51 protein-coding genes and 2 pseudogenes (2 of these 53 running past the window's edge) are annotated in these 57671 nt (G+C 68.7%); 38 read left to right on the top strand and 15 right to left on the bottom strand.

Features of this window, described 5'->3' with window-relative positions:
* The 3 genes from OG817_RS19610 to OG817_RS19600 all read left to right on the top strand — a co-directional run.
* On the top strand, nt 1-235 hold the end of the coding sequence (locus OG817_RS19610) for a branched-chain amino acid ABC transporter permease (protein ID WP_406056598.1). The gene continues 857 nt to the left of window position 1, outside the view; 235 of the gene's 1092 nt are visible here — the last part of the coding sequence; its start codon lies beyond the left edge, outside the window; its stop codon occupies nt 233-235.
* 45 nt (nt 236-280) lie between these two features.
* Nucleotides 281-1582, top strand: a complete 1302-nt coding sequence (locus tag OG817_RS19605; RefSeq protein ID WP_406056596.1) for an ABC transporter substrate-binding protein — start codon at nt 281-283, stop codon at nt 1580-1582.
* Between the two features lie 138 nt (nt 1583-1720).
* Nucleotides 1721-3121, top strand: coding sequence for an alkaline phosphatase PhoX (locus OG817_RS19600; protein ID WP_406056594.1), 1401 nt, complete (start codon nt 1721-1723; stop codon nt 3119-3121).
* 46 nt (nt 3122-3167) lie between these two features.
* On the opposite strand, the gene OG817_RS19595 is transcribed toward OG817_RS19600, so the two are convergent.
* The 9 genes from OG817_RS19595 to OG817_RS19555 all read right to left on the bottom strand — a co-directional run bounded on the left by OG817_RS19595 (nt 3168) and on the right by OG817_RS19555 (nt 12530).
* Entirely contained in the window at nt 3168-4406 is a 1239-nt protein-coding gene (locus OG817_RS19595) for an ATP-grasp domain-containing protein (RefSeq protein WP_406056592.1), read from the bottom strand.
* A gap of 9 nt (nt 4407-4415) precedes the next feature.
* A complete protein-coding gene (locus OG817_RS19590; RefSeq protein ID WP_406056591.1) occupies nt 4416-5675 on the bottom strand; it encodes an MFS transporter in 1260 nt (419 codons plus the stop codon).
* Nucleotides 5672-6919 (bottom strand): acetyl-CoA carboxylase biotin carboxylase subunit family protein, encoded by a 1248-nt coding sequence (locus tag OG817_RS19585; protein ID WP_406056589.1) that lies wholly within the window; start codon nt 6917-6919, stop codon nt 5672-5674. The genes OG817_RS19590 and OG817_RS19585 overlap by 4 nt, the downstream gene beginning before the upstream one ends.
* Before the next feature lies 1 nt (nt 6920).
* Nucleotides 6921-7295, bottom strand: a complete 375-nt coding sequence (locus tag OG817_RS19580; RefSeq protein WP_406056587.1) for a hypothetical protein — start codon at nt 7293-7295, stop codon at nt 6921-6923.
* Entirely contained in the window at nt 7292-9640 is a 2349-nt protein-coding gene (locus OG817_RS19575) for an FAD-dependent oxidoreductase (protein WP_406056585.1), read from the bottom strand. The genes OG817_RS19580 and OG817_RS19575 overlap by 4 nt, the downstream gene beginning before the upstream one ends.
* 4 nt (nt 9641-9644) lie before the next feature.
* The gene (locus tag OG817_RS19570) at nt 9645-11000 is read right to left on the bottom strand and encodes a class I tRNA ligase family protein (protein ID WP_406056583.1); all 1356 of its coding nucleotides are present in this window, start codon (nt 10998-11000) and stop codon (nt 9645-9647) included.
* Nucleotides 10993-11346, bottom strand: a complete 354-nt coding sequence (locus tag OG817_RS19565) for a cupin domain-containing protein (protein WP_406056581.1) — start codon at nt 11344-11346, stop codon at nt 10993-10995. Before OG817_RS19565 ends, OG817_RS19570 begins: the two co-directional genes overlap by 8 nt.
* A gap of 228 nt (nt 11347-11574) precedes the next feature.
* Complete coding sequence (locus OG817_RS19560) at nt 11575-11985, bottom strand: ferritin-like domain-containing protein (protein WP_406056579.1); 411 nt, start codon at nt 11983-11985, stop codon at nt 11575-11577.
* A complete protein-coding gene (locus tag OG817_RS19555) occupies nt 11982-12530 on the bottom strand; it encodes a cell division protein FtsK (RefSeq protein ID WP_406056577.1) in 549 nt (182 codons plus the stop codon). Before OG817_RS19555 ends, OG817_RS19560 begins: the two co-directional genes overlap by 4 nt.
* A 154-nt stretch (nt 12531-12684) precedes the next feature.
* Here OG817_RS19555 and rimP point away from each other — a divergent pair, with 154 nt between their 5' ends.
* The 8 genes from rimP (at nt 12685) to OG817_RS19515 (ending at nt 21496) form a co-directional block, all read left to right on the top strand.
* Complete coding sequence (gene rimP / locus OG817_RS19550; protein ID WP_406056575.1) at nt 12685-13206, top strand: ribosome maturation factor RimP; 522 nt, start codon at nt 12685-12687, stop codon at nt 13204-13206.
* A 1-nt stretch (nt 13207) separates the two neighbouring features.
* Nucleotides 13208-14185, top strand: coding sequence for a transcription termination factor NusA (nusA, locus tag OG817_RS19545; protein WP_396389580.1), 978 nt, complete (start codon nt 13208-13210; stop codon nt 14183-14185).
* A gap of 106 nt (nt 14186-14291) precedes the next feature.
* Nucleotides 14292-14645, top strand: a complete 354-nt coding sequence (locus tag OG817_RS19540) for a YlxR family protein (protein WP_406056573.1) — start codon at nt 14292-14294, stop codon at nt 14643-14645.
* A gap of 112 nt (nt 14646-14757) precedes the next feature.
* The gene (infB, locus tag OG817_RS19535) at nt 14758-17898 is read left to right on the top strand and encodes a translation initiation factor IF-2 (protein ID WP_406056571.1); all 3141 of its coding nucleotides are present in this window, start codon (nt 14758-14760) and stop codon (nt 17896-17898) included.
* 100 nt (nt 17899-17998) lie between these two features.
* Complete coding sequence (gene rbfA, locus OG817_RS19530; protein ID WP_360457753.1) at nt 17999-18439, top strand: 30S ribosome-binding factor RbfA; 441 nt, start codon at nt 17999-18001, stop codon at nt 18437-18439.
* Complete coding sequence (gene truB, locus OG817_RS19525) at nt 18436-19329, top strand: tRNA pseudouridine(55) synthase TruB (RefSeq protein WP_396389585.1); 894 nt, start codon at nt 18436-18438, stop codon at nt 19327-19329. The genes rbfA and truB overlap by 4 nt, the downstream gene beginning before the upstream one ends.
* 396 nt (nt 19330-19725) lie before the next feature.
* On the top strand, nt 19726-20583 hold the full coding sequence (locus OG817_RS19520) for an LLM class flavin-dependent oxidoreductase (protein ID WP_406056569.1): 858 nt from the start codon (nt 19726-19728) through the stop codon (nt 20581-20583).
* Between the two features lie 34 nt (nt 20584-20617).
* Entirely contained in the window at nt 20618-21496 is an 879-nt protein-coding gene (locus OG817_RS19515; protein WP_396389587.1) for an NAD-dependent protein deacetylase, read from the top strand.
* A 68-nt stretch (nt 21497-21564) separates the two neighbouring features.
* Here OG817_RS19515 and OG817_RS19510 read toward each other — a convergent pair whose 3' ends face one another.
* Nucleotides 21565-22374, bottom strand: coding sequence for an SGNH/GDSL hydrolase family protein (locus tag OG817_RS19510; protein ID WP_406056567.1), 810 nt, complete (start codon nt 22372-22374; stop codon nt 21565-21567).
* Between the two features lie 325 nt (nt 22375-22699).
* Here OG817_RS19510 and OG817_RS19505 point away from each other — a divergent pair, with 325 nt between their 5' ends.
* The 5 genes from OG817_RS19505 to OG817_RS19485 all read left to right on the top strand — a co-directional run bounded on the left by OG817_RS19505 (nt 22700) and on the right by OG817_RS19485 (nt 29314).
* Entirely contained in the window at nt 22700-23662 is a 963-nt protein-coding gene (locus OG817_RS19505; RefSeq protein WP_406056565.1) for a bifunctional riboflavin kinase/FAD synthetase, read from the top strand.
* Nucleotides 23663-23778: 116 nt separating this feature from the next.
* Complete coding sequence (gene rpsO / locus OG817_RS19500; protein WP_131351575.1) at nt 23779-24051, top strand: 30S ribosomal protein S15; 273 nt, start codon at nt 23779-23781, stop codon at nt 24049-24051.
* A gap of 272 nt (nt 24052-24323) precedes the next feature.
* On the top strand, nt 24324-26555 hold the full coding sequence (locus OG817_RS19495; RefSeq protein ID WP_360457756.1) for a polyribonucleotide nucleotidyltransferase: 2232 nt from the start codon (nt 24324-24326) through the stop codon (nt 26553-26555).
* Nucleotides 26552-27865 (top strand): M16 family metallopeptidase, encoded by a 1314-nt coding sequence (locus tag OG817_RS19490; protein WP_406056563.1) that lies wholly within the window; start codon nt 26552-26554, stop codon nt 27863-27865. The genes OG817_RS19495 and OG817_RS19490 overlap by 4 nt, the downstream gene beginning before the upstream one ends.
* Before the next feature lie 63 nt (nt 27866-27928).
* Nucleotides 27929-29314, top strand: a complete 1386-nt coding sequence (locus tag OG817_RS19485; RefSeq protein WP_406056561.1) for an FAD-binding oxidoreductase — start codon at nt 27929-27931, stop codon at nt 29312-29314.
* A gap of 231 nt (nt 29315-29545) precedes the next feature.
* Here the strand turns inward: OG817_RS19485 and OG817_RS19480 are convergent, their stop codons facing one another.
* Entirely contained in the window at nt 29546-29797 is a 252-nt protein-coding gene (locus OG817_RS19480; protein ID WP_406056559.1) for a hypothetical protein, read from the bottom strand.
* Nucleotides 29798-29804: 7 nt separating this feature from the next.
* Here OG817_RS19480 and OG817_RS19475 point away from each other — a divergent pair.
* From OG817_RS19475 to OG817_RS19420, 12 genes and pseudogenes are all read left to right on the top strand, one after another.
* Nucleotides 29805-30455: pseudogene (locus OG817_RS19475) on the top strand (ATP-binding cassette domain-containing protein); the annotation flags it as partial.
* A gap of 122 nt (nt 30456-30577) precedes the next feature.
* A pseudogene (locus tag OG817_RS19470) lies at nt 30578-30700 on the top strand (hypothetical protein); the annotation flags it as partial.
* A 647-nt stretch (nt 30701-31347) separates the two neighbouring features.
* Complete coding sequence (locus tag OG817_RS19465; RefSeq protein WP_396389593.1) at nt 31348-32928, top strand: ABC transporter substrate-binding protein; 1581 nt, start codon at nt 31348-31350, stop codon at nt 32926-32928.
* On the top strand, nt 32925-33851 hold the full coding sequence (locus OG817_RS19460) for an ABC transporter permease (protein WP_396389594.1): 927 nt from the start codon (nt 32925-32927) through the stop codon (nt 33849-33851). The genes OG817_RS19465 and OG817_RS19460 overlap by 4 nt, the downstream gene beginning before the upstream one ends.
* The gene (locus tag OG817_RS19455) at nt 33844-34737 is read left to right on the top strand and encodes an ABC transporter permease (protein WP_396389595.1); all 894 of its coding nucleotides are present in this window, start codon (nt 33844-33846) and stop codon (nt 34735-34737) included. The genes OG817_RS19460 and OG817_RS19455 overlap by 8 nt, the downstream gene beginning before the upstream one ends.
* Nucleotides 34734-35735 (top strand): ABC transporter ATP-binding protein, encoded by a 1002-nt coding sequence (locus OG817_RS19450; protein ID WP_406056556.1) that lies wholly within the window; start codon nt 34734-34736, stop codon nt 35733-35735. The genes OG817_RS19455 and OG817_RS19450 overlap by 4 nt, the downstream gene beginning before the upstream one ends.
* Nucleotides 35735-36739, top strand: a complete 1005-nt coding sequence (locus OG817_RS19445; protein WP_406056554.1) for an ABC transporter ATP-binding protein — start codon at nt 35735-35737, stop codon at nt 36737-36739. The genes OG817_RS19450 and OG817_RS19445 overlap by 1 nt, the downstream gene beginning before the upstream one ends.
* Entirely contained in the window at nt 36739-37176 is a 438-nt protein-coding gene (locus OG817_RS19440) for a GNAT family N-acetyltransferase (protein ID WP_406056552.1), read from the top strand. Before OG817_RS19445 ends, OG817_RS19440 begins: the two co-directional genes overlap by 1 nt.
* A 24-nt stretch (nt 37177-37200) precedes the next feature.
* On the top strand, nt 37201-39042 hold the full coding sequence (locus OG817_RS19435) for a hypothetical protein (protein WP_406056550.1): 1842 nt from the start codon (nt 37201-37203) through the stop codon (nt 39040-39042).
* A gap of 62 nt (nt 39043-39104) precedes the next feature.
* Complete coding sequence (gene dapB / locus OG817_RS19430; RefSeq protein WP_406056548.1) at nt 39105-39851, top strand: 4-hydroxy-tetrahydrodipicolinate reductase; 747 nt, start codon at nt 39105-39107, stop codon at nt 39849-39851.
* Complete coding sequence (locus tag OG817_RS19425) at nt 39852-40307, top strand: hypothetical protein (RefSeq protein ID WP_406056546.1); 456 nt, start codon at nt 39852-39854, stop codon at nt 40305-40307.
* Between the two features lie 130 nt (nt 40308-40437).
* Nucleotides 40438-42951, top strand: coding sequence for an ATP-binding protein (locus OG817_RS19420; protein WP_406056544.1), 2514 nt, complete (start codon nt 40438-40440; stop codon nt 42949-42951).
* A gap of 465 nt (nt 42952-43416) precedes the next feature.
* On the opposite strand, the gene OG817_RS19415 is transcribed toward OG817_RS19420, so the two are convergent.
* Nucleotides 43417-45147 carry an alpha/beta hydrolase gene (locus OG817_RS19415; protein ID WP_406056542.1) on the bottom strand — a complete coding sequence of 577 codons (1731 nt, stop codon included), beginning with the start codon at nt 45145-45147 and terminating at the stop codon, nt 43417-43419.
* A 172-nt stretch (nt 45148-45319) separates the two neighbouring features.
* On the opposite strand from OG817_RS19415, the gene OG817_RS19410 reads away from it, so the two are divergent.
* A complete protein-coding gene (locus OG817_RS19410; RefSeq protein WP_406056540.1) occupies nt 45320-45892 on the top strand; it encodes a DinB family protein in 573 nt (190 codons plus the stop codon).
* Nucleotides 45893-45918: 26 nt separating this feature from the next.
* Here the strand turns inward: OG817_RS19410 and OG817_RS19405 are convergent, their stop codons facing one another.
* Nucleotides 45919-46524 (bottom strand): GNAT family N-acetyltransferase, encoded by a 606-nt coding sequence (locus OG817_RS19405; protein WP_396389606.1) that lies wholly within the window; start codon nt 46522-46524, stop codon nt 45919-45921.
* Between the two features lie 66 nt (nt 46525-46590).
* A complete protein-coding gene (locus OG817_RS19400; RefSeq protein WP_406056538.1) occupies nt 46591-47781 on the bottom strand; it encodes a DUF418 domain-containing protein in 1191 nt (396 codons plus the stop codon).
* A 186-nt stretch (nt 47782-47967) separates the two neighbouring features.
* Here OG817_RS19400 and paaA point away from each other — a divergent pair, with 186 nt between their 5' ends.
* From paaA to OG817_RS19370, 6 genes are read left to right on the top strand one after another with little or no spacing between them, the layout of a single operon-like run.
* Entirely contained in the window at nt 47968-48885 is a 918-nt protein-coding gene (gene paaA / locus OG817_RS19395; RefSeq protein WP_406056536.1) for a 1,2-phenylacetyl-CoA epoxidase subunit PaaA, read from the top strand.
* Nucleotides 48882-49160: a 1,2-phenylacetyl-CoA epoxidase subunit PaaB gene (paaB, locus tag OG817_RS19390; protein ID WP_131351625.1), complete on the top strand. Its 279-nt coding sequence runs from the start codon at nt 48882-48884 to the stop codon at nt 49158-49160. The genes paaA and paaB overlap by 4 nt, the downstream gene beginning before the upstream one ends.
* Nucleotides 49157-49897, top strand: coding sequence for a 1,2-phenylacetyl-CoA epoxidase subunit PaaC (gene paaC / locus OG817_RS19385; protein ID WP_406056533.1), 741 nt, complete (start codon nt 49157-49159; stop codon nt 49895-49897). Before paaB ends, paaC begins: the two co-directional genes overlap by 4 nt.
* Nucleotides 49891-50370 carry a 1,2-phenylacetyl-CoA epoxidase subunit PaaD gene (paaD, locus tag OG817_RS19380; RefSeq protein WP_406056531.1) on the top strand — a complete coding sequence of 160 codons (480 nt, stop codon included), beginning with the start codon at nt 49891-49893 and terminating at the stop codon, nt 50368-50370. The genes paaC and paaD overlap by 7 nt, the downstream gene beginning before the upstream one ends.
* Entirely contained in the window at nt 50371-51459 is a 1089-nt protein-coding gene (gene paaE / locus OG817_RS19375; protein ID WP_406056529.1) for a 1,2-phenylacetyl-CoA epoxidase subunit PaaE, read from the top strand.
* A 25-nt stretch (nt 51460-51484) separates the two neighbouring features.
* Nucleotides 51485-52162 carry an alpha/beta fold hydrolase gene (locus OG817_RS19370; RefSeq protein WP_406056527.1) on the top strand — a complete coding sequence of 226 codons (678 nt, stop codon included), beginning with the start codon at nt 51485-51487 and terminating at the stop codon, nt 52160-52162.
* Between the two features lie 561 nt (nt 52163-52723).
* Here the strand turns inward: OG817_RS19370 and argG are convergent.
* Complete coding sequence (argG, locus tag OG817_RS19365) at nt 52724-54157, bottom strand: argininosuccinate synthase (RefSeq protein WP_406056525.1); 1434 nt, start codon at nt 54155-54157, stop codon at nt 52724-52726.
* A 126-nt stretch (nt 54158-54283) separates the two neighbouring features.
* On the opposite strand from argG, the gene OG817_RS19360 reads away from it, so the two are divergent.
* From OG817_RS19360 to OG817_RS19350, 3 genes are all read left to right on the top strand, one after another.
* Nucleotides 54284-55075, top strand: coding sequence for a metal-dependent hydrolase (locus OG817_RS19360; RefSeq protein WP_406056523.1), 792 nt, complete (start codon nt 54284-54286; stop codon nt 55073-55075).
* A gap of 199 nt (nt 55076-55274) precedes the next feature.
* On the top strand, nt 55275-56189 hold the full coding sequence (gene dapA / locus OG817_RS19355) for a 4-hydroxy-tetrahydrodipicolinate synthase (protein WP_396389616.1): 915 nt from the start codon (nt 55275-55277) through the stop codon (nt 56187-56189).
* Nucleotides 56186-57671: the 5' portion of a ribonuclease J gene (locus OG817_RS19350; RefSeq protein WP_131351645.1), read on the top strand. The gene runs 209 nt beyond the window's last position; the window shows 1486 of its 1695 coding nt (coding positions 1-1486); its start codon is at nt 56186-56188; its stop codon lies off the right edge, out of view. The genes dapA and OG817_RS19350 overlap by 4 nt, the downstream gene beginning before the upstream one ends.

The following is a 57671-nucleotide window of genomic DNA, read 5'->3' as shown; positions in this document are numbered from 1 at the left end:
ATCGGTCCTCGGCGCCCTGTTCATCACGCTGCTACCGCGGGTCACCCGCGAGCTTCCGGCCGTACTGCCGTTCATCAGCGGCAGCTCCGGCTCCGGGGGCATCACGGTCTTCCAGGTCGAGACGATTCTCTACGGCCTGTTGATCATCGGCTTCCTGATCTTCGAACCTCGAGGGCTCTTCGGGATCTGGAACCGGCTCCGCATTTACTGGAAGTCATGGCCGTTCTCGCACTGACCCCGCAGGTCTGGGGGCCACCGACCGGCCGGAGAAGGAGTATCGATGAGCGTTCGCAGGGGAATCGCCATCGCGCTGGTAGCGGCGATGGCTGTGCTGGTGGGGTGCCGGAACGACGCCCCGGAGACGCAGGAGGCTGGTTCGGGCGTCAAGTTCGACGTCGGGGTCACCAGTGAGCCGTGCCCGGGTGCGGTCGACGCGGCCAAGGGCTGCATCTACCTCGGATCGATCTCGGACCTGACCGAGGGCCCGTTCAAGGCACTCGGCGTACCGATCACCGAGGCCCAGAAGGCGTTCTGGAAGCGCGTCAACACCGCCGGCGGGATCGGCGACTTCGAGGTCGACGTGACCAAGTTCGTCAAGGACAACAAGTACAACCCACAGACCCACAACGAGGTGTACGCCGAGATCAAGCCCGACGTACTGGGACTGGCCCAGACGCTCGGCTCACCGACCACGGCCGCCATCCTCGGCGACCTGAAGTCCAGCAACGTGATCGGCGTACCGGCGTCCTGGACCTCGGCCTGGGCGTTCGAGGACGTCATCCTCGAGTCGGGCACGAACTACTGCTTCGAGTCGATGAACTCGGTCGACTTCGGGGCGGAGACGTTGAAGGCCAAGAGCGTCGCCGCGGTGCACTTCCCGGGCGACTACGGTGACGACGCCGCGGCCGGGACCAAGCTCGCGGCCGAGGCCAACGGGATGACGTTCACCGACATCCCCACCGCGCCGGGGCAGGAGAACCAGGGGGCGGCGGTCCAGAAGCTGCTCGCGGCCAAGCCCGATCTGGTCATCGTGTCCACCGGTCCGACCGAGGCGGCGACGATCGTCGGCGGAGCTGCCCAGAACGGGTTCAAGGGCCAGTTCATCGGCACCAGCCCGACCTGGAACGCGGCGCTGCTGAAGAGCCCGGCCGCTCCCGCGCTGACCGCGCTCTATCGGCAGTCCGGGCCATGGGCGCCGTACGGCACCGACACAGCGGGGCACAAGGCGCTGGCCGGGGCGCTGGACCAGACGATGTTCAAGGCCGCGCCGAACGACGGTTACACGGCCGGCTGGGTCTGGTCGTACCCGATGAAGGCGGCCCTGCAGAAGGCCGTCGACTCCAAGGACCTCACCCGCGCCGGCTTGCTGGCCGCGGTGAAGTCGCTGGAGACCGTGGACTACGAGGGGATGCTGCCCGCGGCGGCCGGCAAGTTCGGCGGTACGCCGGACGAGCGGGTGTTCCGGAGCAGCATCATCTCCAAGGTGGACCCGACGGCGCCGACCGGTGTGAAGGTGGAGAAGGACTTCTTCACCGGCAAGACGGCCGAGAAGTACCAGTTCACCAAGCCCTGCTACCAGTAGGTCGTTGAATGTCGTCGTACCCGCGGGTCTGACAGCCCGCGGGTACTTCGGCGCGCGGTTCGCCTTGTCGTTGACTGCCGTTCACCATACGTTCATCGATGACCGGCAGATCTTTTCCGCCCACGAGGAGGCCGTACCGTGTCCGTTGATCCGCATCCCCTGTCCCGACGCCAGTTCGTCAGCCGTGCCGCCGCGGCGGCAGTGGCGGTCAGCCTGGCCGGCTCGGTCGAGGCGCTGTACACCGCGCAACCCGCGCTCGGCACCTCCGGTCCGAAGATCGGCTACGGCCCGCTGATCGAGGACCCGAACGGCATGCTCGACCTGCCGCGCGGGTTCGGCTACAAGATCCTGTCCCGCGAGGGCACGGTCCGGCCGGACGGGCTGAAGATCCCGAGCCGGTTCGACGGCATGGGCGTGTTCCCGGATCGTGATGGCGGGAACCGGCTGGTCCGCAACCACGAGTGCAGCCCCACGTCCGTGATCAAGGTGGTCGCCCCGGCCGAGCGGACGTACGACCCGGCCGGCGCCGGCGGCACCAGCACGCTGGTGGTGGACCGGCACAACGCCGCCGGCAAGGAGTTCGTCAGCCTCGGCGGTACGGCGATCAACTGCTCCGGCGGCCCCACGCCGTGGCGCACCTGGCTGACCTGCGAGGAGACCGAACTCAAGGCCGGCGAGAGCGGTTACACCAAGGACCACGGCTTCATCTTCGAGGTCGACCCGTACGACGACCGCCGCAATGTCAGCCCGACCCCGCTGAAGGAGATGGGCCGGTTCCAGCACGAGGCGGTGGCCATCGATCCGTCCACCGGGATCGTGTACGAGACCGAGGACGCGTTCGTCGCGCCGCTCGGCGGCTTCTACCGGTTCCTGCCGAACCGTCCGCGCGGCGGCTGGGGAACACTGCGGGCCGGCGGCGAACTGCAAGCCATGCACATTCCGGATCTGCCGGACCTGTCCGTCGTCCAGGAGGCCGGCGCGCTGTTCCACGGCGTGCAGTGGGTGAAGGTGCCCGACCCGCTGGCGACGACCGAGTCGGTCCGGGCGCAGGACTACGCGAAGCCGATCACGGGCGGCTACAAGCTCGAGGGCTGCTGGTGGGGCGACCGGGACCGCTGCGTGTACTTCGTCTCGTCGTTCGCCCGGACCGAGCTGGGGCCGAAGGTGGACCACGACGGACAGGTGTGGCGGTACGACCCGCGGAAGGAGACGCTGCGCCTCGAGGTGATCTTCACCCGGCCGAAGCCCGGCTCGGACGACCCGGAGTTCGATGCCCCCGACAACATCACGATGTCGCCGTACGGCGGTCTGATGATGTGTGAGGACGGGCTCGGCGAGCAGCACATCCTCGGTACCACCGAGGACGGCCAGGTGTTCAAGTTCGCCCGCAACCGGGTGAACCTCGGCACGCCGGAGGACCCGGAGTACGGCGAACTGTCCGGCGCCGGCTTCTCCGCCGACGGCCGGACGATGTTCTTCAACGTCTACAACCCCGGCATCACCTACGCCATCACCGGCCCCTGGCGCCGCCGCCGCTGAACACCTGCGGGGATATCCCTTGTTTTCAAGGGATATCCCCGCACGTTCAGGGGGTGGTGATGACGATGCCGGCCTCCATGTCCAGGACTCGGTGGTAGTCGGCGTCGAGGGTGGCCGGGTCGCTGTGGATCAGGATGACCCAGGCCAGACAGGTGAACAGATCCACGGTCTCGGGTACGACGGCGTCCTCGTCGTACAGGATCTTCATCCAGTGGAACGACTTCAGCGACTCGATGTCGCCGAAGACCTCGCGGTTGCGGAAGTACCCCTCGCGCGGCGCGATGACGAAGATCCCGCGCAGGTGCTGGACCAGGTCGAACCCGTCCCGCACCTCGCCGCGCACCCGGTGCGCCACCGTCCGCTTGATGTGGTTGTCGCCGGTGGCCAGGTCACTGACCATTTGGTGACCGCCGCCGGCCGGCCGCGCCGCGACCTCGATCAGCCGTGGTCCGTCCGGCGTCATCATCACCTCGACGTGACCGCAGCCGACCCGGATGCCGACCGCGTCGAGCACGTCACGGGTGTACGGCCAGAGCGCCTGCACCTCCGCGTCGTCCTCGGCCAGGAAGTCGATCCGCCGGTAGATGCCGATCTTGTCGCCCCGGCCGACTTTCGTATAGCGGCAGACGTCGACCAGCGCGTGCGTCCCGTCCACGCTGTAGGTGTCGACCAGGTACTCCGTTCCTTCGGCGTACTCCTGGATCAGGACGGCGTCGTTGATCAGCCCCAGCTTGTTGGTCCGGCCAAGGACCCGGTCGAATCGCTCCCGCCAGTCGCCGTCCTCGAAGACGACGTACACCTCGTCGCCGGCGGCGCTCTTCGGCGGCTTGATCACCAGCCGCTTGCCGAGCAGGTCGTTCTCCTTCAGCCACCGCTCCGCCTCGACCGGATCCGCGGTCAGGAACTGGCGCAACCGCGGCACGCCCGCGGCCGCGAGCGCCTGTGCCATCTCCCACTTGTCCCGCCGCGCCGGCGCCAGCTCCGGGACGTTGCCAGTGCCAGGCGCCAGGAGCCCGGTCAGCCGGTCGCACAGCTCGACCCCGCTCTCCGCACCAGGCACCAGGTACTCCGGCTCGTACTGCCTCAGCTCCTCGACCAGCGCCTGTACGTCGCCGGTGAAGTAGTGCACGTGCTCGAAGTCCTCCGGATGCCAGCTCGTCGTGTACGCCGGTGGTGGCTCGGAACCACTGAGTACGGCGACCGGCAGCCGACCAGCCTCGCGGAACGCGGCCGGATATTCCTGCCCCGTGGACAACGGGTCCACGATGATCGTGTAGTTGCTCATCCTGTCCTCCTACGAGCTCTCGCTCGGCAACGGCTCCGCGGCCGGGGTGATGTCGGTGGTGGTCGCCTCGGCGGTCGTGGACGTCATGCCGAAGTACGCGAGGACGACGCCGATCGCGCCGGCCAGCCCGCACCACACCCAGACCCGGGTGCCGGACGTGTTCCAGACCCACACCCCGAGGAACGGGCCAAGGGCGGACCCGAGGCCGAACATCGCGTGCGCCGATCCGACGTACCGGCCGAGCAGCGGCTTCGGTGCGGCCATGCCTGGATATGCGAACATGGTCGGGCCGCCGATGATCTCGGCCAGCGTCCAGAGCAGGGTCCCGATCACGAAGATCGCCAGCCCGCCGGGCAGTGCGTAGAACGCCAGCCCGCCGCCCAGCAGTACGAACCCGGTCATCGCGACCACGCGGGCCGGACGGTTCTGCACCACCTTCGTGACCAGCAACTCGCAGGTGATCACGACGAATCCGTTCAGCGCGACGATCGCGCTGTACCACCAGGTCGACAGCCCGTCCGCCTTCATGTGCAGCGGCAGCACGGCCAGGTACTGCATGTAGATCGCCGCGTTGATGAACATGCACAGTAGGAACAGCACGTACTTGTGGTCCCGCAGTACGGCGACGTATCCGCCGGCCGACGGTTGGTCCTCCGGGGTTTGCTCGACGGCGGCTGCGGATCGCTTCGGCAGAGCGACGATCGCCACGGCGGCGTACGCCAGCGCGGCGACCGCCTCGCCGATGAAGAGCAGGTTCCAGGACACCGCGACGAGGGCCGCGCCGATCAGCGGCGCTGCCGTCGTACCGAGGTTCATCGCCAGCCGGTAGACCGCGAAGATCATCACCTGGCGGTTCTTCGGCGTCAGCTCGGTCAGCAGGGCAGCGGACGCCGGGCGGTAGAACTGGCCGACGGCACCGGCCAGCGCCACCACGACCACCACCGCCGTGTAGCTCGGCACGTAGGCGATCGCGAGGACGAACCCCGCCATTCCGAACATGCTGATCATCACCGCGGCCCGCGGCCCGACCCGGTCCGACAGCGATCCGCCGATGATCAGACCGATCACCGAGCCACCGCCGTACACGCCGAGCGCGGTGCCGGCCTGGACCGGCGTGAAGCCCTTCGAGGTGGTCAGGAACAGCACCAGGAAGACCTGCAGGAACCAGCCGAGCTTGTTCACGAAGACGCCGACCAGCAGCGCCTTCACCGGCACCGGAGCGTCGCGGATGGTCTCCCAGATGCCGGTGCTCTCGTCGGTCGCCGTCATGGTGTCGGCTCCTTCGGATGACCTGACCAGCGCAGCGCCTTCTCTGCCGCGTCGAGTCCGGCGCGGCAGTCGTCGACAGTGGTGGCGACGGTCGTCGCATAAGCGATCCGGCCCCAGAGCGTGCCCGCCGGCGGGGGACTGGTCGTGGCGCCGGCCTCCATCAGCGGCACCAGTTGGTCGATCGTGGCCGGCAGACCGTCCGCGTCGAAGCCGACGGAGTCGAGCACCGTGTCGTCCTCGTTCACGTAGAAGAAGCGGACGCCGCCGACCATCGTGCGGTCCGGCAGCAGCGCGGGCTGACGTCCGCACGCGACCGCGGCGGCGGCCAGCCCCGGATCCACACCGGTTGCCTGCAGACCGAGGTACGGGATCAGGTCGCCGCCGATCCGCGCGTTGATCTCGATCAGCTTCGGTCCGTCGGCGGTGATCATGAGCTCGGTGTGCGTCACGCCGTCGGTGAAGGCGACCGCCTTGTGCGCGTCGACGAGTACCTGCAGCAACTGGTCGTCGGCGAGCAACGGATCCGCGGCGTCCACCCAGTGCCCGATCTCCTCGGCGTACGGCGGGTAGCCGATCTCCTTACGGGCCAGGCAGAACGGGGTCACCTGACCCTGGTACACCGCGGCGTCGATGCTGATCTCGTAGCCGTCGGCGAACTCCTCGACCAGCACCTTGACGTCGTAGTGCGGCGCCTCCGGCACAGTCGTGCCGTGGGCGAAGTCCCAGCTCGCCGTGAGCTCCTCGGGCGAGTTGACCTTGACCACGCCGAGGCTGGCGGCCAGCGCGCGCGGCTTGAGGATCACCGGATAACCGAGGTCGCCGGCGACGGCGAGTGCCTCGTCAACGGTGTCCACCAGGATCGACTTCGGCTGCGGGACTCCGTGCTCGGCGAGCGCCGTACGCGTCAGGTGTTTGTCGCGGCAGCGGTTCACCATCGCGACGTCACCGCCGGGCAGTCCGAGCGCTTCGGCGATGTGGGCGGTCTGCAGGATCCGGGCCTCGTCCCAGCACAGCACGCCGTCGATCGCTTCCTTGTCGTTGAGTTCGTTCGCCGCGGCGACGAGCGCGTCGGCGTCGAGCGTGCTCTCCAGCACGGTCCAGTTCTCGATGTACTCCGTCTCCCAGGTGGGCTCGGCGTGCAGGAACATGTGGATCCGGTACTGCGGCGCGATCGACCGCAGGATGTACTCGCGGAACAGCCGCATGCCGGTGGCCACCACCAGCAGGTGAGGTCGGTCGTTCATCTCAGGCCTCCCTGACCGGAGCGGGGATCTGCCGGATGGCACTGATCCCGGTGGTGCCGTCGGCGCGACGGAAGTGGTCCCTGATCCAGATGTTGCCTTGAGCATCGAACTCGGGAGTGCTGTGGCACTCACCGCTGACCAGGTCGCCGGTCGCGGTGACCAGGCAGTACGCCGCATCGAACGAACCGTCCGGCCGCAGCAACCCGACCAGCCGGCCGCTGCGCAGCCTGCCGCCGGTGTAGAACTCCGCCCAGACCAGGTCGTCCTCCCGGTGATACTGCCCGTACGGCGCGCCGCCGGCCGGATCGTCGACCTCGAGCCGGAACCACACCCCGTCGACATCGGGGACCAGCGGTTCCGGGACTGCCGCGGTCACCACCGCACCGCGCACAACTCGTCGGAGATCGGGTAGATCTCCCGCTCGAACATGGAGTTCAGCACGATCGCGGCCCGGACCGGCAGCTGCGTCAGGCCGGCGTTCGTCAGCCCATGGCTGTACCGGCTCGCGTTGAACGTGTAGATCCGGTGCCCGTTCATGCCCTTCCAGCGCACCGAGTAGTCCGGCTCGACCAGCAGTTGACCGTCGTCGTCGACCTCGATCCGTTCCCGCAGGTCGTCGTCGAACGGTGCCTCGACGTGCTCCCGTCCGGCCGCGACCACCACCTGCCGTACGACGTGCTCCTCGGGCGTGGAGGTCGTCGTACAGCACAGGCGGATGTTGCCATCGGCCAGCAACTCGGACGTCCTGACGTCGCGGCCGGGCAGCAAGGTGACCGGGAAGCGGCCGAGCGTCAGCATGGCGTCGTAGTTGGCCTGGTACAGCGCCCTCAGGCCGCCCGGGGTGATGGCGTCGCCGCTGTAGCGGGAATCGTCGATCATCTCGCGGCGCTTGCCGCGGTTCAGACCCTGCAGGTACTCGATGTGGGACGGCCGGTAGAGCTCGTTGGCCATCGGCGAGTCGTCGATGCTGCGGAACCACTGGTTCCGGCCGAGCCATTGGATATCGGTGAAGCCGGAGCCGAGCAGCCGCAGGACACACTCCAGCCCGGTCTGACCCCCACCGACGACCGCGGTCGGCGCTGCCGTGTCCAGCGCGGCCATCCGTACGCCGAGGTCGTCGGCGATGAACGCCCGCTCGGCGGGCAGTTCGATGATGTACGCCGGCCGGACCGGGCGCGTGCCCAGGCCGAGGACCAGGTGTTCGGAGACCGCGGCGGGGACACCGTCGACGCTGACCTCGAAGCCGTCGTCGGTGATGGAGATCGAGTCCACCCGCGACGTGAAGTGCACGACGCCGAGGCGCTCGGTCGCCCAGGCGAGGTAGCGCTCGTACTCGATCCGGGGGAGTGAGTCGAACTGGGAGTTGATCAGCGCATAGAGCCGCCCGGAGGTGACCAGGTAGTTCAGGAACGTCAGCTCGTGCCGCGGGTCGACCAGCGACACCAGGTCTTTCATCCAGCCGGTCTGCATCCGGACCCCGGGGTAGAGCAGGGGCGTGTGCCAGCCGGTGCCCGGTCGGGCGTCGAACAGCGCGAGTGATTCGGTGGTGGCGTTCTGGTAGAGCGCCGCCAGCGAGAGGTTGGAGGGACCGGCCCCGATACCGATGGTGTGGTAGCGGGGCGTTCCTCGCTGCGGGCCTGGTTCCTTGATGGTCATGCGCTTGTTCTCCGTCCGCGAAGTGGTGGTGCGCGATGTGCCGATCAGGTCGCTCGCGGCCGTCCGGCTTGCGGCCAGCGCGGTTTTCACGCTGCCGCCGGACCCACCGGTGAAGGTGTAGAGCCGATGTGAGCTGCCGAGGACCGACCACAGGGTCAGTACCGGCGGATCGGCGTAACAGTCGGCGTGGCTGACCATCAGGTCGGGCGCCGACAGCTTGAGGTGTGGCAGCCGTTCGGCGGCGATCCGGACGGCCTGGTCGGCCAGGTCCGGGATCGGCCGGCTGCTGCCGGGAGTGACGGACCAGTGATGGGTGTCGACGCCGAGCAGCAACCGGCCATCGGCGGTGGGCCGCCCGTACAGGTCGCTGGTCTCGTCGACGAACATCGTCGGCAGGGCGCCGGTCACCCGATAGGTGGCGACCTGGATCGCCTTCGTGCGATACGGCTGGGCCGGGAGGGCACTGCCGGCCAGCAGTCCCGGTGTCCACGGCCCGGCCGCGACGACGACAACGTCGTACCGATCGCTGGACGCGGGGAGGCGGCAGCTCACCGATCCGTCCGGGTGCGGGACGAGCCGGAGAACCGGCCCGGCCAGGACTCTGCTGCTCGGGCTGTCGGCGAGTCGTTGGATCACGGCCGTCCGGAGTTGGTCCGGCCGGATGAAACCGGCCCGCTTCTCGAGTACGCCGACAGTGCCGTCGGGCAGGCCGTGCCAACCCCGGCGGCGAAGGTCGGTTCCATCGACGATCTCGGTCGAGCCCGGGTGGGCGTGTTCGACCTCGGCGACCGCCGTCTCGAGCCCGGCGTACGACGGCAACAGGTAGGTGCAGCCGGTCTCGGTGTAGCCGGCCTTCTCCTGCAGATCCTCGAACAACTCGCTCAGGCTCTCGATGGCGAGCCGACGTTGGACCGGATGGGTCTCGAACCCACGCACACCACCGCCCGACGCCGCGGTCGCATCCGTCCCAGCCGAACCGGTCACCAGGTCGACCGCGACACTCTCGCTAAGACGCCAGGCCAGCAGGGCACCGGCGATGCCGGCTCCGATGACGCAGACTCGCATCGCCCTACTCCTGTTCAGATCCGGTCAGCGCCGCGCGCAGTGACCCGGTCTCCTGAACGCCGCCGGCCAGCAGCGTGAGCAGACTGCGAACCGCCAGCGGTGGGTCGAACCCCTCCGGCCGCAATGCGCTCTCGCCGCGGGTGAGTTCGAGCGCGGCAAGGTCCGGATCGAGTGGCTCGGGAACGCGCCGGACGCCGGCCAGCAATGGCCCGGCACGGTCGGCGAAGGCGCGGAACGAATTGAAACTGAAATCACTGCGGAAGCGGTCGGGACGGTCCCACGCGAGAAACAAGCGAACGATTGACGGGTCTTCGGTCCGGAGCAATTCCGTGGCACCGATCCCGTGTTTGCGGCTGGTCGAGAATTTCTCCCCGGCAAACGTGTAGAACTCGTTCACCACCAGGCCGGAAAGGGGCAGTCGCGCGACGCCGGCAGCGGCCCAGACGGCCGGCCAGTACAGGGCGTACCAGAACGCGTTGTCCAGGCCGAGGAAGTGCCACAGTGATCCGACCTGGTCGAGCGCGGCCAGGTACGCCGGTACCTCCGCGGCCTCGGGGTCGATGCCGCGGGCAACGGCATACAGATCGGAGAGCGCGATCTCGGTGTACGGGCCGATCCGCAGGCCGGCGAGCGGGCCGTCGCCCTCGAGACCCCAGTTGGTCGGACAGGCGAGTGCGATCTGCGGGAGTCCGGCCTGCAGGGTCCGGTCGATCAGGTCGCGCACCGCGGGTGGCAGCTCGGCGCGCAACCACATCGCGATCAGGGCTTCGCGGTGGTCCTCCATCCGCAGTACGGGCACCGTCGCGGCGAACGGACGCGGATCGCCACCACAGCGGCCGCAGACCGGATCGACCATGGTGTCGACCTGGGTGAGGCTGCCGCACTGCTCACAGGCGCCGCCCGCCGCGGGTGCCTTGCACTCGCCGCACAGGCCGCTCAGGTAGGAATCGTGCAGCGTCCGGCCGCAGTCCGCGCAGGCGTGCAGGGTGACCTCGCGCAACGGCGTTGCCCCAGACGCGACGAGGTGGTTCATCAGTTGGCGGATGATCGGTCCGTGTGCGTGGCCGAGGGGATCGGTGAAGACGTCGTACCCGATCCGGGCCAGGTCGTAGGTGTCCTTGATGTCGTCGCGGAACTCCGCGGTCATCACACCGACCTCGACACCTTCGCGCTCGGCCCGGGTCAGCACGTAGTTCTGGTGTACGTCGAGGCCGGTGGTGACCACGACGCGCTCACCGCGGGCCCGCGCGGCCCGGGCTGCGATGTCGGCGGCGAGGTAGGGACCGGCCAGATGGCCGACGTGCAACGGGCCATTGACGGTTGGCTGCGGGGAAGTGAAGACCGTGACCGGATCAGCCATGGCCGGCCTCGGCGGTGATCGGCATCCAATAGGCGCTGAAGACGGTCAGCTCGGTGTCGGCCGACCGGTTCTGTACGACGTGCGCCTCGGTGCTGCTGAGCAGGAAGGCGTTGCCTTGGGGGACCACATGTTCGCGACCGCCGACGACGACGTACGCCGTCCCCGCAACCACGACGGACAGTTCCAGTTCGGGGTGCTGGTCGACCGGGCTCTCCGAGCCCGGGGGAACGGAGTACCACATCGCTTGGAACGGCAGATCCCGCTCGAGTCCGTACTGCTCCCAGCGGACCACCCGCAGGTCCTTCACGTACAGGTCGTCACCGGTGGTCAGATCGAAAGTGCGCATGCTTCGCCACCCTCCGTAGCCGGCGCCAGGCGCGGCTGAAGAAGTTGAATGACAGCGGAAATGTTGGTACGGAACAGCACGCTGCGATCAGCCGTGGAACGAGCACGCGCGACGCCACCAACGTCGGCTACGTGAAAAGCTCGGCGACCCCCCAGTCTCCGTGGGCGAAAATATAAGGAAGGTCGCGCTGCGAGTAAAGAGGAATACGCAGAGAAATTTCGCCGGGAATCAGACGGCGCCGGGGAAGGCGACCGGCGCACCGCCCCAGGTGAGCTGGGCGCCGGCGTTCGCGAGCAGCCCGTTGACGGCGAAAGACCGCACCGCCGGCTTCTCCGCCGACTCGACCAGATCGCCGTACACCGCTGCCAGCCGCCGCTCGATCAGCAGGATCAGCGCGGCTGCCGTCGCCGCGTTGGTCACGGCTTGCGGCAGGTCGTACGCCGGCTCAGCCGCGGCCGGGGTCTCGCCCGCGGCGACCACCAGCTGGCTCAGGCGGTCGCGGTTCAAGCGGTGCAGCTCGTAGGCGTCGGTCGCAGACCGGAACCGGGCGCCGCTGAGCTTGCCGCCGGCAACGCCGATGCCGTACAGCGCGGCGTGCTCGCCTGCGAGCGCCGCCTGCAGGGCCTCCACCTCGGTCACGATGCGTCCGCCTTCTTCTTCGCTGGGGTCAGCTTCGTCCCGAGCTGCAACTCGGACGCAGCGATCATGGCCAGTAGCCGGGCCGGGGTCCCGGACAGCTTGGCCGCCGCGGTGGCGTGGGCGGCCGCCGCGGCGTTCTCCTGCTTGGCCAGTGCGGCGAGGGCGGCAGACGACGTACTGGCGGCTGCCGGGGCCTTCGGAGTCGCGGCCTGCACGCCGGCCGTCTCCTTCAACTTGGCCAGATGGCTCGCGTGGTACTTCGCACCGGCGGCCAGTTGGGTGCGCAGGGCCGGGAACTTCCGGCTGGTGCTGGCGTAGCCGAGCGACAATAGAGTCACCTGGGCCGCCGCCGCACTGAGGGCGGCGACCACGGCCGGATCGACGGTCGGCGTCTCCTCGACCGCCTGACCGGTCTTCGGGTCGATGGCGCCCGGCGTACCAGAGCCGGACTCGTCGTCCTTGCAGCCGCCCAGCGCGACAGCACCGGGCAGTACGGCGGCGGTCGCGATGACGGCGCGGCGGGACAGGCGGGGTTCGGTCGGCACGCCGGAACGATACCCGGTGACGCGCCGGTGACCGGCCTGGGACGAGCCGGTGACGTGGACACTGCCGCGGGCCGGATATGGTGGGCTACTGCCCTCGGTCGGATCGCCGGGTGGCGGAACGGGTGCACAACTGGAGAGAGAGGCAGGTCAACCTGTGAGCCGAAGGACTGACCACACGGACACCACGAGCCTCGAGAACTTCCTGCGGCCGATCGTCGAGCAGTTCGGCTGCGACCTGGAGGCCGCCGACCTCGCGCCGGCCGGCCACCGCCGGTTGCTGCGCGTGCTGGTCGACCGCGACGGCGGGATCAGCCTCGACGACGTCACCGAGGTCACCAGAGCCATCTCCAAGGCGCTCGACTCCGACGACATCATGGGCGCCGGCGCCTACACGCTGGAAGTCTCCAGCCCCGGCGTCGACCGGCCACTCACTCTGCCCCGGCACTGGCGCCGCAACGTCAAGCGCCTCGTCGCGGTCACACTGACCGCCGGCGGCAAGGTGACCGGCCGGATCAAGTCCGCCTCCGACGAGGCGGCCGAGCTGGACGTGGACGGCAAGGCCCAGACCGTCGCGTACGCCGACGTGGCCAAGGCCAAGGTCCAGATCGAGTTCAACCGGGCTGCCGGCAACGACGAAACAGAAACACCTGCCGACGGCACGGTGGAGGAGAACTGACATGGACATCGACATGGCCGTACTGCGGTCGCTGGAGCGGGAGAAGGACATCTCCCTGGACGTGGTCGTCGAGGCGATCGAGCAGGCGCTGCTGGTGGCCTACCACCGCACCGAGGGTGCTCAGCAACACGCCCGCGCCGAGCTGGACCGCAAGACCGGGCACGTCACCGTGTACGCCCGCGAGCTCGCCGAGGACGGATCCCTGGTCCGCGAGTACGACGACACCCCGGCCGACTTCGGCCGGATCGCGGCCACCACGGCCAAGCAGATCATCCTGCAGCGGCTGCGCGACGCAGAGGACGAGGTCCGGTACGGCGAGTTCTCCGGCAAGGAGGGCGACATCGTCTCCGGCGTCATCCAGCAGGGCCGCGACCCGCGCTCGGTGATGGTCGACCTCGGCAAGATCGAGGCGGTGCTGCCGGCCCCGGAGCAGGTGCCGGGGGAGAAGTACGAGCACGGCTCGAGGCTGCGGGTGTACGTCGTCGGGGTCCGCAAGGGCTTCAAGGGACCGCAGATCACGGTCAGCCGGACCCACCCGAACCTGGTCAAGAAGCTGTTCGCGCTCGAGGTCCCGGAGATCGCCGACGGCACCGTCGAGATCACCGCGATCGCCCGCGAGGCCGGTCACCGGACCAAGATCGCCGTACGGACCCTGAACCCGTCGGTGAACGGCAAGGGTGCCTGCATCGGGCCGATGGGGCAGCGGGTGCGCAACATCATGCACGAGTTGCACGGCGAGAAGATCGACATCATCGACCACAGCGACGACCCGGCCACCTTCGTCGGGAATGCGCTGTCCCCGGCGCAGGTTACGTCTGTCGAGGTGGTCGACGCCGCGGCACGCGCTGCACGGGTCGTCGTACCCGACTACCAGCTCTCGCTCGCGATCGGCAAGGAGGGGCAGAACGCCCGCCTGGCCGCCCGGCTGACGGGCTGGCGGATCGACATCAGGCCGGATACCGAGAGGCCTGGCGAGTAGCTGAGGGCTGCTGCGCGGCGGACCTCTGGTGTGACTCGTGAGACCGAGAAGGTAGACTGAGTTCTCGGTCGGTCGACTGAGTCGCAACCACACCCTGAGGTTTTACGTGACAGTGACTACAGACGCGCGCCCTGGCAAGCCCCGGGAGCGCACCTGTATCGGGTGCCGGAAGCGGTCCTGTCCGGCTGACCTGCTGCGGATGACGGTTTCCGGAGGACTTGTCCTCCCGGATCCCGATCGTCGGGCACCCGGCCGTGGGGCGCATCTGCACCCGGTGGCCGAGTGCCTCGACCTCGCCGTCCGGCGCAAGGCGTTCCCACGGGCCTTCCGGGTCCCGGGGCCGCTCGACGTGACCGGGCTGCGGGAGTACGTCGCGCAGCGTGATAAGCAAGAGGCAAGTGCAACGCAAACGGCGGCCACCCGGCCGCCCGCAGCGGTCCAGACCGCTGTGACGACATGAAGGCGGGTCATCGACTCATGACCACTCGATGAGTGTCTACCGATGAGTGCAATGCGATGAGCATGTACGTCAACTAACGGTCCGCGCCCAGGCTCGGACCAGAGGGAGAGTAGTGGCAAAGGTCCGGGTCTACGAGCTCGCGAAGGAGCTCGGAGTTACCAGCAAGGTCGTTCTGACCAGACTGAACGACATGGGCGAGTTCGTCCGGTCGGCATCCTCGACGATCGAGGCACCTGTCGTCCGGCGGTTGGCGGAGGAGTTCGAGAAGAACCCGCCGAAGAAGCGCGCGGCCAAGAAGGCCGCCGCCAGTACATCTGCCGCGCCGCAGGCGACCGCTCCGGTCGCGCCTGCCGAGCCGGCCAAGAAGGCTGCACCCGCAGCCCCGGTCGAGCGCCCTGCGCCGGCCCCGAAGTCGACCCCTGCTCCGGTGGCCGAGTCCACCGTGAGCGAGAAGGCCGAGGCCGCTCCGGCTCCGGTCAAGGCGGCGCCCGCACCGGGCGTCAAGCCGGGTCCGCGTCCAGGCCCGAAGCCAGCTCCCCGGCAGGAGGCCCCGGCCGCTCCGGTCGAGTCCGCTCCGGCAGCCAAGGTCGAGGCCCCGGCTGAGACCACACCCGCGCCCTCGTTCGAGGCTCCGGCGGCCAAGGCCGCAAGCTCCGAAGCACCAGCTGCTCCCGCTCCGAGCCGTACTCCGGCTCCGAGCCGGCCGACCCCTGGTCCGGCGCAGCAGCGTCCGGCCGCCGACAGCCCGGCTCGTCCGGCGTCGCCGCGTCCCGGCGGTCCGCGTCCGGGTGGTCAGGGTGGGCCCCGTCCGGGTGCTCCGCGCCCCGGCGCTCCGCGTCAGGGCGGTCAAGGTGGCGGTCCCCGTCCGGGCGCACCGCGTCCGGGTAACAACCCGTTCAGCTCCACCCAGGGCATGCAGCGCGGTGGCGCTCGCCCGGGTCCGGGTGGACAGGGCGGCTCCGGCCAGGGTGCGAGCCCGGCCGGGATGGCGCCGCGTCCGCCGCAGGCCCGCAGTGGTGGGGGCAACGACCGGCCGCGTCCGAGCGGCGTTCCGGGTGCTCCGCGCCCCAACCCGGCGATGATGCCGAAGTCCTCGGCGGGCACCTTCACCGGTCGCCCGTCCGGTCCCGGTGGCGGCGGTGGCGGTGGCGGTGGCGGCGGTGGCCGTGGTCGCCCCGGTGGCGGCGGTCCGGGTGGTGGACCCGGCGCACGTACCGGCGGTGGCGGTGGCGGTGGCGGTGGCTTCCGTCCGGGTGGCGGCGGCCCCAGCGGCCCGCCCGGTGGCGGCGGTGGCCGTCCGGGTCCGGGCAACCGCGGTCGTGGCGGAACGCAGGGTGCCTTCGGGCGTCCGGGTGGTCCGGCGCGTCGTGGCCGGAAGTCGAAGCGGGCGAAGCGCCAGGAGTTCGACAACATGCAGGCCCCGGCGGTCGGCGGCGTTCGCGTCAAGCACGGTGACGGCGAGATCGTTCGCCTCGCCCGTGGCGCGTCGCTGACGGACTTCGCCGAGAAGGTCGGCGTCGACCCGGCGTCGCTGGTGCAGGTGCTGTTCCACCTCGGCGAGATGGTGACCGCGACCCAGTCGGTCAACGAGGAGACGCTGCAACTGCTCGCCACCGAGCTGAACTACGACGTTCAGATCGTGTCCCCGGAGGACGAGGACCGCGAGCTGCTGCAGTCGTTCGACATCGACTTCGGTTCCGACGAGGGCGACGAGAGCGATCTGGTCAAGCGGCCGCCGGTGGTGACCGTGATGGGTCACGTCGACCACGGTAAGACCAAGCTTCTGGACGCGATCCGGATGGCCAACGTGGTCGCCAAGGAAGCCGGTGGCATCACCCAGCACATCGGTGCATACCAGGTGACGACCGAGGTCGACGGCGAGCAGCGGGCCATCACCTTCGTCGACACCCCGGGTCACGAGGCGTTCACCGCCATGCGTGCCCGTGGTGCGCAGGCCACCGACATCGTCATCCTGGTGGTCGCGGCCGACGACGGCGTGATGCCGCAGACGATCGAGGCCCTGAACCACGCCCGGGCGGCGAACGTCCCGATCGTGGTCGCGGTGAACAAGATCGACGTCCCGAGCGCGGATCCGGCCAAGGTGCGCGGTCAGCTGACCGAGTACGGCCTGGTTCCCGAGGAGTACGGCGGCGACACGATGTTCGTCGACGTGTCGGCGAAGTCCCGGATCAACATCGACGGGCTGCTCGAGGGCGTCGTACTGACCGCGGACGCGGCACTCGACCTGCGGGCCAACCCGAACATGCACGCCGAGGGCATCGCGATCGAGGCCAACCTCGACAAGGGCCGTGGTCCGGTGGCGACCGTGCTGGTTCAGCGCGGCACGCTGCGGGTCGGCGACTCGATGGTGGCCGGTCCGGCGTACGGCCGGGTCCGGGCCATGCTTGACGAGCACGGCGACCCGGTCGAGGAGGCGACTCCCTCGCGTCCGGTGCTGGTCCTCGGTCTGACCGCCGTACCAGGTGCGGGTGACAAGTTCCTGGTGGTCGACGACGACCGGAGGGCCCGGCAGATCGCGGAGAAGCGGGAAGCCCGGGCTCGTGCGGCCGCCAACGCCAAGCGTCGTGCGCGCCGGACCCTCGAGGACTTCATGGCCTCGATGGAGAAGGGCGAGACGCAGGAGCTGCTGCTGATCCTCAAGGGCGACGTGTCCGGTTCGGTCGAGGCACTGGAAGACGCCCTGGTCCGGATCGAGGTCGGCGACGAGGTCAACCTCCGCGTCATCGACCGCGGCGTCGGTGCGATCAACGAGAACGACGTCAACCTGGCCATCGCGTCGAACGCCGTCATCATCGGCTTCAACGTGCGGCCGGCCGGCAAGGCCGGTGACGTGGCCGAGCGCGAGGGTGTGGATGTCCGGTACTACTCGGTCATCTACGCGGCGATCGACGACATCGAGGCGGCCCTGAAGGGCATGCTGAAGCCGATCTACGAGGAGGCCGTCCTCGGCCAGGCGGAGATCCGCGAGATCTTCCGCTCCTCGAAGGTGGGCAACATCGCGGGTTGCTGGGTGACCAGTGGCCTGATCCGCCGCAACGCGAAGGTCCGGTTGATCCGGGACGGTGCGGTGGTCGTCGACAACACCGAGCTGTCGTCGCTGAAGAGGTTCAAGGACGACGCGTCCGAGGTCCGCGAGGGCTTCGAGTGTGGTCTGACTGTGAACGGCTACAACGACATCAAGATCGGTGACATCGTCGAGTCCTTCGAGCTTCGCGAGAAGCCGCGCAACTGATCCGCGACGGTGGCCCGGCACTGTGCCGGGTCACCGGAGTAACGTCCGGAGAGGCGGTGTTCTCTCCGGACGTTGTTCATGAATGAGGGAGTGAGCCCTGATGGGTGAAGCAAGGGCGAAGCAGCTGGCCGACCGGATCCAGGTGCTCGTCGCCGAGTTGCTCGAGCGCCGCGTCAAGGACCCCCGGCTGGGGTTCGTCACCGTGACGGACGCCCGGCTGACCGGCGACCTGCGCGAGGCGAGCGTCTTCTACACCGTGTACGGCGACGAGCAGGCGCGGGCCTCGACCGCGGCCGCACTGGAGTCGGCGCGCGGGCTGATCCGCAGCGAGGTCGGCAAGGCCCTCGGTCTGCGGCACAGCCCGAGCGTCGCGTTCTTCCTGGACGCCGTGCCGGAGAACGCCGGCCAGATCGAGGAGCTGCTGGCCAAGGCCCGGGAGGCCGACGCCGAGGTGGCCAAGGCCGCCGCGGGCGCCAAGCCGGCCGGCGACGCTGACCCGTACAAGCACCGCGAGGACGACGAGGACGAGCCGGCCGAGTGAGCGGTCCCGACTTCACCCCGTCGTCCGACGGCGTCGTCGTCGTCGACAAGCCGATGGGGTTGACCTCGCACACCGTCGTGGCCCGGATCCGGCGTCTCGCCGGCACCCGCAAGGTCGGTCACGCCGGCACGCTGGATCCGATGGCGACCGGCGTCCTCGTGGTCGGTCTCAACCGCGCCACCCGGCTGCTGGGTCACCTGCAGCTGTCGGACAAGTCGTACGACGCGACGATCCGGCTCGGCGCGACGACCACGACCGACGACGCTGAGGGCGAGATCGTCACCACGGCCCCGGTCGACGGCATCACCGCGGAGGCGATCGAGGCCGCGGTGGGCGGATTCCGCGGCGAGATCTCGCAGGTGCCGTCCAAGGTCTCCGCGATCAAGGTCGACGGTCGCCGCGCGTACGAACGCGTCCGCGCCGGCGAAGAGGTCGCCCTCAAAGCCCGGGCGGTCACGGTGTCGCGCTACGACATCCTCGACGTACGTCCCGGCGCGGAGTGGATCGACGTGGATGTGTCGGTCGACTGCTCCAGCGGGACGTACATCCGTGCGCTGGCACGTGACCTCGGGGCCGAGCTCGGCGTCGGCGGTCACCTCACCGCGTTGCGGCGTACCCGGGTCGGCGCGTTCGACCTCTCGACGGCACACACGCTGGAGGCCCTGGCCGAGGACTTCGTCTGGCGCCCGATCTCCGAGGTCGCTGCCGAAACCTTCCCGCGGTACGACGCCAGCCCGGAACAGGCCGCCGCCATCCGTACCGGTCGCCCCCTGTCCGGCCTCAAACTGGCCCTCGGCCAAACCGCCATGTTCGACCCCACCGGCACCTTCCTGGCCCTCTACGAACCCCACGGACCGGTAGCCAAACCCACCGCCGTCTTCGTCAGCTGACGCCGCCCCCGGCCATCGTCGCGGCCAACCCGCGCCCCGCCCGCCCGAACCAGCAGAACGGACCGCCCTCACTCACCAACCCCGCGACAAAGTCCCCACCAGCCGCGAGCCGAGCGTGATCAACCTCGACCCCGCACAGTTGGTGAGTGCCACACGTCCGACCCATCAGTCAGAAGAGCCGGTACCCCTCACGTCACGCCAATCGGCTGCCGTCGGCGCACGTGCGGGGTAGCCGCGACCTTGGGCACCGGTCAATCACCGCGGGGACCGTTCGGTGGTTGAGGGGTGCACAAGGTGACGACCCACGGGGATGACAGGGGAGCCTTGTTGGTCGGCCATGGGGCGCGGCTCGGCCAGTGGGCGGGTTCTGTCGGTGGCTGGATCTACCGTCGGGGGATGAGATATGGGTTCGTGTTGCCGATGGGGGATGCTCGGGATGCGGCGGAGTTGGCGGCGCTCGCCGAGGAGAGCGGGTGGGACGGGTTCTTCGTGTGGGAAGCCGTCTGGGGGATCGACGCCTGGGTGATGCTCGGTGCGGCGGCGATGACGACCCAGCGGATCCGGCTGGGGACGATGCTGACGCCGTTGCCGCGCCGGAAGCCGTGGGACGTCGCCGGGCAGACGTCGACGGTCGACAACCTGAGCAACGGCCGCGTGACGCTGGCGGTCGGGCTCGGGGTCTCGGGAGATGACCGGTTCTGGCTGTTCGAGGACGATCCGGGCCGCAAGGTCCGCGCGGAGCTGATGGACGAGTCGCTGGAGATGCTGCAGTACCTGTGGCGCGACGAGTCCTTCGAGTACGCCGGCAAGCATTACCGCTCCAAGAAGGTCGCCGACCTCGTCCCGCCCGCGCCGCCACCCCCGGTGCAACAGCCGAGGATCCAGACCTGGGTCGTCGGCGCCTGGCCTCGACCGAAGTCCATGCGCCGCGCGGCTTTGCAGGACGGCTGGCTCCCGAACTACGTCGTACCACCCGGCGAGAAGCCAGGCGAGTGGACGCCAGACCTCCTGGCCGACGGCGTCACCTGGATCCGCAACGAGCGAGCCGCCCACGGCCTGACCATGGACCGCTACGACATAGTCGCCGAAGGCAGCACCACCGCTGACGACCCCAACGCCGCCAACACTGTCCGCCCCTGGGCAGAAGCCGGAGCCACCTGGTGGATCGACGCCGACTGGACCTCCCTGGACCCAGCCACCGTCCGCCCAGCAGCCGAACGCCGCCTGAAGGCCGGCCCACCCCGCGTGGACTGACATCCGGGTGGGCCTGGCTGGCTACTCTTGAGGGGTGCGTTCTCGTCCGACCTTGCAGTGGGCTCCTGGGCCCGACGTGTTGGCGCTTGAGCCGGGTACGGCGGACGTCACGCCGGTCGCGGACGTGGTTGCCGGCGGGGGAGTCGTCGTACTGAGTGGGGCAGGGATCTCCACCGAGTCAGGCATCCCGGACTACCGCGGCGAGACAGGTAGCCTCCGCACCCACACCCCGATGACGTACGGCGATTTCACCGCAAGCGAGTCCGGCCGCCAACGCTACTGGGCGCGAAGCCACCTCGGCTGGCGGACGATCGCCCGAGCAGCCCCCAACACCGGCCACCGCGCGGTCGCAACGATGCAAGCCCGCGGCTACCTCACCGGCGTCATCACCCAGAACGTCGACGGCCTTCACCAAGCGGCCGGCGCCCGCGACGTGATCGAACTGCACGGCAACCTCGACCGCGTCATCTGCCTCGACTGCGGTACGACGTCCCCACGGGAAGTCCTCGACCGTCGCCTCAGAGCCGCCAACACCACGTTCGAGGGCGAGGCGACCCGGATCAACCCCGACGGTGACGTGGACCTGCCCGACGACATCGTCCGCACGTTCACCGTGGTCCCGTGCACCGTCTGCGGCGGCGTACTCAAACCTGACGTGGTGTTCTTCGGCGAGAACGTCCCGAAGTCCCGCGTCGAGCGCTGCTATCGCCTGATCGACGACGCGAACGCCGTACTCGTCCTCGGCTCGAGCCTGACGGTCATGTCCGGCTTCCGGTTCGTCCGGCACGCCGCGAAGGCCGGCAAGTCGGTGCTGATCATCAACCAGGGCATCACCCGCGGCGACCCGTACGCCGACCACCGCGTCAGCCTCCCGCTCGGCCGGGCCCTGACCGAACTCGTCGATCAGCTGTAGAAACACCTCCGGGCCGGACCGCGCGTGATGTGGTCCGGCCCGGGGGCCGCTCTACGGATTGGAAAGGGTCAGCGTTGCGCGCTGGTCCGTAGGCGGTTCAGGGAGGCCTTGACGGCCTGTGGAGAGGCGGCGGCTTGCCGGGCCAGTACGCGAGCGTGCGCGGCCCACTCCGACTGCTCCGCGGCGGTCACTCTAGCCGGGGCACCGGTCAAGGTCGTGAACGTCAGCGACGCAACGCCGGCCTGGCCTTCGAAGCGCGGGTGATAGTTCAGCGCCCGGAGCACGTTGATGTCCTTGCCCTGGATCCACGCCTGCCCATCCGGCGCGCAAGCATCATGCCCGGTCGACGGCCCGAACGTGTCGACGTACGTCGCTCCGCCTGCAGCCGCGGCCGCGGAGATCGCGGTGTTGAGCGCCTGCTCGATCGAGTACAGGTACGCGTAGTCGCCGTCGGCGAACGGCAGGATCGACGGGCAGGTGCCCTGCTCCGGCGCGATCTTCGGGTAGCCGACCAGCAGGACCGTTGCCTGCGGCGACCGTGCTCTGATGCCCTGGACAACGATCGCGATCCGCGTCTGGGTCTGCGCGATCTTCGCCCGCAGCGTGTCCACACCGTCGACCGTGAAGTGGGCCTTGCACGGCGCCCCGACCGGATCGGAGGCCCGCAGCCCGGGGCAGGTGCCGACGATGTCGCCGAACACGCCGAAGTCGTTGCCGCCGATCCCGAGCGTGATCAGATCCGTGTCCGGCGTCAGCGCGTCGAACTGCGGAGCGGCCGTCCCGAGGATCGTGCTTTGCGGCTGCGTCATATTGGTTGTGTCGGCGCCACCGCAGCTCACGTCGGTGAACTGGTGCACCCGGAGCATCGTGGCCAGCATCTTCGGGTAGTTGCTGTACGAGCGCGCGCACCCGAGCGACAGCAGGTCCGGCAGCGGGGACCAGCGGCGCCGAGGTGTACGAGTCCCCGAGTGCGACGTACTTGTGGAAGGCGGGCTCGGCGCTGGCGTTGGACACGGGCAGCGCGGCGACCAGAACCAGTGACGCGCAGGCGGCAACCAGGCGGCGTGGCTTCACAGGACCCTCCCCAGGCTCGGCAGTGCGGGCCCACCCTAAGTTGAGTCACCGCCTGATCACAAGGGGTGATCGAGCCGTGAGCACAGACCTGCCGCACGGGACGCCCTCGGGACATGGAATCCTGCTCCCATGCGTGTCTGGCACGGTTTGGACGAGGTGGGTGCGGATTTCGGCCCGTCGGTCGTCACCATCGGCAACTTCGACGGCGTGCACCGGGGTCACCAGGAGGTGCTCGCGCACGCCAAGGCGCGGGCGGCCGAGCTGGGTGGACTGCCGGTGGTCGCGCTCACCTTCGACCCGCATCCGATGATGGTGCTGCGGCCGGATCGGGCGCCGCTGATGCTCAGCGAGCCCGAGGAGCGGGCCGCTCTGCTGGGCAAGCACGGCGCCGACGCCGTGCTGATCCTCCCGTTCACCAAGGAGGTGTCCAGCTGGCCGCCGGAGGATTTCATCGACCGGGTGCTGGTACGGACGCTGCACGCCAAGGCGGTCGTGGTCGGGGAGAACTTCCGGTTCGGTCACAAGGCGGCCGGGCACGTGGACACGCTCGTCGCAGCCGGTGCCGAGGCCGGTTTCCAGGTGGAGGGCCTGAGCCTGGCCGGCGACGAGCAGCCGTGGTCGTCGACGTACACGCGGGAGCGGATCGCCGAGGGTGATGTGGAGGCGGCGGTCGAGGCGCTCGGGCGCCCGCTGCGCGTCACCGGCGTGGTGGTCGAGGGCGACAAGCGCGGCCGCGAGCTGGGTTATCCGACGGCGAACATCCCCGCCGACCCGCGGGCCGCGGTCCCGCTGGACGGCGTGTACGCAGGCTGGCTGACCGTCCTCGAGCCCGCCCCCGGCGCTCCGGCGTACGACGCACCGCTGCCGGCGGCGATCAGCGTCGGCAGCAACCCGACGTTCGACGGCATGGACCGCAGGGTGGAGTCCTACGTGCTCGACCGCGACGACCTGGAGCTGTACGGCGCCCGGATCGCGGTGGATTTCGTGGCCCGGCTGCGCGGCAGCCAGATCCGGTTCGACTCGATCGACGAGCTCCTGGTGCAGATGAAGGCCGACGTCGACGGTGCGCGTCGCATCTTGACGGGGAATTAGGGTGACGCGTCCACGGACTGATACGCTGGCTGCTGCCGTCTGAACGGCCGCGGACAGAGAGTGCTCGGGTGAAGAATGCCCCGGTGCGCCGCGCAACGGAAATCGAGAGGAACTCTGTGTCATCTGTTGATGCTGCAACGAAGAAGAAGATCATCGGTGAGTACGCCCTGACCGAGGGTGACACCGGGTCTCCTGAGGTCCAGGTGGCGCTGCTGACGCACCGCATCGCCGACCTGACCGAGCACCTGAAGGAGCACAAGCACGACCACCACAGCCGTCGTGGCCTGCTGCTGCTCGTCGGCCAGCGCCGCCGGCTACTGAACTACCTGGCGAAGAAGGACATCAACCGCTACCGGTCCCTGATCGAGCGGCTCGGCCTTCGCCGATGACGTCGCGAGGAGCGGCCCCCGAGTCCCGGGTGGCCGCTCCTGGCGTATTCGTGCCCAGGCACGAGCTCAACAACTGAATACATAGCAAGACCGACGAACGAGGCGACGCGAAGCGCGTGGCGGGAGGACGACCGGTCCTCGGTAGTGGCTTTCGGGAGAACTCACAGTTCACCCGCGGGCCTCGATCGAAGACCGGCACCCCGGTAGCTCGCGCCTCGCTGTCGCCCACAGTGAGAGAGGGGTATCCCGTGACGGGATCCACCGGTACGCCCATGGAGGGCACCGAATTCGCCGAGGCCGTGCTGGACAACGGCAGCTTCGGCACCCGCACCATCCGCTTCGAGACGGGCCGTCTGGCCCAGCAGGCCGCCGGCTCCGCCGCCGCCTACCTCGACGGCGACACGATGGTGCTGTCGGCCACCACGGCCAGCAAGAAGCCCAAGGACCAGTTCGACTTCTTCCCGCTGACGGTCGACGTCGAGGAGCGGATGTACGCCGCGGGCCGGATCCCCGGATCGTTCTTCCGCCGGGAGGGCCGTCCGTCCGAGGAGGCCATCCTGACCTGCCGGCTGATCGACCGCCCGCTGCGGCCGTCGTTCGTGTCCGGCCTGCGCAACGAGATCCAGGTCGTCATCACGGTCCTGGCGCTCAACCCCGACAAGCTGTACGACGTTCTCGCGATCAACGCCGCGTCGATGTCGACCCAGATCGCGGGTCTGCCGTTCTCCGGCCCGATCGGCGGCGTCCGCGTCGCGCTGATCGACGGCCAGTGGGTGGCCTTCCCGACCCACACCGAGCTCGAGGACGCGGTCTTCGACATGGTGGTCGCGGGCCGGGTCACCGAGACCGGTGACGTCGCGATCATGATGGTCGAGGCCGAGTCGACCCCGGGCACCTTCGAGAAGGTCGCCGCCGGAGTCCAGGCGCCGACCGAGGAGATCGTCGCCGCGGGCCTGGAGGCCTCCAAGGGCTTCATCAAGACGCTGGTCGAGGCGCAGGCCGACCTGGCCGCGCGGGCCGCGAAGCCGACCGGTGAGTTCCCGGTCTTCCCGGACTACGCCGACGACGCGTTCGCCGCGGTCGAGGCCGCCGCGTCCGAGGAGCTGGCGCAGGCGCTGACCATCGCCGGCAAGCACGAGCGCGAGGACGCCACCGACGCGGTCAAGGCCGCCACTGTGGACAAGCTGGCCGCCGACTTCGAGGGCCGCGAGAAGGAGCTGTCCGCGGCGTTCCGGTCGCTGACCAAGAAGCTGGTCCGGCAGCGGGTGCTCAAGGACAAGGTCCGCATCGACGGCCGCGGGCTGGCCGACATCCGGCCGCTCAAGGCGCAGGTACGGGTGCTCCCGCGGGTGCACGGTTCGGCACTGTTCGAGCGCGGCGAGACCCAGATCATGGGTGTCACCACGCTGAACATGCTCCGGATGGAGCAGCAGCTGGACACGCTGTCCCCGGAGACCCGCAAGCGCTACATGCACAACTACAACTTCCCGCCGTACTCGACCGGTGAGACCGGCCGGGTGGGTTCGCCGAAGCGCCGCGAGATCGGTCACGGCGCGCTGGCCGAGCGGGCCCTGGTGCCGGTGCTGCCGTCCCGCGAGGACTTCCCGTACGCGCTGCGCCAGGTCTCCGAGGCGCTCGGTTCGAACGGGTCCACCTCGATGGGTTCGGTCTGCGCCTCCACCCTGTCGCTGCTGTCCGCCGGTGTGCCGCTGAAGGCCCCGGTCGCCGGTATCGCGATGGGTCTGATCTCCGGTGAGGTCGACGGCGAGACGCAGTACGTCGCGCTGACCGACATCCTCGGCGCCGAGGACGCGTTCGGCGACATGGACTTCAAGGTCGCCGGCACCAAGGACTTCGTCACCGCCCTGCAGCTGGACACCAAGCTGGACGGCATCCCGGCCAGCGTGCTCGCGGGTGCGCTGACCCAGGCCAAGGACGCGCGGCTGACGATCCTGGACGTGATGGCCAAGGCCATCGACGCGCCGGGTGAGATGAGCGAGTTCGCGCCGCGGGTCATCTCGGTGAAGGTCCCGGTCGACAAGATCGGCGAGGTCATCGGCCCGAAGGGCAAGATGATCAACCAGATCACCGAGGACACCGGCGCCGACATCTCGATCGAGGACGACGGCACCGTCTACATCGGCGCGACCGACGGTCCGTCGGCCGAGGCGGCGCGGGCTGCGATCAACGCGATCGCGAACCCGACCATGCCGGAGAAGGGTGAGCGCTACCTGGGCACGGTCGTGAAGACGACCAACTTCGGTGCGTTCATCAGCCTGCTGCCGGGCAAGGACGGCCTGCTGCACATCAGCAAGCTGCGTGGCCTGGCCGGTGGCAAGCGGGTCGAGGCGGTCGAGGACGTGCTCTCGGTCGGCCAGAAGCTGCAGGTCGAGATCGCCGAGATCGACGACCGCGGCAAGCTCTCCCTGATTCCCGTCCTCGAGGAGGACGAGAAGAAGGGCTCCGCCGAGGAGAAGAAGGCAGAGGCCGAGTCCGCCGAGTGACCCGAGCGATCACCAGCACACTGCTGAGCCCGGAGGCGGGCGGTCCGGTGAAACGGACCGTCCTGCCCTCCGGGCTTCGTGTGCTGACCCAGTCTGTGCCGGGCTTCCGCTCGGTCACCTTCGGCCTGTGGGTCGGCGTCGGCTCCCGGGACGAACCGGAGCAGTTGGCCGGTGCGACGCACTTCCTCGAACACCTGTTGTTCAAGGGCACCGAGCGCCGCGACGCGCTGGAGATCTCCGCCGCGCTCGACGCGGTCGGCGGCGAGATGAACGCCTTCACCGGCAAGGAGTACACCTGCTACTACGCGCGGGTGCTCGACTCCGATCTCCCGCTTGCCGTCGACGTCATCTGCGACATGATCACCTCCGCCACCCTGACGAGCGAGGACGTCGAGAGTGAGCGCGACGTCATCGACGAAGAGATCGCGATGCACGCCGACGAGACGTCGGACCACATCCACGATCTCTTCGCCGAGCAACTGTGGGGCAGGTCGCCACTCGGCCGCTCGATCACGGGGACGCCGGAGTCGGTCGCAGGACTGACCCGCCAGCAGGTGGTGGGCTGGTACCGCCGCCGCTACAAGCCGGCCAACATCGTCGTCTCGGTCGCCGGCAACGTCGACCACGCGGACGTCGTTCGCCTTGTTCGTAAGGCGTTCGAGCGCCACTGGGTCACCACCGAGGCCGAGCCGGCCGCAGTACGCCGGCCGATCGCCAAGCAGGTGCCGATGTACGGCGGGGTGCGCGTGCACCACCGCGACGTCGAGCAGGCGCACCTGGTGCTCGGGATGCCGGGTCTGGTCCGCAGCGACGCACGCCGGTACGTGGCCGGCGTACTGCACGGGATCGTCGGTGGCGGCATGTCGTCGCGGCTGTTCCAGGAGGTCCGGGAGAAGCGCGGCCTGGCGTACTCGGTCTTCACGTTCGGCTCGGCGTACGCGGACTCCGGGATGGTCGGCGTGTACGCCGGATGCCTGCCGAAGAAGGCCACCGAGGTGCTCGACGTGGTCCGGTCCGAGCTGCAGTCGATTGCCAGCGGCAACATTACGCCGGACGAGCTGCTCCGCGGCAAGGGCCAGATGCGCGGATCGGTCGTGATGGGCCTGGAGGACACCGGCGCCAAGATGACCCGGATCGCCAAGGCCGAGCTCGTGTACGGCGAACTGCCCACCGTCGACGAGATCCTGCACCGGATCGACTCCGTCACCCTCGACGACGTCTCCGCACTCGCCGCCGATCTCTACGCCGGCACCCCGGCCCTTACCGTGATGGGTCCGTTCGACGAGGACGGCACGGCCTTCGCGGTCTGAGGTTCCCCCCTCGACAGCCCCCCGGCGCAGGAGCAGACTGTCGAGCGGGGAGGGGGTCCCAGCATGACCACGACAACTACATCGGCAACACAAGCATTGGCGGACGACTTCCGCGGTGACCTGGTTTCTCCGGGCGATCCGTCGTACGACGAGCAGCGGAAGGTCTGGAACGGATCGATCGATCGACGGCCCGCACTCATCGCCCGCTGCACCGGAGCCGCCGACATCCGGGCCGCGCTGGCGTTCGCTCGCCGGACCGGCCTGCAGGTGGCGGTCCGCGGTGGCGGCCACAGCTTCCCGGGCCACTCGACCTGCGACGGCGGCATTCTGATCGACCTCGGACGGATGAAGGGGATCCGGGTCGATCCGGTTCGCCGTACGGCGCGTGCGCAGGCGGGCGTCCTGCTCGGCGAGCTGGACCGCGAGACGCAGGCTTTCGGTCTCGCCACACCGTCCGGCATCGTCACGCACACCGGGGTCGCCGGACTCACGCTCGGCGGCGGGATCGGCTGGCTGATGCGGAAGTACGGGCTGAGCATCGACAACCTGATCTCCGCCGACGTGATCACCGCCGAGGGCGAGCTGGTGACCGCGAGTGAAGACGCCAACGGGGACCTGTTCTGGGGGATCCGTGGTGGCGGCGGGAACTTCGGCATCGTCACCGAGTTCGAGTTCCGGCTGCATCCGGTCGGGCCGATCATCTACGGCGGCCCGATCATGTGGCCGATGGAGAAGTCGCCGGACCTGATGCGGTTCTACCGCGACTGGATCACCGACGTACCCGACGACCTCACCACCGCGGTGATGCATCGGTGGATCCCGCCGCTGCCGGCGATTCCGGCCGAACTGCACGGCCGCCCGGTGGTGGTCGTGCTGGCCTGCTACGCCGGTTCGGTCGAGGACGGCGAGCGCGTCGTGGCGCCGCTCAAGGCGTTCGCGCCGCCGCTGCTGGACCTGTGCGCGCCGAAGCCGTACGTCGATCTGCAGGCGATGTTCGACCCGAGCTTCCCGCACGGCCGGTGGTACTACATGCGGTCCTCCGACGTCACCGAACTGTCCGACGAGGTGATCGACATCGCCGCCGCGCGCGGGATGGCGATCGACTCGCCGTACACGTCGTACCCGATCTTCCAGCTCGGCGGCGCGATCTCCCGGGTGAGCCCGGACAGTACGGCGTTCGGCGCGCGATCGAGCGGGCACACGTTCAACTTCGTCGGAGTGACGCTCGGTCCGGACGGGTTCGAGGAGCAGCGGCAGTGGGTCCGTGACTCGTGGCAGGCGCTCGAGCCGCATCAGTCCGGCGTCTACGTCAACTTCCTGAGCGACGAGGGCACCGACCGGATCCGGTCCGCGTACGGCGCCACGACGTACGACCGGCTGAGGGACCTCAAACAGAAGTACGACCCGGGCAACCTGTTCCACCTGAACCAGAACATCCGGCCCCACTGAGCGGTAAAGTGACCGACGTTGTGTCGCGTCACCACGTGATCTGCCTCTGGATCCCTCGCTGAACGGGATCGCACGCACTTGACGGCCGACGTGCCGCACCGCGCTGGATCGACCCAGCGCGGTTTGGCCTGCCGTCTGCGAAAGAGGATCACCGTGCTCGCTCCGTTGTGGGATGCGTTACGCACCGCCCGCGAATCCCTGTCCGACGCCGTCCGGGTCGCTCCGGGCTGGTTACTGTTCTACTCGGCTCTCGTCCTCGGCCAAGCCGTCCTTCCGGGCGCCCAGGTCGTCCTGCTCCGCAGTCTGATCGAGGGCCTGGACCGAGGCCACGCCTGGGTGCCGTTGATCGGGCTCACGGCGGTGGTGGGCCTGATGTATCCGCTCGCGCAGGTGGCGACCGGCTCTGGCCAGCGGATGATGCTGCGATTGAGGTTGCACTACCGCGCCGGGCTCGCGCAGGACGGTGGTCGCATTCACTGCCATCGCGCGGATGGAGTCCGCGAAGTGGCCGAGGGTTGCGGAGAAGGACCGCGTCGCCGGGTACGCCACCGAACAGCTCATCCGGCAGCGTCCTGCGACCGAGCTGGCCGCCCTCGGCTCCGGCGTCAAGGTCGCACGGCTGGTCACCGAACGCCGGGCCGGCGCGACCCGGATCCAGGACGGGATGATCGGGACGGCCATGACGGCGGAGCTCGTGGCTGCCGTCGCGACCGTCCTGCTGTTCGGCGGCGCGCTGGTCGCCCTGGTGCTCGGCGGGGCGACTGGGGGAGCGGCTGCCGCGGCCGTTGCCGGAACCATCTCAGGACTGAACGCGATCCGGCTGTGCGGCTACACGTTCGGCACGATCGTCACGACCGCGCCGCAGGCCCGGATCTATCGCCGGTTCGTCCGGAGCGCTCCCGAGCGGGAGCCGCAGCTCGTCGTACCGAGGGTCGATTCCGTTGCCCTGGACAACGTCACCTTCCGCTATCCGGGCGTGTCGGAGCCAGCCCTGCGGGACGTCTGTATCGAGGCACGGCGTGGTGAGCTCGTCGCCCTGGTCGGCGTGAACGGGGCCGGCAAGTCGACCGCGGTCAATCTCCTCCTCGGCAGCCTGGCGCCGGATGCCGGGCGGGTGCTGATCGACGGCCGGGACGCTACGGAGCTGAGCGAGAGCGAGCGGCTTGGGCATTTCGGTCTGCTGGTACAGGAGTTCGGCCGCTTCGAGTTCACGCTCCGCGATGCAGTCGCCCTCGGCTCGCCGGAGCCGTATCCGATGACGAGATCCGGGCCGCGCTGGCGGGCACCTTCGCGGCTGACGTCCCGCTCGGCACGCAACTGGGCCAACAGTGGGGCGGTACCGGAATCTGCGGCGGGCAGTGGCAGCGGCTCGCACTGGCGCGGATTCGGCTGCGGAACGCGGGCGTGTGGATCCTCGACGAGCCCACGTCGGCGATCGACGCGGAGGCCGAGCGGGAGATCTTCGCCGAACTCCGGCGCAGCAGCCACAGCCGGATCACGATCGTCGTCTCGCACCGCGCCTGGACCCTGATGGAGATGGACCGCATCTACGTCATCGACGCCGGCTCGGTGGTCCAGCAGGGGACGTATCCGGAGCTGATGGCCCAACCGAACGACCGCTTCGCGCGGCTGTTCGCAGCACAACCGGAGTGAGCGGGCCAGCTGCTCTGGTGCGCGGGTACGGTGCTCCACCACAGCATGCGTGCGGACGAACACTCAGTGCACACGTGACCGGATGGGCTGCAGGCGGTGACTGAGCATTTGTGAGCACCTGAGGTTTTGGCCGAGATCTGACGTGACGTCTGATGACTCGTCGCGCTTATCGGATTAAGGTAGCCCGGGCTTGCCCATCGGATCACTGGTCGTCTGAGGTCTCGGGAAAGTAACGCCTGCGTTACGCGCCGCCGCTTTGCGCCTGACAACGTTGACATGCGCAGTTTCGACCAGAGAGCATGACGCTTGATCCGCCCGCCTAGCGGCGCTTTGCCGAGGAAGTTGGTTCTACCGTGCGACGTCTGACTGGGGTTGTGGGGGTGACAGTCGGCCTTGCGCTGTTGCTGTCCTCCTGTGGTGACGGTAAGAGCAGCAGTGGCTCTGGTTCCGGAGACAAGAGCGAGATCATCGCGATCGCCGCCGATCCGCTGGAGTACATCAACCCGCTGAACGAGAACGGCAGCCCGGGGATCCAGGTCGCAATGGCGGTGTTCGCGCCGCTGGTGACCACGGACCCGAACACGGGCAAGCTGCTGAACGTGATGGCGGACTCGATCACGCCTGACAAGACCAGCCAGACCTGGACGATCAAGCTGAAGCCCGGGAACACCTTCCAGAACGGCCAGGCGCTGACCGCCAAGGACTACGTCGACAGCTGGAACATGACCGCGCAGGGCTCGAACGCCTGGAAGAACAACGGCTTCTTCTCCAAGGTCGACGGGTACGACGCGCTGAACCCGCCGACCCCGGACGGCGCCACCCCGAAGCCGACGTCGGTGAAGACGCTGAGCGGACTCAAGCAGGTCGACGACCTGACCTTCACGGTCAAGCTCAAGGTGCCGTTCTCGCAGTTCGGGCTGACCCTGCAGTACTTCGGCCTGGCGCCGCTGCCGGAGGAGGTCCGCAAGAACCCGGACGCCTACAAGCGCAAGCCGATCGGCAACGGCCCCTACAAGATGGCGGCCGACTGGAACGCCGGTGACGACATCAAGCTGGCCAAGTGGGACGGCTACAAGGGCCCGAACGCGCCCGAGGCGCAGTCCATCACCTACCGCTTCATCCCGAACGCGGACACGGCGTACAACGAGTTCCTGGCCGGCAACGTGGACTTCGTCGACGTACCCCCGACCAAGGTGAAGACCTTCAAGACCGACGCCCCCGACGGCTGGGTCACGGCGGTCAGCTCCGGCGCCAACTACCTGGTCATCCCGGCCTGGGACGCGCGGTACAAGAACCCGAAGCTGCGGCACGCGTTCTCGATGGCGATCGACCGGAAGGCGTTCGCGGACCTGGTCGGGCTGTCCGACCCGGCCAAGGGCCTGATCGCGCCCGACATCGACGGGTACCGCGACAACGCCTGCAAGTACTGCGACTACGACCCGGCCAAGGCCAAGCAGTTGCTGCAGGAGGCCGGCGGGTTCTCCGACCCGGTCATGATCAGCTACAACACCACGTCGGCGACCGGCCAGATCTTCGCCGAGGCGATCGGCAACATGCTGCGGCAGAACCTGGGCCTGACCGTGAAGTACGCCGGCAAGGCGGGCTCGGACATCACCACGCTGGCCGACACCCGCAAGCTGGACGGCCTGCGGTTCAGCGGCTGGGGTCACGACTACCCGTCGATCGAGGACTACCTGACGCCGATGTTCAAGTCCAACGGTGACGCGAACTTCGCCGGCTACAACAACCCGGCGCTGGACGCCCTGCTGGCCAAGGGTGACGCCGAGCCGGACCAGGAGAAGGCGATCAAGATCTACCAGCAGGCCGAGGACATCGCGCTCGAGGACATGCCGCTGATCCCGCTGTACACCAAGTCGAACGCGTACCTGCACTCGGCCAAGATCGAGCCGCGCGTCTCGAAGTACGTCGGGGTGTCGGCCCTCTACGCCACGTTCAAGTGATCCGGTTCATCCTGCGCCGCATCCTGGCGGCGATTCCGATCGGACTGATCGTCACGCTGGGGGTCTTCGCGCTCGTCTTCGCGATGCCCGGGGACCCCCTGCGGGAACTGGCCGGCGACAAGCCGATCCCGGCCGCCGTCCTGGCGGCCAAGCGGGCCCAGTACCACCTCGACGATCCCTTCATCGTCCAGTACCTGCTGAGCATGAAGGACATGTTCACCGGCAACTTCGGTACGACGTTCGCCGGTGCGGACATCGCCGACCAGTTGCGGCTGCGGATCCCGGTCACGCTGAAGCTGGCCACCCTGGGCCTGGTCTTCCAGTGGATCGCGGGCCTGCTGTTCGGCCTGTACGCCGGCTTCAAGCGCAACGGCGTGATGGACCGGTTGTTGCTGCTGGCAACACTCGTGGTGCTCGCGGTGCCGGGTCTGGTGCTGTACTTCACCGGTCAGTACCTGTTCGGCGTCGAGCTGAAGTGGCTGCCGGTCTCCGGCACCCGGGACGGCTGGCCGATGTCGTACCTGCTGCCGGCGATCTGCATCGGCATCACCGGGTTCGCCGGGCTGGCCCGGCTGACCCGGACGTCGATCGTCGACACCGCGAACTCCGACTTCGTCAAGACCGCCCGGGCCAAGGGTCTCGGCGAGCAGCGAATCCTGTGGCGGCACGTGCTGCCGAACGCCCTCCTGCCGGTGGTGACGCTGATGGGCATCGACTTCGCCGGCATCTTCGCCGGCGCGGTGCTGGCGGAGAGCATCTTCAACCTGCCCGGGCTCGGCCAGTTCATGTTCCAGGCGATCAAGCTGAAGGAGGGTGGTGTGGTGGTGCTGCTGTCCACACTCGCGTTCCTCATGTTCATCCTGATCAACCTGGCCGTCGACGTCATCTACGGCGCGATCGATCCGAGGGTGCGCAATGTCTGAGACCTCGCAGGTCTTCGGGGCCGAGACGCAGGACCTCGAAGGCCGGACCCTGTCGAACACCCAACTGCTCCGGGCGTTGCTGCGCAAACCGCAGTTCGTCATCTGCCTGGTGCTGGTGCTGACGTTCTTCCTGATGGCCGCGGTGCCGCGGCTGTTCACCTCGGTCGACCCGCGCTTCTGTGCGCTCGCCAAGAGCGCACACAGCCGCGAGCCGGGGCACCCGTTCGGCTTCGACATCCAGGGCTGCGACTACTTCGCCAACGTGATCTACGGTGCCCGGCCGTCGGTGCTGGTCAGCCTGGTCGCCGGGATCGGCGGGTTCGTGGTGGCCGGCATCCTCGGCCTGCTGGCCGGCTACTTCCCGGGACTGGTGGACACCGCGATCTCGCGGGTCGCGGACGTGTTGTTCGCGCTGCCGGGCCTGATCGCGCTGATCGTGATCCTGAACTCGGTGCCGAACCGCAGCATTTGGATCATCGTCGCGATCATCCTGGTGACCGGGTGGCCGCAGGGGATGCGGGTGATGCGCTCCACGGTGTTCTCGGTCCGCAACCGCGAGTACGTGCTGGCGGCTCGGTCGGTCGGCGTGCCACCGCTGCGGATCCTGCGCAAACACGTGTTCCCGAACGCGATGGCGCCGCTGCTCGCGATGACCACGCTCGGCATCGGCGGCTTGATCGGGCTGGAGGCCGTGCTGACCTTCCTCGGCGTCGGCCTGCAACCGCCGTCGATCTCCTGGGGGTCGCAGTTCGGCGTGGCCTCGTCGTACCGGGAATCCCCACACCTGTTCCTCTGGCCGGCGTTGTTCATCTCGACGATGACGATCTCGTTCATGATCATCGGCGACTCGATCCGCGACGCCCTGGACCCGAAGCTGCTGAGATGACGACAACTGGTGAAGTACTGCTGAAGGTCGAGGACCTAACCGTGGAGTTCGACACTCCGCACGGCCCGGTCCGGGCCGTCGACGGAGTGTCCTGGCAGGTCCGGGCCGGCGAGACGCTGGCGATCCTGGGGGAGTCCGGGTCGGGCAAGAGCGTCTCGACCCAGGCGCTGACCGGGATCCTGGAGATGCCGCCCGGCCGGATCGTGTCGGGTACGGCGGAGTACCGCGGCGCCGACCTGATCGCGATGACCGTGAAGGAACGCCGCAAGATCGTCGGCGACCGGATCACGATGGTGTTCCAGGACTCGCTGTCGGCCCTGAACCCGGTGCAGTCGGTCGGGACCCAGATCGCCGAGTGCTACCGGGTGCACCGCGGCCTGTCGAAGTCGGACGCGCTGAAGCGGGCGGCCGAGATGCTCGACCAGGTACGGATCCCGGCCGCGGCGCGACGGGTGCGCGACTACCCGCACGAGTTCTCCGGCGGCATGCGGCAGCGGGTGATGCTGGCGATGGCGCTCGCGCTGGATCCCGATGTACTGATCGCGGACGAGCCGACGACGGCGCTCGACGTGACCGTGCAGGCGCAGATCCTGGAGCTGATCGCGGACCTGCAGGCCGAGCGGGACATGGGCGTCGTGCTGATCACGCACGACCTCGGCGTGGTGTCGGACGTCGCGGACAACGTGGTGGTGATGTACGCCGGCCATGTCGTCGAGCGGGCATCGACCGCGGAAGCGCTGGACCATCCCGTGCATCCGTACACCGAAGGTCTGCTCGGCTCGATGCCGTCGGCGGACCTGAAGGGCCAAGAGCTGCCGACGATCCCCGGTACGCCGCCGTCGCTGCGGGCGATCCCGTCCGGCTGCGCGTTCCGGACCCGGTGCCCGATGGCGATCGACGACTGTGCCACGGAGGTCCCGCCGTTGCTCACCGTCGCACCAGGACGAGAGGCCGCGTGCATCCTTCGTACGTCCATCTCCGAGCGGGAGGCGGTCTGATGGCCGAAGAGTTGCTGGTGGCAACGGATCTGGTCAAGCACTACGACATCAGCCCGGCGCTGTCCTTCGGCGCCAAGACACTGGTCCGAGCCGTCGACGGCGTGGATCTGACGCTGCGCAAGGGCGAGTCGCTCGGCATCGTCGGCGAGTCCGGCTGTGGCAAGTCGACGCTGGTCCGGCTGCTCGCCGCCCTGGAGAAGCCGACCTCGGGCCAGATCGAGTACAACGGTGTCGACGTGAGCAGACTGCGCGGCAGGCAACTGCGCCGGTGGCGCCAGAACGTGCAGGTGGTGTTCCAGGATCCGTACTCGAGCCTGAACCCGCGGATGCGCGTCGGTGAGATCGTGGCCGAGCCGCTGGAGGTTCACCCCGACGTCTCGAGGGGCATCGACATCCGGGCCCGGGTGCGCGAGTTGCTCGACCTGGTCGGCCTGCGGGCCGAGGACGAGTCGAAGTTCCCGCACCAGTTCTCCGGCGGGCAGCGCCAGCGGATCGGGATCGCGCGGGCGATCGCGCTCAACCCGGACGTACTGCTGTGCGACGAGCCGGTGTCCGCACTGGACCTGTCGGTCCAGGCGCAGGTGGTGAACCTGTTGATGCGGCTGCAGCGTGAGCTCGGTCTCAGCATCATCTTCGTCGCCCACGACCTGTCCGTGGTCCGGCACGTCTCGGACCGGGTCGCGGTCATGTACCTGGGCCGTGTCGCCGAGCTGGGCGAGCACCAGCAGGTGTACGACGTACCCGCGCATCCGTACACGCAAGCACTGCTGTCCGCAGAGCCCGGCCTGGCGCGGCAGGGCCGCCAGCGCATCGTCCTTGCCGGCGATCCGCCGTCCCCGGTCCTGCCGCCATCGGGCTGCCGCTTCCACACTCGCTGTCTCCGTGCGCAGTCACGCTGTAGCACTGAGGAACCACAACTGCGGGACCTCACCTCCGGCCAGACCGTCGCCTGCCACTTCGCCGAGGAAGCTCAAACCACCTACGCCTCCGCGGCCTCGGTCTGATGCTGATCGACCCCCGGCCATCGGGCGATCCGGCGCTGGCCTTGCTGCTGGACCTCGCCCTGAAGGAGCTGTTCACCCGCTACCCGGACAGCCCCTCGACCCACTGGGTCGATCCGGCCACCAGGTTCCTCGTCGCGCTGGAAGACGGTGAGGGGCTCGGCTGCATCGGATTGATGCCGGTGCACGACGGGGTCGGCGAGATCAAGCGGATGTTCGTGCACGAGCACTACCGCGGCCGCGGGATCGCGCGGCGGCTGGTGGCGTCTGTCGAGGCGGTGGCCAGGCACCGGGGCGCGACGTCGCTCCGCCTCGCCACAGGCACCCGCCAGCCGGAGGCGGTCGCCCTGTACGAATCGCTCGGTTACCAGGCGACCTCGCCGTACGGGAAGTACGTTCACGATCCGCTGGCGCGGTGCTACGCGAAACGGCTTACCTGACTGCGATGGCCTAGGGTGGCCGCCGTGAAGGGAAGGACGAGCGACCCGACGGGTGCGCTGCCTGGACGGTCCGTGGTGCTCGCCGGGGTGGTCCTGGTGGCGGGAGCGTTGGCCGCGTGGTGGATCCTGACCGCAGTCCGGGCCGCGCACGAGGGGTTCGACATCACCGATGAGGGCTACTACCTGCTGTCGTATCGGTGGTGGGCCCAGAATCCGCTGGCGCTGACCGGGGTGCAGTATCTCTACGGGCCGGTGTTCCAGTGGCTCGGGTACGACATCGTCAGCCTGCGGCTGTTCCGGTTGCTGACGCTGGTCGTGGTCCACCTTCTGTTCGGCTACAGCTTCATGCGCTGGTTGCGCGGCCGCCGGCCGAATGCAGCGCCGACGAAGCTGTGGGAGCTGGCCGGGATGGCCGTCATCCTCGCCGCGGGTGGAGTGTCCTACACCTGGATGCCACAGTCGCCCGGCTACAACGACGTGATCCTGATCGGCGCGCTCGCGCTGGTCTCGTGTGTGCTGTGGATGGCGACCGCAGTCGACCGCGGTAAGCCGGTGCCGTTCTGGGTGCTGATGGTCGCCGGTGTGATCATCGCGGCGATGCTGCTGGCGAAGTGGACATCAGTCGTAGTGATCGGCCTGACCGTGATCGCCGCGCTGGTCGTACTGGCCGGGCAGGGTGTGAAAGCCGTTGCCAGAGGCATCGGTTTCGCTGTCGCCGGGGTCGCACTCACCGCCCTCGTCGTGCAACTGTTCGTGATCAAGCTGAACGTCGCGGTGCCCGGGATCATGACCGTGAACAGGTTCATCGCGGGAACGTCGTACTCGCCGACTGAGCTGTTGCACATGTATTGGTCCACTGCTGTCGACCTTCTCGGCCAGACTCTCCGCGACCACTGGCCGCTCCTGGTCGCCGCCGTGATCGCGGTGATCGCCCGCCGGCGCTGGCTCCAGGCTGTCGCTGCGGTCCTTGCCGTGGCCGCCTTGGTTCTCTCCGTACGTCGGGTTGTCGTCGACGACGCTGCGATCGGTGGCTCGGCGCATGTGTTCGACTACCCGGTGACCCTGCTGGCCGCCGTACTGGTGGCACTGGTGGTTGCCGTCGCGGCGTTGATCGCCGGACGAGTGCGGCTCACAGGGCGGTCGGTGCTGAGCCGCGAGAACGCCCGCGGGTGGGTTGTGCTCGCGCTGCTCGTGGTGTTGCCGATGGTGCAGGCGTTCGGGACGAACAACCCGCTCTACGTCATCGGGTTCAACGCCTTCGCCGCGTGGGCCGCGGTGATGATCGCGGTGGTGACCGGGATCTGGGTGACGCCGGTCACCGCGCGGCTGCTCGTCGGGCTCGTCACGGTCGCGTCGCTGGTCGCCGTCGCATCGCTCTCGTACACCGGCCTGTTCCTGTACCCGTACCGGTCGAAGGGTCACGCCGACCTGACCGTGGCGGCGACCATGCCGCCGCTGAAGGGCCTCTACCTGGACGAGACCGCGGCGCAGAACTACACCGCGCTCGAGGCCCAACTCAAGCCGTACCTGAAACCTGCCGGACGCCCGATGCTGGCGTTCGACAAGATGGCCGGACTGGTCTTGATGCTGGGCGGCAAGCCGGTCGGCGAGGCCTGGGTCGCGCCGAAGGAACGGCCGCGGACGGCCGCCGGCATCGAGGAGGTCTGCCAGAGCGGCCAGCCGTGGAGCCCTGGCCGGCCGCCGATCATCATCCTCAACCGCCGCATCTCCGACGTCGAGATCACTGCCCTGCAAGCGTGCCTGCTGGACTTCCGGGCCGACTACGAACTGCTCGCGCCGGCCAAGGACACCATGAATCTGCAGATCTACGTCCCGCGCCGCGAGCGCCTCGTCAAGACACCGTGATGGCCTCGCCGGGACCGGATGAGATCCTGTAGCCCTTCGACCACACAGCTGAGAGGGTGCGGATGATCAAGGTCGGTGTGCTGGGGGCCAAGGGCAAGATGGGCGCTCAGACGTGCCTCGCGGTGGAGGAGGCCGAGGACTGCGAGCTGGTCGCACGGCTCGACCTGGGCGACGAGCTCGAGCAGCTGACCGCGGCCGGCGCCGAGGTGGTGGTCGACTTCACCCGGCCCGAGGTGGTGATGGACAACCTGGCCTGGTGCATCGAGCACGGGGTCAACGCGGTCGTCGGCACCACCGGGTTCGACGACGAGCGGCTGGCCACGCTCCGCGGACTGCTCGAGAAGAACCCGGGCACCGGCGTACTGATCGCGCCGAACTTCTCCATCGGTGCTGTGCTGATGATGCAGTTCGCCGCCAAGGCCGCGCGGTACTACGAGTCCGTCGAGATCATCGAGTTGCACCACCCGGACAAGGTCGACGCTCCCTCGGGGACGGCACGGCGTACCGCCGAGCTGATCGGCGCCGCGCGGCGTGAGGCCAACGCCGGCCCGATCCCGGATGCGACCACGACCTCGCTGGACGGTGCCCGCGGCGCGGACGTCGACGGGATCCGGGTGCACGGCATCCGGCTGCGTGGCCTGGTCGCGCACCAGGAGGTCCTGTTCGGCGACACCGGCGAGACGCTGACGATCCGGCACGACTCGATGGCGCGGGTCTCGTTCATGGCCGGCGTACTGCTCGGTGTCCGGCGGATCGGCGGCACGCCCGGGCTGACCGTGGGGCTCGAACACTTCATGGACCTCGACTAGGTGAACGCCAAGCGTGCGGCGATCGTGATCGCGGCGGTCTTCGTCGTGTACGCCGCTCTGCTCGGCTGGCGCGGGGTGTTGCTGATCGGCACCGGCGACCCGATCGCGGTCGGACTCGGGATCGCGGTCCTGGTGATCCCGGTGCTCGGCGCGTTCCTGGTCTGGCGGGAGTTGCAGTTCGGACGTCGTACCGAGGTCTTGGCGCGTGAGCTCGAGGCGACCGGTGGGCTGCCGGTCGACGACCTCCCACGCCGGCCGTCCGGGCGGATCGACCGCGCGGCCGCGGACGAGGCGTTCGAGAAGTACAAGGCCGAGGCGGAGGCTGCGCCGGGGGACTGGCGGGTGTGGTTCCGACTGTCGACGGCGTACGACGCGGCAGGTGATCGCAGGCGCGCCCGCGCCACCATGCGGACCGCGATCGCACAGCATGAAGGGCATGAAAAGCCGGTGAACTGACCAGGAGTTACCTGGGAGTTGGCTGTGAAGGACAGCGCGGTAACTGACAACGCGGTGTGGAACGGGATACTTTCAGGGGAAGTGCGTGGCAACCGCCACGCACAGGTCGGAGACTGGGTGGAGCCGTCCTGTGCCATCAGACGGGTCTCGCCGCGGCTCGGACGACATGCAGAGCGCAGGGTTCGGCGGTTTGCTGCGACGGCATCGGCGAGAGGCCGGGCTGTCCCAGGAGGGACTGGCCGAGCGTGCCGGTCTGAGTGTCGATGCGATCGCGGCCTTGGAGCGGGGACGTCGGCGTGCGCCGCGCGCACATACGTTGCGGCTGCTCGCGGATGCGTTGCGGCTCGAGGATCCGGAGCGCGCGCAACTCACCGCGGCCGCGCGCCGCGACACCGAGTCGCCCCGGCCGCCGATGCGTCAGCCGCCCGCGCCGCCGAACAACCTGATCGGCCGCACCACCGAAATGACCGCAACCAAACGTTTGCTGGATCAGCGCCTCACCCGCCTGCTGACGCTGACCGGTCCCGGCGGAGTCGGCAAGACCCGCATCACCGCCGCCCTGGCGAATGAGCTGACTGACAGCTTCCAGGACGGGGTCTGTTGGGTTCCACTGGCGACACTGACCGACCCTGCCGCCGTCATTCCGGCGGTCGCCGCGTCTGCCGGACTGCACCCGATGGACGGCAGCCGGCTGGCGGAGGAGATCGCCGAGCAGATCGGCCGGAACCAGATGTTGCTGGTCTTCGACAACTGCTCCCATGTCGTCGCGGCCGTCGGCCAGGTCTGTGCGGTGTTGCTCGAGAACTGCCCGAACCTGTCGATCCTCACGTCCAGCCGGGAGTTGCTGCGGGTCCCCGGCGAGAGCGTGTACGTCGTGCCGGCGCTGGCACTGCCGCATGACCAGGACCAGATCGAGTCGTCGGCGGCAGTGCGGTTGTTCGTCGAGCGGGCCGTCGCGCGGGGCTACGACCCGGACGGCGAACTCGACCAGGTCGCCCGGGTGGTCCGGCGCCTGGAGGGCATGCCGCTGGCCATCGAACTCGCCGCGGCCCGGACGAACGTGATGACCATCGAGGAACTGGCTGCCGAGTTGGAGACCTCGTTCGGCATCCTCGCCGGTGGTTCACGGACGGCGTCGCCGCGGCAGCAGTCGATGCGCGGCGCGATCGAGTGGAGCCACGATCTGCTCACGCCGACCGAGCGCGAGGTGTTCGCCCGGCTGTCGGTGTTCGTCGGCGGATGGACGTTGCCCGCCGCGGCGACGGTCATGTCTGGCCGGGCCTCGCCGGGTCCGCAGGAGCGCGCCGAGGCACTCGACCTCACCGGACGCCTGGTGGACAAGTCGCTGATTCGCGTGATCCGGCGGAACAACGTCGCGCGGTACTACATGCTCGCTGTGATCCGTGAGTTCGCCGCGGATCGCCTCGCCGCTGACGGCGTGGCAGAGGAAGCCAAGCAGCGGCACGCGCAGTTCTACGTCGCTCTGGCCGAAGAGTCGGAAGGGCAGCTGCGCGGTCCGAACCAGGAAGAGTGGCTCGAACGGCTCGACGCTGAGCTGGGCAACCTGCGTGCCGCCATGGGCTGGTCGCTGCGCACCAGTTCGGTCCGCGAAGCGCTGCGGCTGTCCGGTGCGCTGTGGACGTTCTGCTACCTGCGGGGCCACTACGCCGAGGGCAGTCAGTGGCTGGAGCGTGCGCTGACCCTTGCGCACAACGTGCCGACCTCCGAGCTCGACGGACTGGGGCCGTTCTGTGCGAAGGCGAACCTTGGCGCCGGCATGCTCGCGTTCCTGCAGTGTGAGTACGACGCAGCGACGGCCCGGCTGGAGACCGCACTGACGCAGTACAAGGATCTCGACGACACGGCCGGTACGGCGCTGGTGATGCAGCGGCTGGGCGGTGTCGCGCGGGAACGCGGTGACTACGAGGCCGCGGAGGACCTGCACTGCCAGAGTTACGACCTCTACGAGAGTCTCGGCGACCGGTCGGGGATGGCGTGGGCGCACAACTACCTCGGTTTCGTGGCTTGGCTACGCGGTGATCTGGACATCGGCGCCCGGCGGTGCCAGCGGGCACGGGACAGCTTCCGGATGCTGGGTGATGGTGAGGGGCTGGCATGGTCACTGATCAGCTTGGGGACGATCGCGCAGTACCGCGGCGACCTGACCGGGGCCGAGGACCTGCTGCAGGAGAGTCTGGCGCTGTCGCAGCGGCTCGGATACCGCGAAGGGGTCGCGTGGTCGCTGAACCAGCTCGGCATCATCGAACGGCGCCGCGGTGTCACCGAGCGCGCGGTCCATCTCCTCGACGAGAGTCTGGCCGAGCATCGCGACCTGGGTGATCGGTGGCGGTCGGCCAGTGTGCTCGAGGAACTCGCGTCCGTCGCCCAGCAACGGGGGAGGAGTGAGTACGCCGCCTTCCTCCTCGGTGCCGCGGACGGGGTGCGGGAAGTGATCGGCGCACCGATTCCGGAGATCGAGAAGCCCGACTACTCCTCGACCCGGGCGGCGATCGAGGAGTCGCTGGAGCGGCGGGCCTTCCGGACCGCGTGGTCGGCCGGCCGGGCCGCACCGCTCGCCGCCGTGGCGGACGGCTATCCACCACCGGGGTCGGCTTCCAGCACGGACCGCAGCGGCCGGCTGTGACCTTGATCGGACTCTGATCGCGGCCGGGCAAAACGAACCGATCAGCAGTCCACCAGGTCTGCTGATCGGAAGGTTGCCTCGCGGAGCACCACGACCTGGGGGATCGACGGTACCCCGCGAGGGATCTAGGGGCGCGGGATACGGACCCGGCCGGCTGTGTCTCTGTCTGACCCCCCAGGCAGTCCCCCCACCTCACAGCCGGCCGAAGCCGTGTGGCGAACGTCCGTGCCGTCGAGCCCTCCCGGTCGACGCCCCGTTCCTCCGCGCTGACTCAAGGTTGTCGAAATCACGCTGTGTCGCACAGGGACGGAACCCTGACATCGCCCTGACAAATATGTCATGACAACGAAAGTCCCGGCCGGATTTCGCCGACGGTGACCGGGAACTGCCCGTGGGTAAGGGAAATTCGGCGGAATTCAGCGCATTTCTTTGTCTCATCGGGCAGCACTCAAACGCTCGTCGCGATCAGTGCAGATATCCGGAGACCGCTTTGGTGAATCCCGCGATCCGGCGCAGCGGCGCGTTGTCGCCGTACTCCGGCTGTCCGGCGCCGGTCTCGTCGCCAGGGGTCGGCATCGACGGTGCCGGGATGCCGTGGCCGGCGCAGGTGACGTCCTTGGCGGGCGCCTTGCCGGTGGTGAGGAACGTGTTGACGATCGTGTCGGCGCACGCGTTCACACCGCCGTACACCCCGTGGTCGCCCTCGTGCGTGACGGTGACGAGCCGCGAGCCGGCGTACCGCTGGTGGGCGGAGACCGCGAGCTCGTAACTGGTCGCCGGGTCGTGGATCGACTGCACCATCAGCGTTGTGGGCAAGCCTTTGCCGGTTGGTTGCGGCATGGTCAGGTTCGGGCGGTTCCAGAAGAAGCACGGGTTCTGGTTCATCGTCCAGCCGACCAACGGGTAGTGCGGGCCGAGTCGCGCCGCCAGTTGATCGCCGTACTCGCGACCCTGCGGCCAAGGGGTGTCGTTGCAGGTGACTGCCGTGAAGGTCGCGTCCTCGGCGTCGTCCTCACCGACGACGCGACCCATCGGTGGCAGGCCGACGGTTCCCCGGGCGGCCCGTCGTACCAGTTCGTGCTGGCGGGTCAAGGAGAGAGCGTCGACCTGATTCTGTGCCGCGCGTGGGCCGCCTTTTGCCTGCGCTTCGGAAAGGTCGCGCAGAAATGCCAGGTCGATTGCCAACGAATAGAAATCAACCTTTGTATACATGTCCCCGGAGACGATCTGGTCCAGGGTGTTCTGGTCATAACTGATCTTCACCGTGCCGTCCAGGAACTCCTCGACCGCCGGCTGCTTTTTCAGGTCCCGCCGGAGGTGTTCGTAGGTCCGCAGGACCGCACCGGCCGAGCTGCCCAGGTGCAGCTTGGAGTCGTACTTCGCGGCCCAGGTCGCGAAGTCCTCGCGGAACCGGCGCTCGAAGGCCTGTGGCTGGGCAGCGAACGTGTCCAGCCACGGCCGGGTGAAGTCGGTGTTCGAGTCCAGCACGAACCGGCCGACGTGCTCGGGGAAGTACGTCTGGTAGTACGCGCCCATCCAGGTCCCACCGGAGTACCCGACGAAGTCGATCTCGTCGAAGCCGAGCAGTTGGCGGATCAGATCGAGGTCCTGCACGGTCTGCGCGGTGTTCACGTACGGCAGCAGGCCGCGCGACTGCCGGTCGCAGTACGACTGGCTGAGCTGCGACGCCGCGGCGACCAGAGCGAGGTTGGCGGGGTCCCGGTCGCGGGCGTCCATCGTGTAGCCCGGCGCGCCCTGGCAGGTGACGTTGGTGCTGTCACCGGTGCCGCGCGGGTCGAAGCCCACGGCGAGGAAGTCCTTCTGCAGCGGCGCCTGACCGGCCAGGTACGGCGCCATGCCGAGGCCGGCGCCACCTGGGCCTCCTGGGTTGCCGAACACGACCCGGCTCGGCTTTCCCTTGGCCGGTGCGACCTTGCTGACCGCGAGCTGGATGTCGTTGCCCGAGTACTGATTCGCCCAGTCGCGTGGCGCGGTGATCTTCGCGCAGTACGTCCGCAGCGACGGCTCGCCGCACTGCTTCCAGACCGGTCTCTGCTTCAGGTACTTGTTGGCCACGGGATGCGGCCGGTCGACCACCGTCGTCGCTTCGGTCGAGGCGGTCGCCCCCGATCCAGGGATGACGAGAACGGCGGCAGCGGACATCCCCAGACCGATGGCCAGGGCGAGGTACTTCATGGAAACTCCAGCGAATGGCCTTGCGTAATCGGACCGTCGCAATCTGTCATGCCTGCCGTTCCCGGTCGAGCACCACCCCCGGCCGGTCGCGGATCCGCGAGGTGCTAAGCCTCGATCCGGACTGTCGGTGCGGGCTTCTAGGGTTCTGCCCACGAGAGACGAGGAGACGTCGATGGCCGGTTGTGGTGACCTACTGATCGGACAGCTGGAGTTCTACTGGGACGTCCACCTCTGGCCGCGACTGCAGGGTTTGACCGACGAGGAGTACCTCTGGGAGCCGGTGGACGGGATGTGGTCCGTGCGGCCGGACGACGACGGGCAGATGGTCTACGAGCTGACGAACCCGGTGCCGGATCCACCTCCGCTGACCACGATCGCCTGGCGGATCGTGCACATCGGGGTCGGCTGTTTCGCGATCCGCGTGAACGCGTTCTTCGGTGATGGTCCGGACGACGCCGACATGTTCGACCCGCGTCACATCCCGGCCGAGGTCCCCGCGACCGCGGCCGACGGACTCGAGTTCCTGCGGTATTGGTACGGGCGCTGGCACGACTCGATCCGCGGTCTCGACAAGGACGCGTTGTGGAGCCCGCTGGGCCCGAAGGGCGCGTACTTCGCCGACGACCCGATGCTCGGCCTGATCACGCACATCAACCGCGAGGTCATGCACCATGGTGCCGAGATCTGCCTGCTCCGCGACCTGTTCCGCGCTCAAGTGGGGAGTGAGCGCCATGCCCGCGTTTGAGGAACGAGTTGTGCCTGGCGTGACGCTCAGTCAGTGGGGCCGGGGTCGGTGTGGAGGCGGATCTGCTTGATGCGGACCGACTCGTCGCCGTACAGGTCCAGCTCGCGGTGGGCGCCGTCGGGGGCCCAGCCGGCCTCGGTGTAGAAGGCGCGCAGGACGTCGTCGGTGGAGTTGACCCAGACCGTGACGCGGCCAAAGCCGTCGGCGCGGATGGTGTCGACGACCGCGTTCAGCAGCCGGGAGCCGTGGCCGGTGCGGGTCGCGTCCGGCTGGACGGCGAGCTCGGCGATCAACGCATCGCGCTGTGGGTCCGCGTCCGGGTCGTCCGACGGAGTGATCGCGGCGAAGCCGACGAGCGTCCGGCCGGCCAGCGCGACCATGACCCGGTTGCGCGCCTCGCCCGGAGCGAGCAGCGCGGCCCGCCACTGAGCGGCGAACTGCGCGGGGTTGAGGTCGGCCAGCACGTCGGCCGGCAGCAGACCGGCGTACGACGCACGCCAGGCGGCGACCTGGATCTCGCCGATCTCGTTGGCCTCGGCCGGAAGGGCCAGCCGCACGCTCGTCTCCGCCACCGGGCTCTCACCGGACAGCTCCGACAGGTTGGCGGGTTCCGGTACGCCGAAGTCACTCATATCCACAATCCTCGCAAGACAGTGTTGCCGGCCGGACACCAGGTCCGGCCGGCAACAGGTGAGGGGTCAGTACACGAGCCGCCGCAGCAAGTTCTCCGCCGGCCCACGGTAGGACCGCTTCGTCATCGCGTAGGCGCCGAGCACCGACACGATCCACACCGCGACCGCGCACCCGAAGGCGGTGTACGCCGTGCTGCCGAAGCGGTGACCGAGGTCCAGGGTGAAGGGCGCCAGCAGCACCATCCACGAGACCGACTGGAACAGGTAGCCCGACAGCGACCGCTGACCCAGCGAGGAGATCGCCCGGACCGGCAGCGACAGCGTGGTGATGCGCGAGACCAGCAGACCGAACAGAGCGACGTACCCGGGACCGCCGAACATGCCGCTGACGTGCGAGAGGTTGCTCATGGCGTCGACCGCGGCCTTGTCGACGTGCAGCCAGCCGGCGCCGACCAGAGCGAGCGGCAGGCCGCCGAGGATCGTGAAGCCCATGCAGACGGCGGCGACGCGGGTCAGCAGGGTGCGGTGCGCGGCCGGGTTCTCCAGGATCTGCTTTCGGGCGGCCCAGATGCCCAGCCAGACGACGATGATGAATCCGACCACGCTGGCGGTGTGCAGCGGGTACTCGTGCAGCCGGTCGACCAGGCCGGCGCCGTACGACGCCGCGGCCAGCGACGGGTTCGGCTCGTTGGTCAGCGCGTGCGCCGGGCCAGAGCTGTTCAGTCCGGCGATGACGGCCTGGACTGCGGTGGTCAACACATAGAGGGCCTCGAAGACCCAGATGCCGAGGACGATCCGGTGGAACTTGTCGCCGCGGTTGAGCAGGAACAGCGTGCAGATGATCCCGACGATGCCGTACGCGCCGAGGAAGTCGCCGAAGTACAGCAGCGTCGCGTGTACCAGGCCGAAGCCGACCAGCCACGTGTTCCGCTTCAGCAGGATCCGCCGGACGGCGCCGGTGGTTGCGCCGGACGAGCGCTGGCGCCGGGCGAGTTGGACGAGGCCGTAGCCGAACATCACCGCGAACACCGGGTAGGCCCGGGCGTCCACGAAGGTGAGCTTGACGAAGTTCAGCAGCCGCTCGAGGCCGTGCGGCGCGCTTTCCACACCGGGCTGGCCGGCGAAGGCGAAGTTGGCGGCGTTGGCGATCCCGATCAGCAGCAGCATCGCGCCGCGGATCAGGTCGGGCGCGAGGGCGCGCTCCTTGCCGGAGACCGGTCCGCGGTGATCGACGGCCGGGAGAGTCTGCGTAGTCACGGGGACACCCTTTCGAGAAACTGTGTAGTCCTTGAGCTGTTACTCGAAATCCTCGCCTGCCGCGACGGCCGCACCCAGCGCGTTGTCACCACTTCCCGGGGTGGACCTAGCACCACCGCGTCCGACTTTGTGACACTTAACGTTGATCTGGCGAGAAAGTGTCACATCTCGGCTATGCTGACCGGCATGGACAGCTTCCAGGCGACCATCGACGCCGACGGCCGGATCGAGCCGCGGGACGCGATGCCGGAGGGGTATCGCAAGACCCTGATCCGGCAGATCGCGCAGCACGCGCACTCCGAGATCATCGGCATGCAGCCGGAGGGCAACTGGATCAGTCGCGCGCCGTCGCTGCGCCGCAAGGCGATCCTGATGGCCAAGGTGCAGGACGAGGCCGGCCACGGTCTCTACCTGTACGCCGCCGCCGAGACCCTCGGTGTGGACCGGGCCGACCTGCTCGACCTGCTGCACAGCGGGAAGCAGAAGTACTCCAGCATCTTCAACTACCCGACGCTGACCTGGGCCGACATCGGCGCGATCGGCTGGCTCGTCGACGGTGCCGCGATCGTCAACCAGGTGCCGCTGTGCCGCTGCTCGTACGGGCCGTACGCGCGGGCCATGGTGCGGGTCTGCAAGGAGGAGTCGTTCCACCAGCGGCAGGGCTTCGAGATCCTGCACACGCTGTGCAACGGCACCGATGGGCAGAAGGCGATGGCCCAGGACGCGTTGGACCGCTGGTGGTGGCCGTCGCTGATGATGTTCGGGCCGCCGGACTCCGCGTCGACGCACTCGGAGCAGTCGATGGCGTGGGGGATCAAGCGGCACAGCAACGACGAACTGCGCCAGCGCTTCGTCGACATGACCGTCCCGCAGGCCGACGTACTGGGGATTCGCGTGCCTGACGACGGACTGTCGTACGACGAGGAGTCCGGGCGCTACCGCTTCAGCGAGCCGGACTACACCGAGTTGTACGACGTGGTGAAGGGCAACGGTCCGTGCAACGAGCAGCGGCTCGCGCACCGGGTCAAGGCGCACGAGGACGGCGCCTGGGTCCGTGAGGCGGCTGCGGCGTACGCGGCCAAGAAGGCGGTGCGGGCGGCATGATCGAGCCACTGTGGGAGGTGTTCGTCAGGTCTCGTCGTGGGCTGTCGCACACACACGTCGGCAGTCTGCACGCTCCTGACGCGACGATGGCGCTGCGGAACGCGCGCGACGTCTACACCCGCCGCCAGGAAGGCGTGTCGATCTGGGTGGTGCGGGCCGCCGACATCACCGCGTCCAGCCCGGACGAGAAGGACGAGTTCTTCGACCCGGCCGGCGACAAGGTCTACCGGCACCCGACCTTCTACCAGGTCCCGGAAGGCGTCGAGCATCTGTGAACGACCTCTTCGTCTACACGCTCCGCCTCGGCGACGACGCGCTGATCTCCGCGCAGCGGACTGCCGAGTGGATCGCGGCCGCGCCGCAGCTCGAGGAAGACGTTGCCCTCGGCAACATCGGTCTGGACCAGCTCGGCCAGGCCCGGTCCCTGCTGCAGTACGCCGGTACGGTCGAGGGTGCCGGACGCTCGGAGGACGATCTCGCGTACCTCCGGGACGAGCGCGACTTCCTCAACCTGCAGATGTGCGAACTGCCGAACGGCGACTTCGCCTACGCGATGGCTCGGTTGCTGTACTTCGCGACGTACCAGCACCTGCTGTACGACGAGCTTCGGGGCTGTGACGACGAGCAGTTGGCCGGTGTGGCCGGTAAGGCGGTCAAGGAGGTCGCGCACCACGTCGACCACGCGACCCAGTGGGTGCTGCGCCTCGGCGACGGCACCGAGGAGAGCCACCGCCGGATGGAGCAGGCGCTGGACGCACTCTGGCCTTACACCGCCGAGATGTTCGAGTCCGACGAGCTCGTACGTCGTCTCACGGTCGCAGTGGATCCGGGGACGCTGCAGGACGAGTGGACGCGCCGGGTGATGGCTGTCGTCGACGAATCGACGTGCAGCCGGCCGGACGCGTCGTACCAGCACAGTGGTGGCCGTGAGGGTCGGCACACGGAGCATCTGGGATATCTGCTCGCGGAACTGCAGCATGTGGCTCGCTCGCACCCGGGGGCGACATGGTGACCGACACCGCGATCCTCGAAGCAGTGGGCGAGGTCGCTGATCCTGAGGTACCGGTGCTGACGATCGCTGACCTCGGTGTGCTGCGGGGTGTGCGGCACGAGGGCGATGAGGTCGTTGTCACGATCACACCGACGTACTCCGGCTGTCCGGCGATGGATCTGATCCGGCATGAGGTGGAGCTCGCGCTTCAGGCGCTGCAGGTGGACGGCCGGGTCGAGACCGTGTTGTCGCCGGCCTGGACTACGGACTGGATGAGTGAGTCGGGCAAGGCGAAGCTCACCGAGTACGGGATCGCTCCGCCGACCGGGCGCCGCGCCGTTGGTGGTCCGGTGATGCTGAGTCTGACTGTGCGGTGCCCGTTGTGCGGGTCGCCGGACACGACCGAGTTGAGCCACTTCGGGTCGACCTCGTGCAAGTCGCTGTGGCGGTGCAACTCGTGCCGCGAACCCTTCGATCACTTCAAGGCGATCTAGATGACGACGACTGTGGCGCCGCGCCGACGGGCCGTCTTCCACCCGTTGAAGGTGGCGGCGATCGAGGCGATCACCGACGACTCGGTGGCGATCACGTTCGAGGTGCCGCCGGAGTTGGCGGAGGAGTACGAGTTCAGTGCCGGGCAGCATCTCACCATCCGCCGTGCTGGTGAGGAGGTACGCCGCAGCTACTCGATCTGCTCGGGGGCCGGTTCGGGCGTGTTGCGGATCGGCGTGAAGCGGATCCCCGGGGGCGAGTTCTCGGCGTACGCGGCGAACGGGTTGAAGGTCGGCGACGAGCTCGAGGTGATGACGCCGCTCGGCCGGTTCGGTACGACGCTCGATCCGGCGAACGCGAAGCACTACGCCTTCGTGGCCGCTGGCAGTGGAATCACGCCGGTCCTGTCGCTGGTCGCGACGATCTTGTCGGTCGAATCGTCGTCGCGCGTGACTCTGCTCTACGGCAACCGGACCGCAGGATCGGTGATGTTCGCGGACGAACTCGCCGACCTCAAGGATCGGTACGCCGAGCGGTTCCATCTGGTGCACGTGTTGTCGCGCGAGTCGACCGAGGTGGAGCTGTTCAGCGGGCGGATCGACGCGGACCGGCTGGGACGGATGTTCGCGACGATCCTGCCGCTCGAGTCCGTGGACGAGTGGTTCCTCTGCGGTCCGTACGCGATGGTCGTCGGCGCGCAGGAGTTGTTGCTTGGGAAGGGCGTGGCGCGCGAGCATGTGCACGCCGAGCTCTTCCACGTCGGCGACGAGGCTCCGGCGGCTCCGGTCGAGGAGGCTCCCACCGACGAGAACGCGGCTCAGGTAACGGTCATCCTCGACGGCCGTCGCTCGACGTTCCCGCTGGCCGAGCACTCGAAGGCAGTCCTCGACGCAACCCTCGCCGTCCGCTCCGACGCCCCCTTCGCCTGCAAAGGCGGCGTCTGCGGCACCTGCCGGGCCAAGGTCCTCGAGGGCTCCGTCCGCATGGACACCAACTGGGCCCTGGAACCCGACGAGATCCGCGCTGGCTACGTCCTGACCTGCCAGTCCCACCCCACCACCCCCACCGTCACCCTCGACTACGACGCCTGACCCTCCGCCGGGTTTGGATGACGGCATGCGAGTCGCTCTGTCCGCAGGTGAATTCGAGTACGTCGAGACCGGCGATCCGTCGGCACCACCGATGGTGCTGCTGCACGGCCTGCGATCCAGTTCGGCGACCTGGGAGCCGGTGACGCCAGGGCTGGCCGAGCGGTGGCGAGTCTTCGCGCTGGATCAGCGCGGGCACGGAGCGAGTGCGCGAACAACGGAGTACTCGTTCGAGGCGATGCGTGACGACGTGCTCGAGTTCGTGGACCGGCTCGGGCTGCACAAGTTCCTGCTGGTCGGTCATTCGATGGGTGGCAGCGTCGCGGCGATCTTCGCCGAGCAGCACTCCGAACGGCTCACAGGGCTGGTCCTGGTCGACAGCCCGCCGCCGGACGGCGAGGGCGACTGGACCGTGCCTCCGCGACCCGACGGCGAGCTCGACTACGACTGGGACTGCTTCGTGGCGATCTTCCGTCAGCTCGCCGAACCGGATCCCGCCTGGTGGGCAGACCTGCCGAGCATCTCCGCCCCGACCCTGGTCATCAGCGGCGGCTCGACCAGCCCCGTCCCGCCACACGTGCTCCCCGAAGTCGCCCGCCGCATCCCCGACGCCACCCTGACCACCATCGAAGGCGCCGGCCACGTGGTCCACCAAACCCGCCCCACCGAGTTCCTGAACGCCGTCACCACCCACCACCCCACCTGACCACCCAACTGCGGGGAGCGCGCCGTCTGGTGGGTCAGCCCGCGCGCCCGTGGGTCGGCCAGCCGCGTGCGGTGGGTGAACCCGCGCTCTGGTGGGTCAGCCCATGCGCCGGTGGGTTGGCCGGCCGCGTGCGGTGGGTGGACCCGCGGTGTGGTGGGTCAGCCCATGCGCCGGTGGGTTGGCCGGCCGCGTGCGGTGGGTGGACCCGCGGTGTGGTGGGTGAGCCCATGCGCCGGTGGGTTGGCCGGCCGCGTGCGGTGGGTGGACCCGCGGTGTGGTGGGTGAGCCCAGGCGCCGGTGGGTTGGCCGGCCGTCTGCGGTGGGTGGACCCGCGGTGTGGTGGGTGAGCCCATGCGCCGGTGGGTTGGCCGGCCGTCTGCGGTGGGTGAACCGACCGTCTGGTGGGTGAGCCCATGCGCCGGTGGGTTGGCCGGCCGCGTGCGGTGGGTGGACCCGCGGTGTGGTGGGTGAGCCCATGCGCCGGTGGGTTGGCCGGCCGCGTGCGGTGGGTGGACCCGCGGTGTGGTGGGTCAGCCCATCAGACGGCGGTACGGGATCGAGTCAGTCGGTGCCGGATTCCATGGCGGCGCGGTCGAGGAGTTCGTCTTCTTCGGTGGCTTCGCCTCGGGAGGCGATGGCTTCGGCTCCGCCAGTGGGCATCGCGCCGATGAGGTCGGTGGAGGAGGCGAGCGCCGGGTTCGAGCTGCCGAACATGCCGAGGCCGGCGTACTGCTCGAGCTTGGAGCGGGAGTCGGCGATGTCCAGGTTCCGCATCGTCAGCTGACCGATCCGGTCGACCGGGCCGAAGGCCGAGTCCTCGATCCGCTCCATCGACAGCTTGTCCGGGTGGTAGCTGAGCGCCGGGCCGGTGGTGTCGAGGATCGAGTAGTCCTCGCCCCGCCGGAGCCGCAGCGTGACCTCACCGGTCACCGCCGTACCGACCCACCGCTGCAGGGACTCCCGCAGCATCAGCGACTGCGGGTCAAGCCAGCGGCCTTCGTACATCAGCCGGCCGAGCCGCCGTCCCTCGTTCTGGTAGTTCGCCAGCGTGTCCTCGTTGTGGATCGCGTTGACGAGCCGTTCGTACCCGGCGTGCAGCAGCGCCATCCCGGGTGCCTCGTAGATGCCGCGGCTCTTCGCCTCGATCACCCGGTTCTCGATCTGGTCCGACATCCCCAGACCGTGCCGGCCGCCGATCGCGTTCGCCTCCAGCACCAGGTCGACCGCGGAGCCGAACTCCTTGCCGTTGATGGTCACCGGCCGGCCCTGCTCGAAGCCGATCGAGACCTCCTCAGGCAGGATCTCGACCTCCGGATCCCAGTGCTTCACACCCATGATCGGGTCGACGTTCTCGATCCCGGTGTCGAGGTGCTCCAGCGTCTTCGCCTCGTGGGTGGCGCCCCAGATGTTGGCGTCGGTGGAGTAGGCCTTGTCGGTGCTGTCCCGGTACGGCAGCTGGTGCGTGACCAGCCACTCCGACATCTCCTTGCGCCCGCCCAGCTCATGCACGAACTGCGCGTCCAGCCACGGCTTGTAGATCCGCAGCTGCGGGTTCGCCAGCAGGCCGTAGCGGTAGAACCGCTCGATGTCGTTGCCCTTGAACGTCGACCCGTCGCCCCAGATCTGGACGTCGTCGTCAAGCATCGCCCGGACCAGCAGCGTGCCGGTGACAGCCCGCCCGATCGGGGTGGTGTTGAAGTACGTCCGCCCGGCCGACCGGATGTGGAACGCACCGCAGGCCAGCGCGGCCAGCCCTTCCTCGACCAGCGCCGCCCGGCAGTCGACCAGGCGGGTGATCTCCGCGCCGTACGCCGCAGCTCGGCCGGGGACCGAGGCGATGTCGGGCTCGTCGTACTGACCGAGGTCGGCGGTGTATGTGCAGGGCACCGCTCCCTTGTCGCGCATCCACGCGACCGCGACGGACGTGTCGAGACCTCCCGAGAACGCGATCCCGACCCGCTCACCAACCGGCAATGACGTAAGCACCTTGGACACAGGAAAAGTATGCACCCCTCTGCATGATTATGCAAAACAGTGTCGTTGGCGAGCCTCCCGGGCGGGCGGGATCCGCATTGAAAGGATGAGTCGTTGCCGGAGTGAGGGAGTGGTGAGGCGCACGTGATGGGTCGGTCGCATGCCCTGTCGGGGTGGTGCCTGGGACTGGCGGCCGCACCGCTGGTGGGTCTGACGTCGGTGGCGGAGGTGGTGCCGTTCGCGGCGGCCACGGCCGGCTACGCGCTCGTCCCCGACCTCGATCACCCAGGTGCGAGCGCGTCCCGGCTGCTCGGTCCCGTGACCGGACTGGTGTCCGCGATGATCCGCACGTTCTCGGGTCTGCTCTACAACCTCACCAAGGGACCACGGGACGAGGACAGCACCGGGAAGCACCGCCACGCCACGCACACCCTGGCTGCCGCGATCCTGCTCGGCGTACTCGCGGCAAGCCTCGGCGACCGAGGGAAGTGGGCTGTGCTCGCCATCGCCGCGACCGGACTCCTCCTGGCTGCGCACGTGCTGGGCGACTGGCTGATCATCGCGGTCCTCGCAGCCGTCGGCTGGTCAGTCCTGGGTACGGCGGTCCCCGGCACGTCGACCGCGGACGCCGTACAAGCGGGTCTGACCGGGATCGGCGGGTGGATCGGTGTCGCGGTGTCGCTCGGCATGTTCACGCATTGCCTTGGTGACAGCCTGACCCGCTCCGGTTGCCCGTGGTTGTGGCCGCTGCCGATCCGCGGCGAGACCTGGTACGAGATCCGGCTCCCGCGTCCACTGCGCTTCCGCACCGGCGGCTGGGTCGAGCGCATTCTCATTGCGCCGTTGCTCCTGGCCGGCGGCGTACTGCTGCTCCCTGGCGCGGTCCAAGCAGTGGAGCGACTCTTCGACGCCACCTCGATCTGGCTGGCCGGTCGATGATGAATCCTCGACGGTGCGCAAGCCTGAAACTACCGAGAGTATTCGCAGAATTTTTTCCGGACTTTTTTGGTCGAAGCTGTAACGACTGCTGGGCCCGGCCCGATAGGACGAGTGAGCCTGGTAGCTGCCCGGACCCCCGAGCGGACAGCTATCAGGCCTACTCATTTCCCCGAGGCTTCGGAGCGGTAATCTGAGCCCCATGTCCTCGCCAGATTCTTCTGCCTCGTCGGCGCCGCCCTTCGGCCGCCTGACGACGGCCATGGTCACCCCGTTCCGGCCCGATGGGGCGCTCGATCTCGAGGCCGCGCAGAAGGTGGCCACCTATCTGGTCGACCGCGGCAACGACGCGCTGGTGATCAACGGGACCACCGGCGAGGCGCCGACCACCTCCGACGCGGAGAAGGTCCAGCTCGTCAAGGCGGTGCTCGACGCGGTCGGTGACCGGGCCAAGGTGATCGCCGGGGTCGGCACCAACGACACCGCGCACACGATCGAGTGCGCGAAGCAGGCCGAAGCCGCGGGCGCCGATGGGCTCCTGGTCGTCACGCCGTACTACAACAAGCCTCCGCAGGACGGGCTGCGCGCGCACTTCACCGCGGTCGCCGACGCCACCGGCCTTCCGAACATGGTCTACGACATCCCCGGCCGGGCCGGCGTGGAGGTGAAGACCGAGACGCTGATCGCGCTCGCCGAGCACCCGCGGATCGTTGCGGTGAAGGACGCAAAGGGCGACGTGGCCGGGGCCACCAAGGTGCTGGCGAACACCGATCTGTTCTACTACTGCGGTGCGGACGAGCTGAATCTCGCCTGGCTCGCGATCGGCGCGGTGGGTATCGCCAGCGTCGTCGCGCATGTCGCGAGTGAGCCGTACCGGCAACTGATCGACGCCGTGGTGGCCGGCGACCTCGCCACCGCACGAGAGATCGACCGACGGGTGGTGCCTGCCGTCGAGGCGATCATGACCAGGACCCAGGGCGCCATCATGGTGAAGGCCGCGCTCAAGCTGGCCGGCGTCATCGAGCACGCGACACTCCGGTCGCCGTTGATTGAGGCGACCGCGGAGCAAGTGGACTGGCTCACCACCGACCTCAAGACGGCAGGACTGATTGCATGAGCCATCCCCACCCAGATCTCGACGCGCCCGGACCTCTGACGCCGGGCGCTTTGCGGGTCATCCCGCTCGGCGGCCTCGGCGAGGTCGGCCGGAACATGACGGTCTTCGAGTACGACGGGAAGCTGCTGGTCGTCGACTGCGGCGTACTGTTCCCGGACGAGAACCAGCCCGGCGTGGACCTGATCCTGCCGGACTTCCAGCCGATCCGGGATCGCCTCGACGACATCGTCGCGGTGGTTCTGACCCACGGCCACGAGGACCACATCGGAGGCTTGCCCTACCTGCTGCGTGAGCGGGGTGACATCCCGGTCATCGGTTCGCAGCTCACGCTCGCGTTGCTGGAGGGCAAGCTCAAGGAGCACCGGCACCGCAACGTGCCGCAGCAGACCGTGGTCGAAGGCGAGAAGCTCCAGATCGGCCCGTTCGTCTGCGAGTTCATCGCGGTCAACCACTCGATCCCGGACGCGCTCGCGGTGGCGATCCGGACGCCGGCCGGCATGGTGCTGCACACCGGCGACTTCAAGATGGACCAGCTGCCGCTGGACAACCGGATCACCGACCTGCGTGCGTTCGCGCGGCTCGGCGAGGAGGGCGTGGACCTGTTCTGCGTCGACTCCACCAACTCCGAGGTGCCCGGCTTCACCACGCACGAGCGCGACATCGCGCCGGTGCTGGACCGGGTCTTCACCAACGCGAGGAACCAGCGCATCATCGTCGCCTGTTTCGCCTCGCACGTGCACCGCGTCCAGCAGGTGATGGACGCCGCGGTGAAGCACCGCCGCAAGGTCGCGTACGTCGGCCGCTCGATGGTGCGCAACATGGGTGTGGCCCGTGACCTCGGCTTCCTGAACGTGCCCGGTGACACGCTGATCGACATGCGCGAGCTGGACAACTACCCTCCGGAACAGGTCGTGCTGGTCTCGACCGGTTCGCAGGGTGAGCCGATGTCGGCGCTGTCGCGGATCGCGGCCAACGACCACCACGTGGTCCAGATCCAGCCGGGGGACACCGTCGTACTGGCGTCGTCCCTGATCCCGGGCAACGAGAACTCGGTCTACCGGGTGATCAACGGCCTGACCCGGCACGGGGCGAACGTGATCCACAAGGGCAACGCGCTGGTGCACGTGTCCGGTCACGCCAGCGCCGGCGAGCTGCTCTACTGCTACAACATCGTCAAGCCGCGCAACGTGATGCCTGTGCACGGCGAGATCCGGCACCTGCACGCGAACGCCGACCTCGCGATCCAGACCGGCGTACCGCGGGAGAACGTGGTCGTGGTCGAGGACGGCGTCGTGGTCGATCTGATCGACCGCAAGGCCGTCGTGGCCGGCAAGGTCGACTGCGGGTACGTCTTCGTCGACGGCTCGACCGTCGGCGACGTCACCGAGACCTCGCTGAAGGACCGCCGGATCCTCGGCGACGAGGGTTTCATCTCGGTCATCGCCGTGATGGACTCGGTCACCGGCAAACTGACTGCCGGGC

Source organism: Kribbella sp. NBC_00889 (genome assembly GCF_045207705.1).
Taxonomy (GTDB): domain Bacteria; phylum Actinomycetota; class Actinomycetes; order Propionibacteriales; family Kribbellaceae; genus Kribbella.
Note: the sequence above shows the minus strand (reverse complement) of the source record. Positions and strands in the feature narration are given on the sequence as shown.

Bases quoted from the DNA above. Each gene is read 5' to 3' on its own strand.
- OG817_RS19595 (WP_406056592.1), bottom strand. From the start codon at position 4,406: ATGAGCAACTACACGATCATCGTGGACCCGTTGTCCACGGGGCAGGAA.
- rbfA (WP_360457753.1), top strand. From the start codon at position 17,999: ATGGGTGAAGCAAGGGCGAAGCAGCTGGCCGACCGGATCCAGGTGCTC.
- OG817_RS19495 (WP_360457756.1), top strand. From the start codon at position 24,324: ATGGAGGGCACCGAATTCGCCGAGGCCGTGCTGGACAACGGCAGCTTC.
- OG817_RS19455 (WP_396389595.1), top strand. From the start codon at position 33,844: ATGTCTGAGACCTCGCAGGTCTTCGGGGCCGAGACGCAGGACCTCGAA.
- dapB (WP_406056548.1), top strand. From the start codon at position 39,105: ATGATCAAGGTCGGTGTGCTGGGGGCCAAGGGCAAGATGGGCGCTCAG.
- OG817_RS19415 (WP_406056542.1), bottom strand. From the start codon at position 45,147: ATGAAGTACCTCGCCCTGGCCATCGGTCTGGGGATGTCCGCTGCCGCC.
- OG817_RS19570 (WP_406056583.1), bottom strand. From the start codon at position 11,000: ATGGCTGATCCGGTCACGGTCTTCACTTCCCCGCAGCCAACCGTCAAT.
- paaA (WP_406056536.1), top strand. From the start codon at position 47,968: ATGGACAGCTTCCAGGCGACCATCGACGCCGACGGCCGGATCGAGCCG.
- paaD (WP_406056531.1), top strand. From the start codon at position 49,891: ATGGTGACCGACACCGCGATCCTCGAAGCAGTGGGCGAGGTCGCTGAT.
- OG817_RS19585 (WP_406056589.1), bottom strand. From the start codon at position 6,919: ATGAACGACCGACCTCACCTGCTGGTGGTGGCCACCGGCATGCGGCTG.
- OG817_RS19520 (WP_406056569.1), top strand. From the start codon at position 19,726: ATGAGATATGGGTTCGTGTTGCCGATGGGGGATGCTCGGGATGCGGCG.
- OG817_RS19360 (WP_406056523.1), top strand. From the start codon at position 54,284: ATGGGTCGGTCGCATGCCCTGTCGGGGTGGTGCCTGGGACTGGCGGCC.
- OG817_RS19480 (WP_406056559.1), bottom strand. From the start codon at position 29,797: ATGGCAGTGAATGCGACCACCGTCCTGCGCGAGCCCGGCGCGGTAGTG.
- OG817_RS19450 (WP_406056556.1), top strand. From the start codon at position 34,734: ATGACGACAACTGGTGAAGTACTGCTGAAGGTCGAGGACCTAACCGTG.
- OG817_RS19410 (WP_406056540.1), top strand. From the start codon at position 45,320: ATGGCCGGTTGTGGTGACCTACTGATCGGACAGCTGGAGTTCTACTGG.
- OG817_RS19445 (WP_406056554.1), top strand. From the start codon at position 35,735: ATGGCCGAAGAGTTGCTGGTGGCAACGGATCTGGTCAAGCACTACGAC.
- paaE (WP_406056529.1), top strand. From the start codon at position 50,371: ATGACGACGACTGTGGCGCCGCGCCGACGGGCCGTCTTCCACCCGTTG.
- OG817_RS19575 (WP_406056585.1), bottom strand. From the start codon at position 9,640: ATGCGAGTCTGCGTCATCGGAGCCGGCATCGCCGGTGCCCTGCTGGCC.
- dapA (WP_396389616.1), top strand. From the start codon at position 55,275: ATGTCCTCGCCAGATTCTTCTGCCTCGTCGGCGCCGCCCTTCGGCCGC.
- OG817_RS19565 (WP_406056581.1), bottom strand. From the start codon at position 11,346: ATGCGCACTTTCGATCTGACCACCGGTGACGACCTGTACGTGAAGGAC.
- OG817_RS19485 (WP_406056561.1), top strand. From the start codon at position 27,929: ATGACCACGACAACTACATCGGCAACACAAGCATTGGCGGACGACTTC.
- OG817_RS19510 (WP_406056567.1), bottom strand. From the start codon at position 22,374: ATGCTGGCCACGATGCTCCGGGTGCACCAGTTCACCGACGTGAGCTGC.
- OG817_RS19590 (WP_406056591.1), bottom strand. From the start codon at position 5,675: ATGACGGCGACCGACGAGAGCACCGGCATCTGGGAGACCATCCGCGAC.
- OG817_RS19440 (WP_406056552.1), top strand. From the start codon at position 36,739: ATGCTGATCGACCCCCGGCCATCGGGCGATCCGGCGCTGGCCTTGCTG.
- paaB (WP_131351625.1), top strand. From the start codon at position 48,882: ATGATCGAGCCACTGTGGGAGGTGTTCGTCAGGTCTCGTCGTGGGCTG.
- OG817_RS19505 (WP_406056565.1), top strand. From the start codon at position 22,700: ATGCGTGTCTGGCACGGTTTGGACGAGGTGGGTGCGGATTTCGGCCCG.
- OG817_RS19605 (WP_406056596.1), top strand. From the start codon at position 281: ATGAGCGTTCGCAGGGGAATCGCCATCGCGCTGGTAGCGGCGATGGCT.
- nusA (WP_396389580.1), top strand. From the start codon at position 13,208: ATGGACATCGACATGGCCGTACTGCGGTCGCTGGAGCGGGAGAAGGAC.
- OG817_RS19370 (WP_406056527.1), top strand. From the start codon at position 51,485: ATGCGAGTCGCTCTGTCCGCAGGTGAATTCGAGTACGTCGAGACCGGC.
- OG817_RS19405 (WP_396389606.1), bottom strand. From the start codon at position 46,524: ATGAGTGACTTCGGCGTACCGGAACCCGCCAACCTGTCGGAGCTGTCC.